Raw genomic sequence first — 55,381 nt, forward strand, 5'->3', positions numbered from 1 at the left:
TTCTACAGAATATCAAACCCAGAAGACAAAAAAATCTGGAAATTCCTGGCTACAAAACCAGAATATGAAAACAAAATGAAATTGTATCTGCTGAATTAAAACAATTTTTTTTTTCGAATCTAAAATCTACTCAACAATCCCCAGTGAATTTTGGTGTCACCAAAACGAAATTCATTTCTAAATTGGTTTCCATTAGCTATTTGAAAACTCATTAATCCTATTGGTAGAAAAAAATTAAAACCAATTCCAACGCTATATAATTCTGGATTTACGCCCAAATTTTTATTGTTCAATTTTCCGTATTGGAGAAAAGTATCGAAAAATGCTTGCTCACCAACCAAATATCGATATTCGGCAGATCCATAATAGTAAAAATCTGCATAAAGAGATTCCTCATTAAAGCCCCGTAATGAATTCCAACCACCAAAACGGATCAATTCATTATTAGAAAATTCATTTTTAGAACTCATCAAAGCAGATTCTCCTTTTAAATTTAGATAATGATTCCCAGAAATATGCACATTTCTTTCCGCAGACAGAAAATAGCGCATTTGCTGTCCTTTGCTTTCTTCATCCGCATAATTTATAGTTAAAAAATCTGCTTCTGCACGTATATTGGTTTTATTTTGAAACAACTCTACATCGGATGCTTCTCGAAATTGGTACCACGTTCCAGCGCCGGTTTTCGTGTAATCTCTACCTTGCGTATACAAGGAATCTAGAATCACGGAAGTTTCAAATGTGCCTCGCAAACCAACTTTTTGGCGACTGCTTAAATTATAATAAACGGATGGCAAAAGTTTTACATTGGCAAAAGTAGAGTCTTGCCGAAAAATATTTACATTTACATTCAAACCAATATTCGATTTTAAAAAATATTGAATATCTGTTTGGAGGTTAAATGTCTGCCCTTGATCGGGATTTTTTTGCCAATATAAATTAATCGTTTCAAATCCATTAAAAACATTTCTGAAGTTTACATTGATGGTTCCGTTGAAGGTGAATTTTTCAGTTTTATCATTTCCAAATCCTATGATACCATCAAAGCTATTGGTTTTTTTCTTTTGGGTAAAAAGATATATTTGTGTAGAATCTTTTGTGAATAAGGATTGAGGAGGGCGATCTAATGCCAAAAATGGATGATTTTGCAATTGATTATTTATTGATAATAAATTTTTATCATCATAAATTTTTCCTTGGAATTCTTTATTTAAATTTTTCACAAAACGAGAAGGTAAATTTTCATAACCTTTGAAAACAAAACCATTTATTGTTCGTTTATCATTTTTATTGAAGGTTAATTCAACAATGGGAATTCCATTTTTTGTACCCAAATATTTACTTTGTACTCTACTGAAGGCAAATCCTTTAGCTATAAATTTTTTGTTAATTGTTTTTTTTAATGAATCTAAATTTTTTGTATAAATTTCAGAATCTAGATTAAGTTCTTGCCTGTCGTTATCAGTAATTTGTACATAAGTTTGATTGTAGTTTTTACCTTTATCAAATTGAATTTTGGTAAGATTGCCTTCTTTTTTCACATGGATTACTTGTGCAAAGAAATAGTTACTTTGCGCCAAAGAATCCAAGAATTTTACTGCAGAAGTTGAATCTTTTACAATTTTTATTTTCTGAGTTTGAGTGTCAATCAACCAAAATTCTTTTTTTTGCGCCTGTGCGAAAGTGCAAAATAGTATCAAGAAAAAAAGGTAGAATTTTAATTTCAAATTTTACGAATGTTTATTTATTCTAAACGAATAAAATCTAAGTTTATTGAGAAATTTGTTGTGATTGTATGATTAATAATTAATCTACCTCTAAAATTATACCTGTCATTTTATGAATAGAATTTTAAAATTCGATTTACATTTCAGATATTAATTCATTTTATTGTATTTTTTCATTAGATTTTCATACCAATTTTGGGGTAAAATCCATTTTAAAGGAACTCCAATTTTTTGTCCGAACTTCCCGAAATAATAGTGTGCTTTCCAATTTCTTTTTTTCAGAAGTTTCTGAATATACTCTGCAACCTCTCGCGTTTCTGCACCGTCTTTTACATGAGAATTCATCAAATAATATACTTTGTCAAATACCTTTTTATAAGGTTCAGATACTTCGCTTTTCACTCTACTTTCCGCAATATCTGTTTTAATGTCTCCCAAATGCAAACTACAAACCTGTATATTCCAAGGGTAAACTTCGTAGCGAATGGCTTCCGTTATCTTGTCTAAGGCAGATTTTGATGCGGAATAAAATCCACGAAAAGGCAAACCCATTTCGCTGCCAATACTGGAAATATTGATGATTTTACCATATTTTTGTCGTCGCATATTTGGAAGAACAGCAGACATCATTTGTACAGAACCAACTACATTTAGATTAAATAATTTTAAAATTTCTTCTTGTTTTGCATCTTCTACAGAACCTACCATTCCCATTCCAGCATTGTTGATGAGTACATCTATTTCGGGAACATCATTGTTGATTTTAGAAATTGCATGGTCTATAGAAGCTTTATCTGTAATATCTGTAGAAATAGAAATAAAATGTTTGCTATCAACCACTTTCCTGCTCAATCCAAAAACTTGATGTCCGTTTTTGCCCAAATATTCTGCTAAAGCAAAACCAATTCCTGTAGAAGTTCCTGTGATTATTATGGTCATTTTATTTCAAAATTTATGATTTAAAAAAGAATTTTCGAATTCTAAAAGGAATAATTATTATCCAAATTAATATAGTATTTATAAAACTATATTCAAAAAAAATTTACGTAAAATAAATCTAAATGGTTGCTCGAAAAAATCTGCTAAACTGGTTAGAACTGAAGTATCGTTTTCTAAATGTGAAGTTAGTTCATTATTATAGAAAAAATAAGAATATGAAAAATTGCAAATAAGCAAAAAAGTAGTCGAAAAATAATTCTCAAATTTAATACTCAAAATCAATGAGCATATATAGATAGTTGAAAATATGTTATAACGACGAAATTCAAAATTATTAATTTCATAATTCCAATTATTTCAAAAATATTCATCATAATACAACAAACCAAAACACTTATAATAAAGTTTTTTGAAATTTTGTTTAAACTAGAAAATAAGTTTTTTGAAATATTCATATTTTACGAAACCCAAAACTCAAATTAATACCCAACAACATTTTTCAAAATAACAGAATCTTTTTGTGCTGGTGTCAATTTATAATTAAAACCAGGCATTGCAGATTCCCAATCTCCGTAGCCAGAATTTGGCAGCATAATAAATTTTTTGCCAAATAAATCTGCATTGTTTTCCACGTTTTGATTGCGTTCTGCTTGTGTTTTTTTATAAAACATATTCGCAAAATCCCCTAAATTATCTCCTAAATACAACACGACATTATAGTTTTTCAAAACTGCGTTGCGGCGTTCTTCCTTATCAGAAGTTGTGCTTCTTACGACCACATATTGCTCGTCTGCATTTGGAAAACCGAGGTCTTTCAAATTTTTCAAAGTTCCAGCTTTGTCGTTTTCATTTCTGTTTGTGATATAGAAAATTTTCACATTTTTGGAAGCAGCATATTTGAAAAAATCTAGCGAACCAGGATATGCTTTTGCATTTGCTTTCGCCGTCCAGTTTGCCCATGTTGCATCATTAAAGTCTTTTCCTTTTTCACTTTCTGTAACCGCATAAGGTGAATTATCTAGAAAAGTTTCGTCTACATCTGTGATGATTGCCAAAGGTTTCCCTTTTTTCATTTTTAGAGCTTCGTCTAGTCTGTATGTTGCAATATTGTATGCTTGGTAAGATAAAGCCATAAATTCGCCAGAATTTTGTTGCCAAACTGCGGAGTAGATTTTTCCGTTTAAAGCAATATTTTTTGGGGTAGTTGTAGCAGTTGTTATGGTTGCATTTTCCAGTGCATTAACGGAAATTTTGCAAGATGAAAGCATTAATAATGCGATAGGAAAGAGGTATAATTTTGAGATTTTCATTTATTTATAATTAGAATTGCTAATTTAGGTTTTCTGTAATGGCTTGCAAATCTTTCCAAAAATCTGGATAAGATTTTTCTACAACTATCGAATTTTCAATGGGTAATTCATTTACTAAACAATACGGTGCAAAGCTCATCGCCATTCTATGATCATTGTATGTAGCGATTGAAATATTGTTTTCTGGTTGGCAAAATGCTACAGAACGGATGCTGTTTTCCGTAATTTCTACGATACAACCAATTTTTTTTAGCTCAATTTTCAGTGCTAAAAGGCGGTCGGTTTCTTTTATTTTTAAAGTTTCTAAACCGGTAAAATAAAAAGGTATTTTCAAAATAGCAGCTGTCACGCAAAGCGTTTGTGCTATATCAGGACAATCATTCAAATCTAATTTTATGATTTCTGGATAAGAAAATAAAGAATTCGAAAAGGAAAGCGAAATTTCATTTGAGCCAGAATCTGAAATTGTATTAATGCCAAAATTGTTTAAAAATATTTCTTTCAATCTGGAATCTCCTTGAATACTGTAATTTTTAAAATTTTCTAAAGAAATTGTTTGTCTTCCAACTGCACACAAGGAATAGAAATAGGATGCTGAACTCCAGTCGCTTTCCACTTTGTAAAATATTAATCTTTCTTGTGAATTTTCAGTTTTCTTATCAATAGAGATGATGTTTTCTATCCAATGATAATCAATGCCTACATCTTTCAAAATTTTTGTAGTCATTTCTAAGTAAGGTAAAGAAGTAATTTTACCTTCCAATTCTAGTTTTAAGCCGTTTTCTAATTTTGCGCCAATCAAAAGTAACGAAGTGATGAATTGACTACTAATATTTGCAGAAATTTTTACTTCCGATTTGGTAATTTTTTTTCCGACGATTTTTAATGGTGGAAAACCTTCTTTTTCTAGATATTCTATATCAGCTCCCAAATCTCGTAATGCATTGACCAAATCTTTTATCGGTCGCTTTTTCATACGATCAGAACCCGTGAGAATGGTGGTTTTTCCCTCCATTATTGCAAAATAAGAGCTTAAGAATCGCATTGCCGTTCCTGCATGATGCACATCTACAATCTCCTCGTTTTTCTCTAAAGCTTTTTGTAAAAGAACAGTATCTTCTGCATTAGAAAGATTAGAAATCCGGATGTTTTCATAGAGTTTTTCCAAAATTAATAGTCTATTCGAGATACTTTTCGAACCTGTGATGGTGATGGTTTGATTTGGGATTAGTTTGGATTTTTTTAATATCATTAATTAATTCTTCTGTTGGAAACCTGCTTGATTATTTTATTTTTTTTCTTTCGTAGATTTAAGGAATTTTGGGGCTGCTTTTGTGCAATTCATCCGCATTATATACTCACAAAATCTGCAAAATATTAATTATTTCAATTTTTCATTATTTTGATGCCTGTCTTTATCTCTTTCTGTTTTTACTTTCATTTTTTTGTCAAAAGCTTCTTGCAAATTAACGGCCGTTTGGTTCGCTAAACATAAAGTTACAAAGAGAACATCTGCCAATTCTTCGCCAAGATCTTTCGATTTATCAGATTCTTTTTCGCTTTGTTCGCCATATCTTCTCGCAATTATTCTCGCCACTTCTCCTGTTTCTTCTGTGAGCATTGCCATGTTGGTAAGCTCATTAAAATAGCGAACACCGACGGTTTTTATCCAATCGTCTACTTGTTTTTGAAGTGCTGTGATTTCCATAGAAAAAGATTTTTAGAGAATAGACGGATAGATAATGGAATAAATAAAAATGAAAATTAATCTTCTTTAGTGAATTCGAAATTATAGGTAAATAATTCAATACTATTATTCGTTTTGACGAGTTCTGTCAATTCATTGTTGGTTTTGTGTAAGCAAATTATACCTTTAATTTTTTTATTCAAATGAATAGATAATGCTTCAATATATTTTTCGATCTGCTCAACAACTTCAATACCGCACTCGTTTCTTTTTAATTCTATAATGTACAATTGGTCATTTTCCTTATCAATCAAAAGAAGATCTAAACGACCATTGATTTCAGGTATTACATATTGTCTTCCGAAAATGTTTTCATCTTGATAAATTTCCAAAGATTTATTGAAAACTTTAAAGCCGAATTTTATTTGCTCTACTATCATGTCTTCTAAATTTTTCTCTTTTGAAATTAATTTAGTTGATTGGAACGAAACAATATTAAACGGTTTTTTTGGCTTAAATATTTGATTGAAAACATATTCTGATTCTGATTTAGTAGAAATCTGCAATTGTAAATTTTTTCTCTTTTTTCTATAATAGAATTCTAATGGATATTTGCTTATTATAAAATCGAGAACATTCAAACACTTTTGTAAATCTCTAGTTTTCTCTAATGAAAAGAGATAATTATTTGCAAACAATGTAAACTCATCCACTTTGTCATCTATGAGATGAATATGATTTATTTCGTAATTTGATTCTAAATCGAATATATCCAACGACCGTTTATAACAATTCAATGCGTTTTCTAAATCATTAATTCTATTATAAGCATAGCCTATATCATTATGAATGTTCCACTGTAACGTTAAAATACCAGGGTAATTTAAAAGATTAATACCATTTCCAGGAATAGTAAAAGAACCTAAATATTTTAATAACTGTTCATTTTGTTTTATCGAATTATGATAATTCTCTTCTTCCAAATAGCATATTGCAGTAAAATAACAAGCCACCAAATGATCAATTGAATTGAAATATCCAAGGGCTATTCTAAAATTTCCTTTTTCCAATTGCAACAAACCATTAAGATAGGAAGTTGCGTTTGAGTCGTGAGCAAATTCTAGGGCAGTTTTAAAAAAAACATCATTTGTATATTCATTGAAAAAGTATAGCATTGGTTCCCAAACCATAAAATACATTTCGGGAAATTCATTCAAATCTTGAACGAACTCAAATGCTAATGCGTTATAGAATTCTTCTTGCTGCCCATTTATCGCCTCTCTTATTTTAACCTTCTCTTCTAAAAGATCATTGACGGTTATTTCCTCATTAATACATGTTAAAGTTTTTTCAAGTAAATCCTTGTTATAATTCACTTTAAGTTCTTCAAGTAAATAAATAATTTTATCTATCATTTTAAAATTTCAGGTTTCAAATTCTCTCATCTCTTCATCTCTCATCTTCTCATCTTTTTATTGATACGCTCCTAAAGTTGGAGGAGGATTACTAGAAGCTCTGCTCAATTTCAAAATATCCAAAGGAATGCTCGCTGCAAAAGAAGGATTTCCTTTATTTTTTGCTGGAGAATCAAAAGCTGGTTTCAGATTCATTGCCGGTATATTAAATTCTGTGAAGTAAGGATCTGTATTAATAATAGAAGATACGATTTGCGGATTTCCTGTAAAATTGAAACCTGCAGCAGATGTTTCATATTTCAGCAAAGCATTTTGGACGATGTAGGTGAAAACTTGTCCTACTGTTGGTTTTAGCACTACGGCATTAGATTTATTGTTCCACAGGATAGAATTTTTAATATTTAAATTTAATGCTCCGTTTTCTGTTTGTCCATTCTCATTAATAAATGAATTGCTTGCGAATAATACATTTCCAGTACCAAGATTGTCCCAATAATTAGCTAATGTACAATGTGTGAAATCATAATTTCCTCCTTTTTGAATGGTAACGTCTGCATTTCCGCAATTATTCATCACCAGATTTTTTGCAACAATGGTAGAATTTATGGCAAAAATTCCAGATTCTTGAAAAGTATGAATGATGGTATTATTGATGGTAGCATTGGTTTGGTTCATTTGCAGACCATTTGTACCACCGAAAAGTCTAGCATAGTTCATATTTAAAGTAGAGCCTATTGCAAAATCAATAGAATTCCAATTTTTTGGCAATGTATCGTATTTAGGATCGTTTCTATCTCCTCTCAAAATAACTTCGCTCCCCAAATCACCATTTATATTTAAAGATGCACCGGTGGAAATTTTCATTCCAGAATTTTTAAAGAAATAAACTTTTGTACCAGCTCCAATATTCAGTGTGCTTCCACTGGAAATCGTTAAATCTCCATAAATGATTTTTGCTTTGGTATTATTCCAATTCACATTTCCATTCAAAACATTTGGATTTCCGGGGGTTTCTACAAAAAATTCTGCATCTTGAACCACAGAAAATAAGGTAACTTTCTGCTCTCCAGTAGGAAGTTTAAATAAAACTTGATCTTCTGCTATAGCTTCTGGTACACTTGCGGTTGGTGCAATTTCTACAAAAATGTACAAGCTGTCTTTTTTTCTTAAGGCAACATTATCAAAAGAAAATCCTGATTTTCCATCCACATTAATTTTATATAAAGATCCTGCTCCATCTCTTAAAGAAATATTTGGGATTAAAATATCTTTATCTTCATCGTTAAAAACCTTCACAGCATAAGTTTCTGATCGAACTTGATTGTAAACAGTATCGCAAAAAACAGTGTCTGTAGAAAATCTCAAAGCCTGCGAAGGACTTTCAAAACTGATGTCGTCTCGGTTGCAAGAAACTGCAAATAGGAGAGTCCAGAATGAAAAAGCGAGGATTATTTTATATTTCATTGGGTGCATTAATAATTGAAAACGTAAAGTTAATGAAAATAGTACAGCAAATTTAATTCAAAAATTAAAAAAGTTTATTGTGGTGTCAAAAAATATTCTTATTTTTGCACTCTAAAATTTACCAGAAGAATTAGCCATTACTATTTCTAAAGCAAAATTTATTAAAACAAAAATTATGAGATCGCTGTAAATGATTTAAAATCAAATACAATCATAAGATAAGCGATAACATTTGACAAATAAAAATTTAAAAATTTACAAATGAAACAAGGAATTCACCCAGAAAATTATAGAGAAGTAGTATTCAAAGATATGAGTAACGAAGAAATGTTTGTATGTAAATCTACAGCAGACACGAAAGATACCATAGAATTTGAAGGTAAAGAATATCCATTGATCAAAATGGAGATTTCTTCTAGCTCTCACCCATTCTACACAGGGAAAACAAAATTAGTAGATACAGCAGGTAGAGTAGATAAATTTATGAATAAATACAAAAAATTCACTAAATAATCTTTTACTTCTTGTAAAAAATACAAACCTTTCAAATTTTTTGAGAGGTTTTTTTTGTTTAAATTTGCTGTAAGTTGATATTTTCAAAGTCTATTATCTAAAAATCTTTTATCAAAATGTCTATCAAAATTATATTTTCCGACGCTCAATATTGGGAAGAATTTCTTCCGCTTACTTTCACAAAACCTGTTGCAGAAATGCGATTTGGAATTTTAACTTTCGCAGAACGTTGGAAAAAATTGTTGAATGCAACGGATTGTTTCTATTTAACCCAAGATTATTTGCAAGAAAAATTTCCAGGCACAAAATCTGGCGAAGTTTTATTTTTAGTTCCAAATTTCTTGCCAACGGAAAAAGTCGTTCAAGATATTATTGATTTAAAGTGCGGAGAAGCATTGGTTTATAAAGATGAATTGATTGCTACAAAAATTGATATCGAAAAATTTAGTTTAAACAATATTTCAAAAATGACGGATATTGAAGAAGATTTAATCTTTGTATCCAAACCAGCAGATCTATTCACCTACAATGAAAACGCCATCAATTTCGATTTTGAATTATTAACAAAAAACAAAACATCACAAGAACTTTCCGAGACGAATGGTTTTCTTGGGAACGCAGAAGATTTATTCATAGAAGAAGGTGCGAGTGTAGAATTTTCTACTTTAAATTGTAAAACCGGAAAAATCTACATCGGGAAAGATGCAGAAGTGATGGAAGGTTGCAACCTTCGTGGTCCAATTTCTTTGGGAGATCATTCTAAATTTAATTTGGGCGCAAAAATTTATGGTGCAACAAGCATCGGTCCGCATTGCAAAATTGGCGGAGAAGTAAATAATATTGTAGTTTTTGGCTATTCTAATAAAGGACATGATGGTTTCCTTGGAAATTCTGTGATCGGCGAATGGTGCAATTTGGGAGCAGACACAAATTCTTCCAATCTTAAAAACAACTATGCCGAAGTAAAACTTTGGAATTACAAAGCAAAATCTTACCGAAAAACAGGTTTACAATTTGCAGGTGTAATTATGGGAGATCATTCTAAAACTGCCATCAATACACAATTAAACACTGGAACTGTAGTAGGAATGGCTGCAAATATTTTTAAATCTGGATTTCCACCAAATTTAATAGAGAATTTTACCTGGGGTGGAATGAAAGGCGACGAAAAATTCAGGTTAGACAAAGCCTACGAGGTTGCAGAAATGGCAATGTCTCGTAGAAAAATTGCTTTTACAGATGAAGATAAAAGAATCATGGAGTTTGTTTATGAGAATTATTAATCATAAAAAAGTTAAAAGATTAGCGATTGTGTGAGAATTTCAAATATGAAAAATTAGCGATAATAAAAAGATTCTGCTTATTTCGGTTTTTGCCAAACTGAATTTACGCAGAAAACTTTTGTTTCTTTTGTGGCTAAAAAAGATGTTGAGCTTTGAATTATTCTAAAATAATTTCCAATTCTAATTAAAAAACCTTAATTTCGCAAAGAAAGTGCCTTATGCCAATTCAAGACAAAATTGTAGAACAAGCAATCACATTTGATGATGTTCTATTAATCCCTTCCTATTCAGAGATTTTACCTAATCAGGTTTCTTTAAAATCTCGACTAACAGATAAAATTACCTTAAATATTCCCATCGTTTCTGCAGCAATGGATACCGTAACAGAAGCAGATCTTTCGATTGCGATTGCAAGAGTTGGAGGTATTGGCTTTATCCATAAAAATATGACGATTGCAGAACAGGCTGCACAAGTAAACAAAGTAAAACGTTCGGAAAATGGGATGATTGCAGATCCTATCACACTTTCCAAGGATCATACTTTGGGCGAAGCAAAAGCATTGATGGCGAATTACAAAATTTCTGGATTGCCAGTTGTAGATTCGGATAATTATTTAATAGGAATCATCACCAATCGTGACGTAAAATACCAAGAAAATTTAGATATAAAGGTAGAAGCATTGATGTCTACCAAAGATTTGGTAACTTCTGATAAGCATACAACTTTAGAAACGGCAAAGCAAATTCTGCTAGAAAATAGAATTGAAAAATTACCAATAGTAGACGAAAATTTTAAATTAGTTGGCTTAATTACCATAAAAGATATAGATAATCAACTAGAATATCCGAATGCTAACAAAGACGAAGACGGTAGATTAATAGTTGGTGCAGGAGTTGGAGTTGGCGAAGATACCTTGGATAGAATTGCCGCTTTAGTAGATGCGGGAGTAGATATTATTGCGATAGATTCTGCACACGGACATTCTATAGGTGTTTTAGATAAAATAAGAGAAATAAGAAAAGCCTATCCAGATTTGGACTTGATAGGTGGAAACATCGTAACAGCAGAAGCTGCAAAAGATTTAATAGAAGCTGGCGCAAACGTTTTGAAAGTTGGTGTTGGTCCTGGTTCTATTTGTACAACAAGAGTTGTAGCCGGAGTTGGAGTTCCGCAATTGTCTGCAATTTATAATGTGTATGAATATGCCAAAACAAAAAATGTAACCGTAATTGCAGATGGAGGAATTAAATTATCTGGTGATATCGTAAAAGCAATCGCAAGTGGAGCAGGAGCAGTGATGCTCGGTTCGCTTTTGGCAGGAACAGATGAATCTCCGGGTGAAGAAATATTGTATCAAGGTAGAAAATTTAAAGCTTACCAAGGAATGGGAAGTCTTTCTGCTATGAAACGTGGTGGAAAAGAAAGATATTTTCAATCTGAAGCCAAGAAATTTGTACCAGAAGGTATAGAAGGAAGAGTGCCACACAAAGGAAAATTAGAGGAAGTTATTTTTCAATTAATTGGCGGACTTCGCGCTGGAATGGGATATTGCGGCACAAAAGATATTTCTACCCTTCAAAATGACGGAAAAATGGTGCAGATTACTGGAAGTGGTTTGAAGGAATCTCATCCTCATGATGTAATCATCACACAAGAAGCACCGAATTATTCCATATAAATTTGAGGAAATATTTTATATTTTTAATGATGCTAGTTCTTTCAATTTTAAATAGTTGCGAGTCGGTTTCTTATCCATACAGAGCAGATCCAATTTCACAAGAGGAGAGCTTTGAAGAATTGATGATAATAGATGCGGTAGATAGAAAAGCTAGAGCAATTGCCGCCGCAAATCAGTTTTTAAATGATGGTCCAGAAGATACGGTTGCAGCTATTTTAATTGAAAATGAAAGCAATTGCGATGTAATTATTAAAATATTTGGGATTAAAAATTACACGTTACCAATACCAAAAAATGGCAAAAATTTCTTAGTTGTTCCAAAAGGAAATTATAGTTTAAAAGGTGAAGTCTGCAATACAATTTATAATTCTACAAAAAATATTACGCAAAGTATTAATTTGAAATTATCTGTAAATTAAAATATTTCTTTCAAATCTATTTTAAATTTTTCTTAAAATCCTCAATCCGAAAATCCGTTAAAGTATTCCCTTTCTCAATTTTTTCTTTTGCATAAAGTCGAAAATCATTTTCGGTTTTTTCTAAAAGATGATCATAAGGTCCAACTGCAGATATTAGCTTCACCAAAACGGGCGAAATTTCTAATGCTATAAATAATCCTAAAATAAACATAGAAGCAACTGCCATTATCGGCGTCTCTTTTCCAAGCTCATCCAAAGCTTGCAGTCTTGCTGCAAAACCATTGAATCCATCTTCAAATTTTTCGGTTTTATTTCGTTCAGATTCAATATTTGTGTAGACTTTAGAAATTTCTTTGTCTAAATAATCTTGGCGAGGTTGCATTGTTTTTCGGTAGTTTTCCAAATCTTGTAAGCGTTGATTTTTTAATTCCGCTTTTCGTTTTGCGTTGGTTCCAAAGCCAACTTTACCAGAAGTTAATCCGCTTTGCTTTCCCAGAATTTCTTTTTCTAATTCTACACTTGCGCTATCATAAGACATTTGATAGGCTGCAATTTTTTCAGAAATTTGCTTTTTTTCTGTTTCAAAAGGTGTAGATTGTTGTAGAATTCTGCCATTCATTTCCTTCTGAAGTTGTGTTTTATTTCTTTGGATAATGGTATTTAATTGTTTGTTAACTTCTTTTTCAAAAATTTTCAACTCCAAAGGTTTAGAAATCACAATTCCCAGAAAACCGGCTAATATCAACCTCGGAATTGCCATCAATAGCTGATTCCACCAAGTTCCAGTTTTCTTTATGGATGAAACAATGTATCTATCCAAATTAAAAATCATCAATCCCCACAAAATTGCAAATACAACAGATGCCAAGACGCTATCAAAAATTGTAAACATTGCATAGCCTGCAGAAAGCGTGGCAAATACCGCGGTAAACAGAATTATACCACCAATTCCCGCGAACTTATTCCATTCACTTGGTGTTTTTCTTAGAATGTGCAGATTACCACCACTAAAAATTAATAGTGATTTTTGAAACCAATATATTTTATGATTTATTTTAATTTTCGAGTTTTCCATCTTGTACATATTATCAATTGGTGTTCCATTTTACAACAATGTTACAAATAGTATTAGGTTTTGCCAAGTAATAGTAAATTATTTTAGCAAAAAAAAATATATCTGGAAAATATTGAGCGTTTATTTTATTTTATCGGGGTTTTGCTTCACAAAACTTTCCCAACCAGTATAAGATTTTTCCGTAGAAACGGTGCCAGAATTAAAGTGATGACAAACTGCAACAGCCAATCCATCAGAAGCGTCCAAATTTTTTGTGGCAAATTCTTTTAGTTGAAAAAGATTCAACAACATACCTGCAACTTGTTCTTTGCTCGCATTTCCGTTTCCGGTGATGGCCATTTTTATTTTTTTTGGAGAATATTCTGTAATCGGGATGTCTCTATGCAGAGATGCTGCCATTGCAACTCCTTGCGCTCTGCCCAATTTTAGCATAGATTGCACGTTTTTGCCAAAGAATGGTGCTTCAAGCGCCACTTCATCTGGATGAAATTCGTCTATCAATGCCAAGGTTTTATCAAAAATAACTTTAAGTTTCGTCTCGTGGTTTGGATATTTTTTCAAAATCAATTCATGCATAGAAATTAATTTCATTTCTTTTTTAATGATTGAAATTAAACCAAATCCCATGATGGAAGTTCCTGGATCTATTCCCAAAATTATTTTTTCTATTTGCATTCGGTAAAAATAAGGATTTATAACAGCATTTAAATTCAACAAAGGAAAATTAATGATATTTAACTTTTTTCTTATCTTTAATAAATACTTAAAACCTACAGATGAAAAATCCAATTGCTCTGCTTTTGCTAATCCTGAGTTTCCAATTTTCTTTTGCGCAAATACCTATTATAGAAACTCCTCTCAAAGGTGGAGACTATCAAGTAAGTAATAATGTAGTACTGCAAAAATTATCTTATGACGTGAAAATAACGGGCAATATTTCTACTACAATAGCAACCATGGTTTTTCGGAATAATACCAGCAGAATAATGGAAGGAAGATTAACTTTTCCTCTGCCAGAAGGCGTTTCTGTGAGCGGATATGCTTTGGATATCAATGGAAAATTACGAAATGCAGTTCCTGTAGAGAAGGCGAAAGCGAAAGAGGTTTTTGAAAGTATTGAAAAAAGAAATGTAGATCCAGGAATTCTGGAAAAAGTAGAAGGCAATAATTTCCGTACCAGAATTTACCCCATCAATCCGAATAGCGAGCGTACTGTTCAGATTACTTATAATCAAATATTAAAAAAAGTTGAAAATAATCTGCAATATTATTTGCCTCTGGATTATACATCTGCAATTCCCAATTTCAATTTAAAAACATCTGTGTTTGAAAAAATAAATACTCCAAAATTGGAAGAGAAACCAGATGGCAGTTTTGATTTCGTTAAAAATGGAAACGTTTGGGTGGCAGAAATTTCTAAATCAAATTATAAAACAACAGGCAATTTAAAAATAAATCTTCCGCAAAATGAAAACGAAAGTTCTGTTTTAATGCAAAAAGCGAGCGGAAATAATTTTTATTTTTTGGCAAATGTTCCTGTGAATTCTATTTCAAAAGCGAAGAAAATGCCAGAAACGCTGGGAATTATTTGGGACAATTCTTTAAGTGGTTTGCAAAGAGATCATGCAAAAGAATTCGAACTTTTGGATGAATATTTTAAAGCTGCAAAGAATATCACTGTGCAATTGGCCTTTATTAATAATGAATTTGAAGAGCGTAAAACATTCAAAATAAATAATGGAAATTGGCAAGAATTAAAAACCTATTTAAACAATGTAAATTATGATGGTGGAACAGATTTCAGTCAATTAAAAAATTTAAATGTTGATGAATATCTGCTTTTTTCCGATGGACTTTCATCTTTTGGAGACTTCAATTTTAACTTTAATAAGCCAGTTTATACGATTGTTTCTTCCCCAAAAGCCAATTTTAGCCAACTGAAATTTATAAGTTTAAAATCAGGTGGTGAATTATTAAATATCCATCAAAACCATCCAAATCAGGAAGTTAGAAAATTGCTTTTTCAAAATTTAAAGTTTTTAGGTATTAAAGACAATCATAATTTAGCAGAAGTATATCCAAAATTGCCACAAAATGCAGAAGATAATCTAGTGATTACTGGAATTTCTGATACTGATGAAACATCGGTAAATTTGCTTTTCGGCTATGGAAATACGCCAGTTGTGGAAAAAATGATATTTCTTAATAGTAAAGAATCTACGACCAAAGATTGGGATATTTCCAAATTTTGGGCACAAAAAAAGATTTCTGAATTAGAATTATTTGAAGATGTAAATAAAGAAGAAATCAATAATCTCGGAAAACAATTTGGAATTGCAACCAACAATACGAGTTTGATCGTTATGGAAAATGTGCAAGATTATGCGCGTTATGAAATTTTGCCTCCAGCAGAATTGCGAAAAGAATATGATGTGATGATGAAATCTGGTGCCGATTTGCGAGATAAGCGAATGACAGATTTGATGAAACAAGCCGAAAACATGACGGAAAATTTAAAAAAATGGTGGAATACAGAATTTAAAAATGAAAAAAAATATCCGCAACCTAAGTCAAAAATAATTTTGAATGATAGTGTTAGAACGCAAAATATTGAAGAAATGGTTGTATATTCTAGTGATGCAGATTATAGCTCTAGTCCACCACCACCACCTTCTGTAGATAGAGTGACAGAAAATGAAAGTCGTGCCGAATTGCAAGAAGTTGTGGTACAGGGTTATACTAGATCTGAAAGCAGGCGCCAAACAGCTTCTGCTTCTAGAACAGTTTCTAGTGAAATAACTATGAGCAGACCAAATGCGAATGTACTAAATGTAATGGAGGGAAAAATTGGAGGTGTGAATGTTTCTATTGCCAAAGGAAAAATCACAACCATTGATGTAAAATCTGATCAAGAATACATGAAATCTTTTGAGAAATTAAATACTGCTGAAAGTATTTACGCAGAATATTTAATTCAAAGAAAAAATTACCTTCAAACGCCAAGTTATTATTTAGATATTTCTAAAATTTTGTTTCAAGCAAAGGACAAAAAATTAGGATTAAAAGTGTTGAGTTCCGTGGCAGATTTGGATATAGAAAATGAAGAATTGTATAAACTTCTCTATTACAAATTAAAGGAGCAAAATATCAACGATAAACAAGTTTGGATTTCTAAAAAAATTCTAGATTGGAGACCAATGGATCCGCAAAGTTACAGAGATTACGCTTTGGCTTTGGAAGACGATGGAAAACCGCAGGAAGCCTTGGATTATCTTTACCAAATTCTCACAAAATCTTACACTCAAGAATTGGCAAATCGTGATGATGGAATAGAAGAAACCATCATTATGGAACTCAATTCTTTAATTTCCAGAAACAAAGGCAAATTAAATTTAAGCAAAATAAACCCAAAATTGATTGCAGATTTGCCTGTAAACATCCGTGTAGTATTGAATTGGAACAAAGATAATACGGATATTGATCTCTGGGTTACAGATCCGAACGGAGAAAAATGCATGTACTCTCATAAACAAACTGCAATTGGTGGAAGATTGAGTGACGATTTTACTGGTGGTTTCGGTCCAGAACAGTTTTTACTGAAAAAAGCCATTAAGGGAAAATATAAGATAGAAACCAATTTCTTTGGCGAAAATCAAGTCAGTATTTCTGGTCCAACAGCAATATTGGCGGAGATTTACATCAATTATGCAACTGGAAAACAAGAAAGAAAACTGGTAGTTTTTCAAAAGCAAAAAAAATCTAAAGAAGGAAATGGTGATGGAGTTTTGATCGGGGAGTTTGAGTTTTAATGAAAAATATACGCTAATTTTAAGAGCTTGTTTAAAATTGTATCAAAACCACAAAAGGAACAAAAGATAATTATTGAAAATAAGAAAAATCAAAGCTAACATAATATAAAGTGCTTATGTCGTGTAACTTATGGTAATTTTTAAGTATTGTAGAGCAGTACCTATTGTTTCTTTTGTGTTAAAAAAAACAGACAATTGCCACGTATAAATTAATAAAAATGGAACAGGAAATAAGAGAAATTTTAGTTAATCCAATATTCGGGAAATTTGTGGCGGTATTTATTGGAGTCGCATTGATTTGGGCGATTCTCAATTTTATTCAGAAAAAAATCATTTCAAAAATTCAAAATAATGACAGTCTTTACCGCACGAAAAAAGCGGCCACTTTTTTGGGTTACTTTTTAACGATTATACTTCTCACTGTAATTTTCAGCGATAAATTGGGCGGATTAACCGTAACTCTTGGTGTTGCAGGTGCAGGAATTGCTTTTGCGTTGCAAGAAGTAATTGCATCTTTTGCAGGTTGGCTCGGCATTATGTTTGGTGGTTTTTACAAAACTGGAGATCGTGTACAATTAGGCGGTATAAAAGGCGATGTGATGGATATTGGCGTTTTGCGAACCACCATTATGGAAACCGGACAATGGGTAGATGGAGATTTGTACAACGGGAGAATTGTGATGATTGCCAATAGTTATGTTTTCAAAGAACCCGTTTTCAATTATTCTGGAGATTTTCCGTTTTTATGGGACGAGATAAAAATCCCCATTCAATACGGTAGTAATTATGATAAAACCACACAAATTTTAGAAAATATTGGGGTTGAAATAGCGGGAGATCTTACCGAACAAAGTAAAATAAAATGGAAAAGCTTGCAAAAAACATTCAAATTAGAAGACTCGCAAACAGAACCAATGGTTTCCTTAATTGCGAATGATAATTGGGTAGAATTTACCTTGAGATACGTGGTGAGTTACAAAAAAAGGCGGGCAACAAAAACGCTGCTTTTTACGAAAATTTTAAAGGAAATAGAAGCTACAAATGGCGAAATTGGTTTTGCATCTACGACAATTCAGTTGGTTAATCCTCCAAAATTTAAAGTGGAAGTTGAGGGAAAATGATAGAAGTATTTTGATGAAACTATGGTAATTATTCTGTAGAATTCTTTTTTAGCAAATCTTTTTTAAGTTCGATTATTGAAATTTGAATTGCATCTGTAATTTGTTTAATCTCTTTATGTGGTTTAAAAATGAAAAATTTGCCTTTGCTTTTATCGGCGATATTAGATAATATAATGACGGATGTTTGAGTTTCTGGATAATAGATATTTAGAGAAGGCGAGCCTTTCACATAACCTGTATGAAAGTACGCTTCTGGCTTTCCTAAATTCATCATAATTCCGAAACCGTAACCCATTTTCCCTAGAATCTGATGCTTTCTATCTGAAGATTTTTCCATGAATTTTTTTAAAGATGCTGGTTTTAAAATTTTGCCAGAATATAAAGCCGAATTCCACAGATGCAAATCTGAAACGGTCGATAAAATTCCTCCTGCAGGAACAGAAATTTCTTTTTTTGCCAATCTTTTCGGCATATTTTCCACTTCTTGAAAGTTTTTAGAATTTCCTGTAAACGCACTTGCAAAATTTTTTCCGTTAAAATTATTTGCGGTGAAAGAATTCTTCATACGTACTTTTTCAAAAAGTTCTTGTACATTTTCATCATAAGATTTACCCGAAACCTTTTCGATGATTTCTCCTAATAAACGAAATCCTTTGTTGGAATACTTGAATTTTTCTCCAGGTTTAGAATGTAGACCGTTTCCAAAATCACTCAATCCAGAAGTATGGTTGAGTAGTTGCTGAATGGTAATATTTTGAAATTCTTTGGTTTGAAAATCACTCAAATATGTAGAAACTTGATCTTCTGTTGACAATTTCCCTTGATCTTCTTGCAACAAAACTAAAGCAGCGGTAAACTGTTTGCTTAAAGAAGCGATTGCAAAAACAGAATTTTCATCGAGTTTCTTTTTAGAATTAAAATCCTCGAAACCATTTTCTTTTTGATAGAGAATTTCATCATTTTTAATAACGGAAACTGAACCATTAAATTGATATTTTGAAAACACAGAATCGATTTGGGTCTGCAATAATTTTTTTTGAAAACTGTTGACGGTAGAATCAATTATTGCGGATCGAGATATGGTTTTTTGGGCAATTTTTTCTGTTTCAGATTTGCAGGAAAAAAAAGCGCAAATTAAAAATAGAAAATACAACGGATGGATTTTTTGAAACACTGATTGGATTTTTGATTAAAATAGATAATTTAATTGAAATAAAAAACCATCAAGCTTTATAATCTTGATGGTTTAGGTTTATTGTATGTTTGTGTGTAATTTATTTACCACAATTGCAATTCTCGCAAGTACAATTGGTACAAGTGCAGTTTCTGCATTCTCCAGTTTTGCAACCTTCACAGTTGCATGTGCATTTATTTGTATTTTCCATAATGGTAATATTTTGGTTAATGAATTAATGAATAGTAAAGGTACGGAAAGTATTATTTATTTAGAAAGTAAATAAATATTAAACAACATTAAATATTTCATATAAAGATTTGTATAATTTTAATTTAGTTAATTTTTAAACTACAAATTTTTTTTATACCTAACAAAATTATGCATACATTTGTTATGCATAAGAAAATTAGGCATGAAAAAAAAGAACGAATTATACAAAGGAACGCTTCAAAATATTATTTTGAAATTGCTCGCTTCAGAAGTGAAAATGTACGGTTATCAACTCACGCAACGTGCAAAAGAACTAACTGCAGGCGAACTAGAAATGACGGAAGGTGCGCTTTATCCGCTTTTGCACAAACTCGAAAGTGACGACATCATCTATTCTCAGATGCAAAATGTAAACGGACGAGATCGCAAATATTATCTGCTCACAGAAAAAGGAAAACGCCAGCAAATTTCGCAAGAGCAAGAAATGAAAAGTTATCTATTTAATTTACAAACTATTTTTAATATTTAAAACGATGATTACAGAAGCACAAATAAGAGACATTAGAAATTTCCTAGCCTCAAAAAAACTACAGTCGGATTTATTTTTAGAAGTAAGTGATCATTTCGTGGTGCAAATATCACAATTGATGCTTTCTAAAAATATAGATTTTGAAGAAGCATTTCTACAAACCAAAATACTTTGGATGGGAGAATTGAGAATGGTAAAAGCGGATATTCTATCTTTCAAAAAAATAACTGTAATTGAAAAGAGAATTGTAAATAAGAGGCTTAATAAAGTTTTATTAAATTCGATATTATTTCTACCCATCATATTAGGAATAAATTTTATCTTTCCAGATTTGGGAGTTTTCTTCGTGATATTTTTAAGTGCGATTCTACTTTTTCTTTTCGGTTTATCTTTGATTAAGAAAAAATTGAAATTTAGAGATTATTTATTCATTGGTTTTCATCCTTTAATTTTGAAAATAATATTGATAGGTTATATTCTTCCATTTCTAATATTTTCTATGTTACCTGCAAATTTTACTGTACCAGAATTAATTTTAGGTTTGAGTAAAAACATTTCACTTGCGGCTTTCGCTGTAGTTACACAAATTCAATTGCTATATTCCAATTTCAACAATAAAAAAGTATTATTATCATGAACGATCCCCAAAAATCCGAAATCACCCAATATCTTTTAGCCAAGAAATTGCCGATTGATATTCTTATTGAAGTGCAAGATCATTTTATATCGCAGATTTTGGATTTGCAGAAAGAGCAGAGTTATAGTTTTGAGAAAAGTTTTGAGAGCGTGAAAGAATCTTGGAGAAAAGAACTCACGCTATCTTGGAAAGGCGAAACGAGTTTGATGGATTCTACAGATTTTATGCGGAAAATGAGTAAACAAATTGTGAGGTCTAATATACTAGAAAGTATGAAGATTCTTGTTCCTTATGTTTTGGTAATAATTTTTCTGGCAAATTTTGCCAATAAAACAATTTTTCAAATTGTATTTATAGTACTAATTTCTCTACCGATTTTATATTGCATTATCAATTATATCAAAAATTACCAAGATTTTCGCTTGCCAAAGAACAATCCAGCTCATATTTTAACCTTGCATCAAGACGGAATTATGTGGTTCGTCATTACACTTTCGCCATTCATCAATATTTTCAGATATATCTTTGATGATTCTGTTTCTTTACAAAACATGCTTGTTTATAATTTTAATGGGATGGAAACTTTGAATATTGTTCTAGGATTTTTATTCTTAGTATTTCTTTTCAGTGGACTTGCATATTCTGTAATTTGCCAAAAAAATTATCTAAAACAAGTAGGTAAAGTGAAAATATTTTTGGAAGATCATAAGTTCGTTAAATAATATATTTTTAATTGAATGATTTACCCTCTTAAACTACAAAGAAAAATAGCAACTGATTAAAGTTGCTATTTTCTTTCTGCTTTTAGAGAAACTTACTTCTCACACTTGCAATTCTCGCAAGTACAATTGGTACAAGTGCAGTTTTTGCAGTTTCCAGTTTTGCAACCTTCACAGTTGCATGTGCATTTATTGGTGTTTTCCATTTAAATTAAATTTGTGGTTAATACATTATTGAATAGTAAAGATACGGAAAATATAATATTTATTTAGAATGATAATAAATATCAATAAATTAGATTTATTTATTAGAAAAAGTTGCATAATTTTAATTTAGTCACTTATTAACCAGCAAATATTTTTATTATGAAAAAATTATTATTAATCGCAGTTTTAGGAATTGCTGGTACGATGAGTGCAAGTAATGCAGATCTTGTTTTACCTACACAGAACGATAATTCTGATGCTATTTGGTGCACATGGTGTGTAGTAGCAGGAGGAAATCAATACTGTGCAGAAGCTGCAAATTGTGGCGAAGCTAAAGATACTGCAAGAGCAATGGCAATTGATGAGTTGAAAAAAGCGGAAGATGCTCAAAAGAAGGAAGCAACAATATCAGCATTGTAATTGCTAATATTTATTTTAAGCCGTTTTAATATTTAAAACGGTTTTTTTAAATTTAAATTCTATGGACTTGAGAAGTGTTAAATGTGTACTACTTGTTGTTTTAAATTTTGTTGGAGTATTACATGCCCAACAAATATTAAATGTAAAATATCAAACAAAATACTTTGATGACACTTTTCCGAGTGAATTAAAGTATAAAGTTGATACAAAAAAATCTTTATTTATAAATTATACAAAAGAAATTGATCCAAAAACTGCAAAGATTAGCGAAAAGAATCAAATAGGAGGTGTGTTTACAGATTATAAAGAGGAATTTGTAAAAGATTTTAACGAAAATGTAGTTTATTCCAATTCAAACATTAGTTATGTTAAAAAAACTGTGGTTAAAGAAAATTTAGAATTTGATTGGAAAATTGATTACACAGTTTTTAAAACAATTTTAAATTATAAATGTTATATGGCAAAAACATTTTTCAAAGGAAGGGATTATACTGTATATTTTACTACTGAAATTAATATACCTGATGGGCCACGTAAATTCGCTAATTTGCCAGGCTTAATATTAGAAGTTTCTGAAGACAGTGGGATACTAAAAATTATTGCTAAAGATTTACAGTATATTGATGATCAACCTTATTTTAATTTAGATATAAAAAATGCAATTTCTTGGAATGATGCCATCATTAAAGCAAAAGTGATTTTTAACGAAAGTAGAAATGAAATTGAAAATAAATATAATAGTAGAGTAAAGACAGATTTTAGCAATCACCTAGAAAAATTTGATTTAAATAATTAGCAATGAGAACTTATCTAATATTTGTAATATTTTTTAGTGCTTTAGTGAATGCGCAAAATTTTAAAGTATTTTTTGAACTTAAATACCAGCCACAAGAAAAAAATGATAGTATAAAAAAGTCTGAAATAATGGTTCTTAATGTTGACATAGTAAAGAAAACTACAACGTTTTTTAATTACAATGCTATTAAATCAGATTCAATATATGTTTTAATAAATAATTCTTCACAGATTCAAAGAGAGCAACTACTAAATATTGCTCCTGAACAATCATTTTTTTTTAATATAAAAAAAAATATTGGTGGAAGTGATATAGAGCATACTGAAAGATTTAATACAGAAAACTATGTTTATGATCAAAGATTAGTGCATAATTGGAAATTATTGGATATTTCTAAAAATATACTCGGACACTATTGCAAAGCAGCAACAGTAAATTTTGCTGGTAGATTGTGGACTGCGTGGTATACATTGGATATTCCAATTCCGGAAGGACCGTATAAATTTCACGGTTTACCTGGTTTTATTTTAAATGTGGAAAGTGCTGACAATGAATATAAATTTGAGGCGATATCTATAAGTAAAGAACTATACCCTTTAACCGATTCCAAGAATGTGATTAAAGTAAAAAATGAAAATTTCCTGCGTAATTTAAAAAAAAAATATATTAAAGATCCAAGTGGAAAATCAAGATTAGAAGATTTGTCGTACGGATTTTCTGGAAGTTCTATAGTTAACGGTGTAAAATATAGTTCTGAAGATTCATATAAATTATTAAATAAAGAATTAAGGGATTGGATGAAAACGCATAATAACCCGATTGAAAAGAATGATATATGGGTTAGATAAATTATCTCCATTATTACTGAACACTAAATAATTAAAGATTCCAAATTTATAATTGGAATCTTTTTTTAATATCGGCTACATATTCCTCCTATACATCCCACCAACTTCAAAAAGCGCATTGGTAATTTGCCCAAGAGAACAATATTTCACAGCTTCCATCATTACCTCAAAAAGATTTTCTTGGTTGATGGCTGCATGTTGCAAAATTCTTAAAGATTCATCTATTTTCGACTCGTTTGCTTCTTGATACACTTTTAGATTTTTTATTTGAGATTGCTTTTCTTCTTCCGTAGAACGAATTACTTCTCCTGGCAAAACTGTTGGCGAACCATCTTTTCCAAGGAAAGTATTTACTCCAACAATTGGAAATTCACCTGTGTGTTTCAGCCATTCGTAATGCATGCTTTCTTCCTGAATTTTAGAACGTTGATACATGGTTTCCATCGCTCCTAAAACTCCGCCACGTTCCGTGATTTTGTCAAATTCTGCATAAACTGCTTCTTCTACCAAGTCTGTTAATTCTTCTATTATAAATGAACCTTGCAATGGATTTTCATTTTTCGTTAAGCCTAATTCTTTGTTAATAATCAATTGAATTGCCATTGCTCGTCGCACAGAATTTTCTGTAGGTGTGGTGATTGCTTCATCGTAAGCGTTCGTATGCAGCGAGTTACAGTTGTCATAGATTGCATATAATGCTTGTAACGTAGTTCTGATATCATTAAAATCAATTTCCTGCGCATGCAAAGATCTTCCCGAAGTTTGAATGTGGTATTTCAACATCTGACTTCTTTCGTTGGCGTTGTATTTCAATTTCATAGCTTTTGCCCAAATTCTACGCGCAACTCTACCAATTACAGCGTATTCTGGATCAATTCCATTAGAAAAGAAGAAGGATAAATTTGGTGCAAAATCGTTGATGTCCATTCCTCTCGCCAAATAATATTCCACATAAGTGAAACCGTTGGAAAGGGTAAATGCCAATTGAGAAATCGGATTTGCACCCGCTTCTGCAATGTGATACCCAGAAATAGAAACCGAATAGAAATTCCGAACTTTCTCTTTAATAAAGTATTCCTGAACATCGCCCATCAATCTCAAAGCAAATTCTGTAGAAAAAATACAGGTGTTTTGTGCCTGATCTTCTTTCAAAATATCTGCTTGAACCGTTCCACGAACAGTTGCAATTGTTTTTGCTTTGATGTCTGCATAAATTTCTTTATCTAAAATTTCATCGCCCGTTAAACCTAAAAGTTGCAAACCAAGACCATTATTTCCTTTTGGCAAATCTCCGCTGTAGGTTGGTCTGGCTAAATTTTTATCGTCGAATTTTTCTTTTAATGCTTTTTCTACTAAATTTTCTAGACCATTATCAGCGATGTATTTTTCACAATTTTGATCGATGGCTGCATTCATAAAAAACGCCAGCAACATTGGTGCAGGTCCATTGATCGTCATAGAAACCGAACACATTGCATTCACTAAATCAAAACCAGAATACAATTTTTTGGCATCATCCAAAGTAGCGATAGAAACTCCCGCATTTCCAATTTTACCAAAAATATCTGGTGGAAAAGCTGGATCTTGTCCGTATAAAGTTACAGAATCAAAGGCTGTAGAAAGTCTTTTGGCATCCATATCTGCAGAAACGTAATGGAATCTACGGTTCGTACGTTCTGGTCCACCTTCTCCGGCAAACATTCTCGTAGGATCTTCGCCTGTTCTTTTGAAAGGGAAAAGTCCTGCAGTAAACGGGAATTGTCCTGGTACATTTTCTTGCCCTTTCCATTGAATGAGATCTCCCCAATCTTGAAATTTTGGTAAAGAAATTTTTGGAATGTCTAATCCAGACAAACTTTTGGATGAGGTTTCTACTTTTATTTCCTTTCCACGAACAAAATAAGAGTAAGAATCTCCTTTCATTTCTTCTTTAAATTTTCTCCAACCGTTTAGGAAAAAAGTGTTCTCTTCAGAAAGTTCTTTTTTAGTTTTAATGAAAGCTTTTTCTAATTTTTCAGTAGTATGTTCATCGTCCGTAATCAAAACTTTTGCACCATCCAAAAGGTACATATTTTTTGCGATCAAGGCTTGTTTGCGAACATCTGCATCGTAGTTTCTATTATTTTCTACAATTTCTGATAGATAACGAACCCTTCTTGGTGGAATAATGGTCGTATCTTCCAATACGTTTTGTTCCACATATTCGCTTAAATTTAATGCTGGAAAACGTTCATTTGTTAATTGTATTAACGAATTGTAAAGTGAAGTAGTTCCGGCATCATTGAACTGGCTTGCTTTTGTAGAAAAAATTGGCATTTCGTCCAAAGTTTTTTCAAAAGCAACATGATTTCTTTGATATTGCTTTTGCACGGCTCTCATTGCATCTAATGCTCCGTTTTTGTCAGATTTATTTAAGGCAACCAAATCTGCAAAATCCAGCATGTCAATTTTTTCCAATTGCGTTGCAGCGCCAAATTCTGGTGTCATCACATACATAGAAACATCCGCAATTTCTGTAATTTCTGACCCAGATTGACCAATTCCAGAAGTTTCTAGAATAATGATGTCTGGTTTTGCTAATTTTAAAATATTTAAAGCGGAATGAATGTACGGCGAAACGGAAACATTGTTTTCTCTGGTCGCCATAGAACGCATATACACTCTTTTATCATCAATAGAATTCATGCGAATACGATCTCCGAGAAGTGCGCCTCCAGTTTTCTTTTTTGATGGATCTATAGAAATAATAGCCACTTTGCTATTTGAATTTGAGCGTAGAAATCTTCGCACCAATTCATCCGTCAACGAAGATTTTCCTGCTCCTCCAGTTCCCGTAATTCCGATGATTGGAATGGTAGAATCTTTTGCTTTTTCGTCTATAGTTTTTACTAAATCTTGCTTTTCATCAGAAAAATTTTCTACGGCAGATATAATTTCCGCGATGGATTTAGAATTCTCAAAATTGATTTTATCAAGATCAGAAACTTCAACCTCTTTTCCAGTTGCGAAATCAGATTTTTGCACCAAATCGTCTATCATACCTTGCAATCCCATTGCTCTACCATCATCTGGACTGTAGATTCTGGTAATTCCATAGTCCATTAAATCCTTTATTTCTTCAGGTAAAATAACACCACCACCACCACCAAAAATCTTGATGTGTGAGGAATTTCTTTCTTTTAAAAGGTCAAAAATATATTTAAAATATTCGTTGTGTCCACCTTGATAAGAGGTCAAAGCAATTGCATTCGCATCTTCTTGTATGGCGCAATTCACTACTTCTTCGGCAGATTTATCATGCCCAAGATGTATCACTTCGCAACCAGTAGCTTGTATCACTCTTCTCATCACGTTGATTGCTGCATCATGACCGTCAAACAATGCTGCTGCGGTTACAATTCTTACTTTATTTTTCGGGGTATATTTTTGGGTTTCCATAGAATTTTTTACAATTGTTTCAAAGGTAAGAAATTTTGAGATTTTGAGGAAAGGAAATACAGATAATGCTTTTTATTTAAAATAAAGTTTAGAAAAAAATTTTATCTAAAAGTTTTGTTCAGTATTTTAGTAAAATTCAATTTCTTATCTTTGTTGGATGTTACAAATTCAAACTTTTACCCCAGAAAATAAACCTTCCGAAAAGGAAAAAGACAATATTGCAGAATTTTTATTCAAAAGCTTAGAGGAATACGGAGATCCCAAAAGCGATATTCTTAAATGTATGGAATACGCGATGAAAGAAACTGAATCTTTTGGTGGTTCCATCAATGTGGCAACTTTGGATTCTGAAATTGTAGGTGCAGTAATCATTAATAAAACTGGAATGAAGGATTATATTCCAGAAAATATTTTGGTTTATATTGCAACAGATGCTACTAAAAGAGGACAAGGAATCGGCAGAAAATTAATGGAAAAAGCTATTGAAACTTCTGATGGAAACATTGCTCTTCATGTAGAGGCAGACAATCCTGCAAAAATATTATACGAAAAACTAGGATTTACAAATAAATATCTAGAAATGCGACTTGTAAAATAAGATATGGCATTTATAACTTTACATAGAGAACGCTTAAAATATAATTTTGAGAGGCTAGAATATTATTTTAAATCTAAGGATATTCATTGGTCTGTAGTTACAAAAATCTTGTGCGGAAATGAACTTTTTCTGCAAGAAATTCTCAATTTGAAACCTTTTCAAGTTTGCGATTCTAGAATTAGTAATTTGGAAACAATAAAAATGTTGGATCCAAATGTAGAAACAATTTACATAAAACCTACCCCAAAAAGATTGGTAGAAAGTGTAGTGAAATTCGCAGATATCAGCATGAATACTGAATTGGAAACTATAAAAACACTTTCTCATGAAGCAGTGCGACAAGGAAAATTGCACAAAATAATCATCATGATAGAGCTTGGAGAGTTGCGAGAAGGCGTAATGCGAGAAGATTTTGTAGAATTTTATAATTCAGTTTTTGAATTGCCAAATATAAAAGTGGTTGGCATTGGCGCCAATCTTTCTTGTCTTTATGGAGTTTTACCAAATACAGACAAATTGATTCAATTGTGTTTATATGAACAATTAATTGAAGCAAAATTCAACCAAGAAATTCCATTTGTTTCCGGTGGAAGTTCGGTTACAATTCCTTTAATTTTTAGAAATATGCTGCCTTCGGGAATTAATCATTTTCGAGTGGGAGAAACATTGTATCAAGGAACGGATGTTTATAAAGATGAACCAAGCAGTCTTTTGCAACAAGATATTTTTACATTAAGTGCAGAAATTATTGAGCTATCTGAAAAACCAATGGTTCCGGAAGGAGATTTTGGGACGAATTTGGAAGGCGAAACGTTCACTTTTGATCAAACGAATGTAGGGAAAACATCATTTCGTGCCATTTTAGATATTGGAATTTTGGATGTAGATCGTGTGAATATTTTCCCGAAAGATGGCGAAATTGGCTATTTTGGAGCGAGTTCGGACATGATTATTCTAGACTTAAAAGACAACCCGAAAAATTATAAGGTGGGAGATTATTTAGAATTTTCTCTCAATTATATGGGGACTTTGCGCGCTATGAATTCTAATTATATTGAGAAGAGAGTAGGATAGACTTATAGATGATAGACGGATAGACAATAGATGTTGATATATTAAATTTTAAAATGAAAAGAGCGTTAATGTATTTTGTATTTGGAACTTTGGTGAGTTTTCTATTGCAATATTTTCTGATTGGTAGCCAAGGTTGGGCTTTAGATTTATACTATGCAGCAGCTTTTGGAGCAGCATGGGGAATTGCATTTTATTTAGATACGCCAAGAATTTCTTTACCAAAAAAACTGGGATTTTCTTTTTTGGCAATGGCAATTCTCGCTGGTATTGGCACTTTAATTTTCAATTTAGAAATGGCGATACCTTCCATTATGAAATTTTCTATCGTTTTTGTGGCATATTATCTCCTAGCAAGTTTTAAAGGGAGTAAGAGTTTGCGAAGGTAATTACTAGATTATCCTATGTATTATATTAATGTTATAAATGAATAGGAATTCAAAACAAATTGATTTTCTAATCATTTTAAATTTAAAAATACCGAAAGTAAAAAACTTTACCTAAAACTTCCCTAATCAAATATATTTATGTACCTTTGCACACCCGTAAAGGGAAAGATATGTTTAATCTTTAACAATAAATTGTGAATACATTAAGTTACAAAACTGTATCAGCAAGTAAAGAAACCGCAAATAAAGAATGGGTTGTGGTGGATGCTGAAGGACAGCCATTAGGAAGATTTGCTTCCGAGGTTGCCAAAATTTTGAGAGGTAAGCACAAAACAAATTTCACGCCTCACGCAGATTGCGGAGACAACGTAATTGTTTTGAATGCTGGAAAATGCACTCTATCTGGAAATAAATGGGCGGATAAAACCTACATTTGGCATACTGGTTATCCAGGTGGCCAGAAATTTATGACTGCAGAAGAGCTGAAAAAGAAAGATGCTCCAAAAGTTTTAGAAAGATCCATAAAAGGGATGCTTCCGAAAAACAAATTGGGATCTGCTTTGTTCAAAAATCTTTATTTATATGAAGGTACAGAGCACAAGCACGAAGCACAGCAGCCGAAAGAAATTAATTTTAATAAATCTAAATAATTAATATGGCTACAATTCATAAAATAGGACGTAGAAAAACTTCTGTAGCAAGAATTTACATGAAACCAGGTTCTGGGAACATCACTGTAAATAAAAAAGATGCTAAAGAATATTTCTCTACAGATGTGATGGTTTACAAAGTGAATCAACCTTTCTTACTTACAGAAACTGCAGGACAGTATGACGTTACCGTAAATGTTTTCGGTGGTGGAAATACAGGACAAGCAGATGCTATAAGAATGGCGATTTCTAGAGCACTTTGCGAAGTGAATGCAGAATACAGATTGGCTCTTAAGCCAGAAGGTCTTCTTACAAGAGATGCTAGAATGGTGGAAAGAAAAAAACCAGGACAGAAAAAAGCAAGAAAGAAATTCCAATTCTCGAAACGTTAAGAATTGCAATTGGCTTAAAGCTATATGCTGTAAGCTTTTTACAAAAACACTTTTATTTAATCCGCTTAAAAGCCCAAAGCTTATTGCTTAAAGCCTAAAGCAAAAATTTGCCCGTTACGTTTAGCATCCAAACTTTACTCCCAATCATAGTAAAGTTGACTGCCAAAATGCGGAAAGTAAACTAACTAAAAAAAAAGACATGGCAAAAGCAAATGTAAAAGACCTTTTAGAGGCAGGTGTACACTTTGGTCACATGACCAGAAAGTGGAACCCAAATATGGCTCCGTACATTTTTATGGAGAAAAATGGTATTCACATTGTAGATTTACATAAAACCGCAGTAAAATTGGACGAAGCTTGTAGCGCTTTGGAAAAACTAACTTCTGCTGGTAAAAAAATACTTTTCGTAGCAACTAAGAAACAAGCGAAAGAAGTTGTAGCAAAACATGCTGCAGATCTTAATATGCCTTACATCACTGAAAGATGGCCAGGTGGAATGCTTACGAATTTTGTAACTATTCGTAAAGCTGTAAAGAAAATGAACCACATCGATAAGATGAAAAAAGATGGTACATTTGAAACTTTATCAAAAAAAGAAAGACTACAAGTAGATAGACAAAGAGCTAATCTTGAAAAGAATTTAGGTTCTATTTCAGATATGGTGCGTCTTCCTTCTGCACTTTTTGTAGTAGATATAATGAGAGAGCACATCGCTGTAACAGAAGCAAAGAAATTGGGTATTCCAGTTTTTGCAATCGTAGATACAAATTCTGATCCAAGAAAAGTAGAATACGTAATTCCTGGAAATGATGATGCTTCTAAATCTGTAGATATGATCTTAACTTTGGTTTCAGATTCTATCAAAGAAGGTTTGTCTCAAAGAAAAGCGGATAAAGAAAAATCTAAAGAAACAGACGAGAAAGTAACTGCTGATGCAGATGCTGACTTTGACGAAAAATAAGATTTTTTCTATCTAAATATAAAAAACCGAATGATTTTAAAATTATTCGGTTTTTTCTTTGATTTAATTTTTAAAGCAACGGAGTAATTCTTTATCAAAAGATTTTCCGTATATACTACTATAAAATAATAACCAAAATTACTTAATAATGAAAAAGATATTTTTATTAATTTTTATATCAATTTTTAGTTTTGATTTTGCCCAAGTAGGAAATGTAGGAATTAACACCAGTTCACCACATTCTTCTTCTGTTTTAGACGTCAATTCTTCATCGAAAGGTTTGCTCTTGCCTAGACTTACAAGTGCTGCAATTTCTACTTTGTCTGCAACTGCTGCGGAAGGTTTGGTTGTGTACGATAAAGATAAAAAGCTCTTTCTTGGTTGGGATGGAACAAGATGGCAAATACTTGGAAATGCTTTGGCATTAAGTACAGTAAGCATTGGTGCTTGGGAAGTTGGCGGATATACAAGTTATGGAAATTCTCCCGTTGCAGCATCGTCATCAAATCCAATCGTTACATCTGCAATATTAGAAAGAGGATCCGGTCTTGCAACTTCAGGAACTGGTGCTGCTGCAACATGGGGCGGTACAAATTGGACCCAAGTAGATTTGCCAACTGCAGCAGCAGCCAATGAATTTGCACTTATAACCCTAAATTTTGCGCCAGGAAATACAATTTCTTTTACTAAAATAAATGCAAATAATCTTCGAAGAACAGGCACAGGTCCTACAAAATCTCAGTATCAATTTTCTGTAAATAATGGTATTTCGTATGTGAATATTGGTGCCGCAATAGATTTGTCTAGTTCTGCACCATCAGGAAATAACATCGCAGACATAGATTTAAGCTTATATTATGATTTGCAAAACATTAATACTACTACAGTTTCTAATGTTAAATTTAGAATCGTATCCTATTCAGCATCTGGTTCCACAGGAAATTGGTATATCAATAATATTACGGGCAACGATCTAGAATTTACAGGGATTGTAAACTAAATCATCTTTGAGATTTATAAGCACTATTTTTGATTCCTGCCTTGTCCACAATGGTAGGGTTACCTAGTGTGACCATCATATTTTTGTTTATCTTTTTAGTGGAAACATACTTTACATCGCATACATTGCTGGAAAGTTTGTAATCACCTTTTGGCAATACCAAAGTATTTTCACCTTTGCTTGGTATTGCTAAATTATAAAAAGAATTACCTTCAATGCGCAAAATCATATTGCAATCAGATTTATTTTGAATCATCAAGATGGTTTCTTTGCTAGTAATATCTTGATCAAACATTGCATTTAATAGCTTCACTGTTTTTTTTTGATGTTCAGAAGAGGTGTTTTCTGTCATCAGTTTTTTAAATTCCTCAGATTCTGATGAGGTGGGATTTTTCGAAAAGTTTTTAGGAATATCCGTAAAAGTTGGCTTCGCAATGAATTGTCTAGCTTTTATGGTTTTCTGTTCCAATTCTGCATTCCTTAAAGCAATAACTCGAGATTTTAAAATCGCCCATTTTGGATCATTCTTTTTAGAATTTTGCAAATAATTTTCTATTAAAGAAATGTCTTTAGTTTCTAGAATATGAGCATATTTAGAATTCGATTCAGTTTTGCAAGATTGTAGTGAATATGAAATCGTGAAAAATAAAACTAAAAAAGAGATTTTTTTCATTGGCTATTTAATTTAATCTAAATTTAATGTAAGTGATTGTTTTCCCTTTGGATGAAAATAACTCTTCGTAGTAAGTCTGTACTTCCCTCAGAAGTGGTGTATCTGCAATGTATTCTGGTGCTCCATAGATATCATGATGCGCAGTAATTATTTCGCAACCACTACCTTGCAACATTCCCAAAGTATAGCCATGCAAAAATTCAGAATCTGTTTTTAAATGCATGATGCCATCTTTTTTTAATATTTTTCTATATCTATTAAGAAAATCCGGATTCGTCATCCTATGTTTTGTACGTCGGTATTTTATTTGTGGATCAGGAAATGTGATCCAAATTTCATCTACCTCATTCCCTGCGAAAAGATTGTCTATAAGTTCTATTTGAGTACGAAGAAAACCTGCGTTTGTAAGATTTTTCTCGATCGCTTCTTTTGCACCGAACCAAAATCTTGCACCTTTAATATCAATTCCTAAAAAATTTTTATTTGGAAATGCTGCAGCAAGATTTACAGTATATTCTCCTTTTCCACAACCTAATTCTAAAACTAATGGATTATCATTTTTAAAAAATTGAGAATGCCACTTACCTTTCAAAGCAAAATCACCTGTTGCCTCTTCTCTGGTAGGTTGTACTACGTTTGGCAATATTTTATTTTCGTTGAATCTTGCTAGTTTATTTTTACCCATATTATTTTTGACCTTCAAATATAAGAAAAATCTTTTCTTTTAAAATGTTTAATTTCATATTTGAATCTTAACAATAAAAAAACTCAATCTAATCAAGATTGAGTTTAAATATAAATTTCTAAAAAATTTTATTTTGGGTTGGAAAGAGATACCATTATCGCCTTTTGTACAGTCTTTTGAGATGCATATTGCGCACCACATACTACACTTGTGAAGAGATAATCTCCTTTTTGCACTACAATGGAATTTTCGTTATGTGCTGGGACTGCAAGTCTATATTTGGTATTACCAACGCCTTCAATGCGCACAATCATATCACAATCAGATTTGTTTTCTATCATCACAATGCAATCTTTGCTGGAAGGGTCGTTATCAAATAATTTATTTAATAATTGTACGGTTTTATTTTTATGTTCGACTGGAGAATCATTCATTAATAAAGCGAATTCAGCTTCTTCCCCTTTTCCCATCATAGCACTTGAAGCAGAATAATTTGGTGTCGCAACTGCAGATGCTTTACCAGAAGATGGAGAATATGATTTTGCTTTTGTTAATGCATCTGAGTAAGATGAAGTGTTTACATTACTTGTTCCCGCTGTACTGGGAGCCTTATTTGCAACATATCTAGAAGTGTTGTTTATTTCTTTCAATCTATTTTCATAAACGATTCTTTGCTTTTTCTTAATAGTCTCCGTCATTTCTTCAAACGAAATTTTTGTTGAAGGATTTTTTTTCAAAAGCGCCAATTTTTCTTGAAGTTTTGGAACTCTTTGATCGTCTGGATAAGCATCTTTTATGTATTTCCCAATTAAATCCATTAATCTTGGTTTCAAGATTTTTCTTCTAGGATCATTGTCGTGTGCATCTCGTAAAAACGCATCTATTTCGTAGATGTTTTTACTCGCCATTATTTTGTCATAATTTTTATCTCTACTTTGCGCTGGAGCCAGCATAAATAGGATCATGGTACAAAAGAATAATAGTTTTTTCATATTTAAATTATATATTTATAAAGTACAATTGGCTATAAAGTTTTACAAAATTACGTACTTTATTTGTATTTAAATATTCACCTTGCAAAAGTCATTCCGAAAATTCTAGAGCTTATTCTGCAATATTCTGTATATTAGACACTTCTATTCTTTTAAGATAAATTGGTAGATATTTTTCTACAAAAACTTTTACAATTTCCAGATTTCCAGATTCTATGTATGGCGATAAATTTTCTGATGTATAAATAAATTGTAAAAAATTCTGAATAAGATTTTTAGGAATTTTTATTTTTGTGAAATATTCATCCCCGAAATAATTTTTAATAATAAGTGTCTCTTTGCTCATTTTTTCATAAGCATACAATCTTTGCTTTCTTTTTCTATCACCAGAAATGATATCATAAATACTATTAACACTTATGGACAATCCGCCATCTGCGAAAGAAGCTACTGGAGCAATTGGCGATTGCCCATTTCCTTTTGGTACGGGAAGTCCAATCATTTTTTGCAATCGCATTTCTTTTTCACCTATTTTTATTTTGGCAACGTCTGCTCTCAAATTTTTTGTAGGTTTAAATCTTGCGATTACAACTTCTTCAATATCGTAGTAAGAAATTTTCAACTCGAAAAGATTTTTCTGTCCTGCAAGCATTTCGCTGGTTACTTTAATGTCTTTTCTTTCGGTGATGATGGATGTAAACCTTATTGTTTCCCCAACTTTTGCCTCAATTGTAAATTCACCATTATAGTTGCTGAGCACCGTTTTTTGCGCATTCAAATTTGTTACGAATAATTGATTTAAATAAATATTAGAATCATCTCTAAGAAATACTGCTCCAGAGAAGAGTTGTGCATTCACTTTGATGCAAATCGCGACTAATAAAAATAGGAAAATTGTCTTTTTCATTGTAGTTGCAAAAATATTGAGAATAATATACTTTTGCTCTATATTGGATAAGGAAATCAGGTTAAAGTTTGGTTAAATAAAATAGCAATTGCTGTAAAGTTTGTTATAAATAGTTAAAAAACAACAATTAATCTTTAAAAAATTGATCATTTCTATTTTTCACCAAAAGCCAGCTAGTGTATTTCACTCTAGTATTGCTACCAAATTCTGTCCATTCTAGAATATACCAATATGTAGCAGTATTTACTGCTCTACCGTTGGAAAATTTCCCATCCCAAGTATATCTGTTTGAAGGCGAACCGCGGAAAATCTCTGCACCATATCTATCAAATATTCTAAAAACGATATCTTGTTTGGAACTTAAATCGGAGTAATTAATTTCATCATTAATTCCGTCAAAATTTGGGGTGATAGCATTGATTAAATTAATGATGGCAAAGGGTTTTTTTACGGGTTCGCAAGCCAATTTATCTCGCACATACGCAATAAATTGCCCTCTCTGTAAATCATTAAAAATATTAGAACTTTGCCAAACGATGCCGTCTAAAGAATATTCATACGGTGGAGTTCCTCCTGTTGCCGTGATGGTTACAACACCATTATTGATATCTATTGCGGTAATTTCTGGTAAAGAATTTGCAGAAACTACCACGTTCTGTCTGTAAACACAACCATTGAAAGTAAGATCTACAAAATAAGATCCTACGGCAATATTGCTAATAGAAGAAGATGTTGCACCTGTGCTCCATAGATAACTTTCAAAGTTGGGACCAGCATCCAATGTAATTCTTGCGCTTCCACAAATAATTACATCTTTTAAAATATCTGATTTTTTTGGAGTTTTGATATTTATCGTAATACTTGCAACAATTGGGCAAATTCCAGCTTTTTGAAACCTTATGAAATAAGTTTGTGTACCCGTTGCATTTATAGAATTTTGAATTGGGCTCACATTATTTTGAGCATTAGCTAAAGTTCCAAAAAATGTAGCAGCAACGAAGGTATCTGTAGTATATTGTAAAATATAGTCGGAAAGATTAATTAATTTCTGACCATCCAAATTGTCATCACAAATATTTTGAGTAGATGTATTGATTAATAATGGAATTTTTGCGCCAAAATTTAGTATCAACGATTTTATAACTGGTGCACAACCATCTGGAGATTCCACTCGGATGAAAATAGTGGTAGTTGCCGTGAATGTAAAATTATTTGGTAATGTAATTGTGTTTCCTGCAACAGCATCTGCATTATTTGCATAATATTTTACGATAAAATAAGTGGAATTTGGCAATATTGTAGGTGTAATTGTAGAAAGAACTACCGAAATACTTCCGTCTAAATTATCATCACAAAAAGCTTGTGGAATATCTGCGACTATAGCTAGTGGAAAAAAGTTCAGCGTGATTTGCGCAATTTTTGTACACCCGATTGGAGAAGTTATTAGTGCAAATACGATAGTTCCAGCTGGAGCATTAAATGCAGTAGCATTCGTTATTTCTGCAGCAGCATTTTGCGTTTGAGCATCTAAAAGTGTAGGATAGTATTTTACTACAACAGGATTTTGCGTAGTCACATTTGCGGTAGTTAAATTGTAAGTACCTGTTCCGTTTACATTGCAAGCAAAAATTGTAGGGTTCGTAATTGGTATTTCTTGAATGAGGATAGTAACCGTTACCGTTTCACATTCTGGGAAGTCTACATTGGAACCACAAAAATTGTAAGTAAAAGTATCAGTAGCAGCTACACCTGGATTGTTTGCTGTGTATGTTATCAAACCAGTAGTTGGATTAATATTTACACTTCCCATAGTAGGAGGTGTGACAATATTAATAGAGGCAACAACAATTGGCTGAACAATGGAAGGTGCAGAAAAAGCTGGTGTAATATTTTGAGAAGTACAAATTGTATAGGTAGCCGTAGAGTTTACGAGGCATTTCAAAACTTTAAAAGGGACGGAAACCAATGGAGCGCAGCTTCCTAATGTTACACTTGCAACATAATTTCCTGGAGTTGTAGGGTTGAAGGAACTGGATGTAGCACCAGGTATTGGATTTCCGTTTAAAAACCATTGGTAAGAATCGTAGATGATAGGATCTACAGTTAAAGTAATACCAGGAGCACAGCTTCCACCAGAAGTTAAAATTTCTGGTGTAGTAGGAAATCCTGCGAAAAATCCACCGTATCCTACAGCATCACTACCTGCATTAATTCCAGCGGTGATAGCTTTGGAAGAATTTACGGTAATATTTCCTGTTACGTTTGGAATTCCATAAGTTACCCAATTTGCGCTACCCGTCATCGCGAAAGGTCCAGTTCCAGCTGGTGGAGGAGTTCCGTTTACCAATACTACAGCACCAGTTTCTGTGATAAGATTTAGTTTTGTAGGGATATTCAGAATTCCTGCAGGATTTCCGTTAGAGATTACTTCGTTCTCGTCTATCAAACCCAGCTCGTCTATTTGCTTTGGCAAATAGCAATTTAATGATGGTATAAAATTAAAACCTCCAGTAGCTACAGAACTTGCATTGTTGATACCTGCAAGAAGTTGATAAACATAGGCGTTTTGGCTGGTACGTATAAATAAATTATAATGCTCATTACCTTGCAAAATATATTTTGAATCTGGTACTGTGTAATATTGTCCCTCGTTTAGTGTTGCAGCGGGTAGAGTTTCATTATTCAAAAATACTTGCGTATTGTTGGTGGTAGCAACTATTATTGCACCTTCCATATTAATGCCGATGGCGCCGTTTCCCTTTACGAGAGCAAATTCATTTCCCAGTCTATTTACAGGAACAGATTGATCCATCAAAATGTCTGAAGCGGTAGCAATATTTCCGGCATATTGTCCATTAAAGTTTCCGTTTGTTACATTCACTGGTTTTGTGGCAACAATTTTTGCACCGATAAAAGTATCTGAGTTGGTCGCAATATTTCCACTACCATCTATGATGTAAGATTGTCCTTTGTTTAATGTGAAAGTAATCGTTGGATTTGTAGCGCCAGTCGTTCCATTAGAAAATACAACTGTTGGACTATAACCAGAAACGGTGACGGAAGTATTGTCTTGGGTAGCCAAAATACTCGTCATGAAATTAAGAATAGGATTTGTAACCGTGATTGGTGCCATTGCCGTGTAGAAAGTAGTTCCAGTAGATGGTAAACCTTTGGATGTCACAATTTCAGCATGGTTTAATACAGAAAATCTCAAATTGGCATAAAAAGGAAATTCAGCTTTCACGTATAAACCTTTCGTGATGGGTGTAAAAAGATCTGCTTGTTGTGTGGTGATGATTAAATTTCTTGCCACATCAAATTTTTGTGGATTTCCTTTGCTGATGGTTACGGTACCAATAGCAATATTATTATTAAAAATAGTAACCTGAAAAGGAGTTGTTCTATTAGTAGAAAGATATATTTTTTGAAAAGGATTTGGATTTCCAGTTCTATCGATCATCGGGGCAAAATAGTGCTCTCTATCTAGCTGAGCAAAGCTGGTAGAGTAGAAGGTAATAAATAGAAGGAAAAAGATAAATTTTTTCAGCATATTATATTTAATATCGAATTTTTAATTAATAAAAGTACGTATTAATATTTAAATAGAACTAAAAAATAAATGATTGCGTTTGTAAATATGATGCGCTCTAGGTTTTTGTAAAATTTTAAATCTCACATCTTTCTCTTTCATTTTTAGATTCGTTATTTTCAGAAATATTGCTACTCGGGCTTTATTTAATTATAAAGATAAGAGGATGGAAAATAGTACTATTTAAAAAATTTATTAATATCGTGAGTTTCTAATCAACTATTATTGCTAGTCTTACTTGGTAAGCAGCATTAAATTTTAATCGAAGTTTTCAAAAACAAATTGGTTTAAGATTATTAATGATTGGAAAAAATGCGCTTTTACATTTAAATATAAACAAAAAAAAAGCACGACCGTAAAGTCGTGCTTAATAAAGTATTTTAAATTTAGTAATTCGTGTTTTTCACCATTATCCAACCAGAATAGGCAACTGGTGTACCGTTTACATCTAGTTCGTTCCAAGTGATGCTGTACCAATAATTTCCGGTAGATACTTTTCTATCATTTACTTTTCCGTCCCATTTGTAACCGTTGTCTTTATTGGCTTGGAAAATTTTATTTCCATAACGATCATAAATATCTACAATTAAATTTTTCTTGTAGGCCAACTCGCTATAATCTACAAAATCATTGATGTTGTCTCCATTTGGCGTTATCGCATTGATGAGGTTTGGAATTGTAAGTTCTAAGATAACTGGTAGACAATTGAAAGAATCTTTAATATAAAATATATTTGATCCTCTTGGTAGATTTGTAAAAACATTAGAGTTTTGAAACGTGGAATTATCTAAAGAATACTGATAAGGAGGATTGCCACCAATTGCAGTAATCGTTGCGGAGTTGTTAGAAATTTCTACATTATTAACCAATAAATCTGGCACTTTAAATACCTTAACTTTTTGTCTGGTAATACAATTGTTTATTCCTAAATCTACCCAATATTCACCAACAGAAACATTACTAATTGTAGCTGTAGTTTCGCCTGTACTCCATAGATAAGAATCAAAACCTCCGCCTGCATCTAGTGTAGTAGTATTTTCTATACAAATGTATTGATCTGGTAGCGTAGTGCTAAATCTTTGTGGAGTAACTACCAAAGTTATTTTGGCAATTTTGAAACATCCACCATTATTGGTTACTTTCACATAAACCAAAGAACTAGGAACGGTGTAGTTTGTAGGATTTAATATTTCATTAGTTCCATTTTGCGCATCTGCTAAACCAGGATAATATTGAAAAGTAGCTCCTGCCGTTGTTGTAACTACTGCCGAAGTTAAATCAAAAGTTGCTGTAGTTGGATTGGCTGCAATAAAACATTCCGTTAGCGTTACGTTGATTACATCTGGATAAGTTGGTACATCAAAATTGACCGTTACTTGTTCACAATCTATAAATTCTGCAGCATCTCCACAGAAAGAAAACACCATAGAATCATTACCTATAAAACCAGGATTTGGTGTATATGTGATTACTCCTGTACCAGAATCTATAGAAGCTATACCATTTGCTGGTGGTGTAACGATAGTAACGGTAGAAGGTACTGGTATTTGAGTTGAATTTGTGAATGCAGGAAAGATTGCTAATGGTGCACAAGCTACTAAATTCTGGGTAGAAGTTGCAAGACATGTGAACACTTTAAATACAGGTGTAATAGCTGGTGCACAAGATCCTACGGTAACTGTACAAGTAAAATTACCACCAACTAATGGCGTGTAAGAATTATTTGTAGCTCCTGGAATTGCCACACCATTTAAATTCCATTGATAGGTATCATAACTATCATCTACTTCCAAAACAAGACCAGGAATACAGTCTCCTGTTTGTTTAGAAATTAATGGAATACTAGAAAATCCTGCAAAATATCCTCCGTATCCTACTACACCACTTCCACCTGCAATACCTGCAGTTACGGCTTTTGTAGAATTTACAGTAATGTTCCCCGTTACACTTGGTAGTGAGTAAGATACCCAGTTTGTACTACCCGTCACAGGAAATGGACCTTGTGCTGCGGTTGGTACAACACCATTCACAGTAACAGCGGCACCAACTTCGGTAAGAATATTTAATTTTATCGTTGGGTTTAATGTAGTGTAATAAGGTAGCTGATTAATAAGACCAATTTCATCAATTTTTCTAGGTAAGAAACAGTTCAAAGGAGGTATGTAATTAAATCCAATTGTAGCATTACTAGTAGCAACACCAGCTAAAAGTTGATAAACATATACATTTTTTGAAGTTCGGATGTGCATATTGTAATGCCCACTTCCTTGGTTGATGTATGGAGCAGAAGTTACTCTGTAGTATTGTCCTTCATTAATAGTAGCAACCGGTAGTGCAGCACCATTTAAAAAAATTTGTGTTCCACTTTCAGTACCTACTATCACGGCACCTTCCATTCCCTCATCAATATTTCCAAAACCTTTTACCATCACAAATTCATCGCCCAATCTATCTGTTGGTACAGATTGATCCATTACAATATCTTCTCCATCAAAAGAACTTGTAATTGCGAATTGTCCGTCAAAATTTCCATTGGTTACAGAGATGTTTTTATCTGCCTCTATTTTTGCACCTATAAAGCCATCTCTATTTGCGAGAATGTTGGTTCTACCTTCCATTATGTAAGATTGTCCCTTCATCAACGTAAAAGTCGTCACAGGATTTGTAGCTCCAGTAGTACCATTGCTAAATTGCACATTTGCATTGTAGCCAGAAACAGTAACTGTGGTATTATCTTCGGTGGCCAACATTCCAAGAGTGAAATTTTGCCCAGATCCACTAGTAGTTAATGGTGCATGTACAGAGTAAAACTTTTTACCTATACCAGCTTTCCCTTTGGAGGTGAGAATTTCACCATGAGAAGTTATAGAAAATCTTAATGTTGCGTAATAAGGTTTGTCTGCTTTTGTGTATAGTCCTAAATTTTTTACAGTAAAAAGGTCTGATTGAGAACTTGTAATAATATTATTTAAAGGAACATCAAAAAACTGTGGACTTCCTTTACTGATAGTAACGGTGCCAATAACAACATTATTACTAAAAATAGATACCGGAAAAGGTGTTACAGAATCTGTAGAGAAAAATAGTGCTTGCCTATTATTTGCAGGACCTCTAGACATCATCGGTGCAAACCAATGATCTGTATCTCTTTGCGCAGAAAATTCGCTGGTAGTAACAAAGAATAAAACTAAAATTAGTAGAAGTTTTTTCATAGATAAATGTTATTAATGATGAGTAATATTTTTTTTTCGAGCATAAAGATAGTATTTTATTTCCACTTTTATTATCAACTCAATTTTCTGCTCTGTTAAAGATATTTTTTGTAATAATTTTTAAAATTAGAAGTTTATTTCAGCTTTTTCAAATAAAGAAAAGCACGGTAAAATACCGTGCTTCATCATTTTAATATTAAAATTCTTTTATTCTATATTTTTAATAAGAATCCAACCTGAATAGGTGATGGCTGTATTTTCTGCAGTTGATTCATTCCAATTTATATGATACCAATATGTACCCGTGTAAATTTTTCTATCATTTAATTTTCCATCCCATCTGTAGCCATTATTTTTATCAGCTGTAAATAATTTGTTGCCATATCTATCATACACAATGAAATTTAGGTTTCTTTTGTATGAAAGCTCGCTATAATCTATATAATCGTTTTTGTTATCGCCATTTGGGGTGATTACGTTTGTAAGATTCGGTACCGTAACTTCTAAAACAACAGGCAAACAATTAAATGAATCTTTCACATAGAATGTATTTTGTCCTCTTGGTAAGTTTGTAAATACATTTGAATTTTGCCAAGTTACATTATCAATTGAATATTGATAAGGTGCATTTCCAGAAGTAACTGTAAGAGTTGCAGTATTGTTTGTAATTTCTATATTGGTAATAACTGGCTCTATGGATTTTAAAACTTTCACAGTTTGTAATGTGCTGCAGCCGTTTGAGGTAAGTAAAACCGTATAAACTCCAATCCCAACACCTGTGATAGAAGATGTAGTAGCTCCTGTACTCCAAAGATAAGCATCAAACCCAGGACCTGCGTCTAAAGTTGTTCTGCTTTCTACACAAATATATTTATCTACTAATATTTGAGAGAATTTCTGTGGTGTCACAATTAAAGTAATCTTTGCAATTCGGAAACATCCATCTGTGGAGATTACTCTTACGTAAAGTTCTCTATTTGGTGAAATGTAAACATTAGGATTTGCAATGAAATTCGTTCCGTTTTGAGCATCTAGCAATGTAGGGTAAAATATTTTTGTAATGCCAAGAGTAGAAGTTACATTAGCATCGTTTAAATCGAAGGCTCCAGTTGTAGGTGCAGTTGGTATAAAACATACTGTTATGCTTGCATCTTGCACAATTGGCGCAGCAAAAAACGTTAAGGTAATAAGCGCATTTTTTGTACATCCTTCTGGTGTAGTAATAAATGCATGTACCGTTCCTTCCCCAGATTGATATGTGGTTGGGTTGTTGATTTGGTTTGTATTATTATTTAAATCATTTAAGGTTGGATAATATTTTATTGTAGAACCTACAAACGTAGTAAGTACAGCATCCGTAAGATTAAATATTCCAACATTATTATAACTACAAGCAAATACAGTGTCATCCGTAGTCGTTAAAAGGACAACATTTAGATTTACCGTTACTGTTTCACTATCAAAAAATATTGGAGTTGTACCCTGAAAATAATAACTAAATGTATCTGGTCCTAAATATCCTGGATTTGGTGTATATGTAATAGCTCCCGTTGCAGGATTAATAACTGCCGTTCCATTTGCTGGTGGAGTTGTAATCACTACACTTGGTATAGAAACTGTTTGTGTAGAAGATGTAAAAGTAGGTGTAAATACTTTTATTCCACATGCGTCTAAGGTATTTATTGTGGTTGCTGGACAAGCAAAAACTACAAATATAGGAGTAGTAACTGGTGCACAACTTCCTGCCGTAATGGTACAAGTGTAGTTTCCAGCTACAAGCGGAGTATAGGTATTGCTCGTTGCTCCAGGAATTGCAACGCCGTTCAAATTCCATTGGTAAGATGCATATCCTGTATCTACTTCTAAAACGATACCAGGGATACAATCTCCTGTTACTTTGGTGATTAATGGTGTACTTGCAAATCCTGCGAAATACCCACCATATCCTGCAGTCCCAAAACCACCGTTTATACCCGCAGTTACGGCTTTATCAGACACAATGGTTAAATTTCCTGTTACTCCCTCAATTCCATAAGTTACCCAAGCAGTATTACCTGTAACAGGGAAAGGACCAGATGTTGCAGCAGGCGTTACACCATTTACTGTAACAGCAGCTCCAGCTTCTGTTAAAATATTTAATTTCACAAGTGTTCCGGAAGATGTTTGGCTGGCACCACTTAATGTAGGCATTTCAGATACCCTACCTATTTCGTCTATTTTTCTTGGTAAATAGCAATTCAATGGTGGGATATAATTAAAACCTCCTGTTGCACTACTATTATTTACAGAAACAAGTTGATATAAATAAACATTCTTTGTCGTGCTCACAAACATATTGAAATGGTTGGATCCTTGATTTACATAATCATTACCAGAAATACGGTACCATTGCCCATTATTGATTGTCGCTGCTGCTACAGTAGATCCATTTAAAAATATTTGAGTGTTATCTTCAGTTGCTATTACAATACCTCCTTCTAAATCTGCTGATGTAGATCTAGTTCTAACCATAGCAAAAGTACTTCCTAGTTGGTTAACCGGAACAGATTGATCCATAATGATATCGGAACCAGAATTTGATACCAATCCAAAATTCCCATTATTATTTCCGTTCGTTAATGTAATAGGTTTATTAGAAACTATTTTCGCTCCAATGAAAGTTTCTATGTTAGAAGCATTTGCACCATTACCAGCGAAAATAAAAGATTGCCCCTTATTTAAAGTAAACGTTTGGGTGTTTCCAGTTGGATTTCCATTAATGAATATAGGGTTTGTCGTGGTTGGCCAAGTAGCAGTAACGGTTGTATTATCTTCGGTTGCTAAAACACCTGCCGTAAAATTAAATAGAGTAGAGCCTGAGTAAATTGATGGTGTATTTGCAACAAAAAATTCATTTCCAAGTCCTGCTCTTCCTTTGCTTGTTAAAATTTCTGCATGTGTGGTACTGCTAGCTAATCTTAATGTACAGTAAAATGGTTGACTTCCTAATAAATGCAAACCAAAGTTTTTGACTGTAAAAGCATCAGAAGAAGTTGAGGTTGCAATATATTGTTGTGCAACTGGAAAAACTTGTGGACTTCCTTTACTTATTGTTGTCGTTCCGATCACAACGTTATTACTACTTATGGTAACAACAAACGGAGTTACGGAATCCGTAGACAAATATAGAGACCTGCCATTATTGCTACTGGTTTCGAAAAATGGTGCAATCCAGTGTTCTGTATCTCTCTGTGCAAATAAATTTGTTGCACTAAATAGGGTGCAAAATAGAATAAGTAGAAGTTTCTTCATAGTTAAAAGTTTTAATCCGAATTGAAATTTATTTTTTACAATGCTAAAGATAGTATTTTATTTTTACTTTTAATTACGATTCTTTAGCAAAACCCAACCACTGTAATTCACAGGATTTTTAGTATCTGGTTCTGTCCATTTGATAATATACCAATAGGTTCCTGTAGGAAGAGGATTTCCTAATTGTTTACCATCCCAAACATACTTGTTTTTTTCAGATTTATAAATCGTAGTTCCATATCTATCAAAAATTTCTATGGAAACATTTTCCTTAATGTTTAGATCAGAATAATCCAAAACATCATTCACTCCATCAGCATTTGGGGTAATCACATTGGTAAGGCCTAGAATCAAAAATTCTCCAACAACAGGCTCACATCTATCTGCAGAAAGCACATATACTTTGTAAACACCTCTTGCCAAAGCTGTAAAAGTATTAGATGCTTGGTAATTTACTCCATCCAAAGAATATTGGTAAGGACCTGTGCCACCCGAAACCGAAACAACTGCCGTTGTTCCATTCACGTCTATTTTTATTATTTGTGGCAATTCCGCCGCAAAAACCGTCACAGATTGACGGTAGGTACAACCATTAAAACCTAAATCTACGTAATAAGTGCCCACTCCAACATTTACCGATGGAGTAGTAGCGCCATTGCTCCAAAGATAACTTGTGAAACCTGGTCCTGCGTTTAAAATAGTTGTGTCCCTTTTACAAATTGTGGCATTCATCAAAATATCAGATTTCTTTCCTGCCTTCAAACTTACTGTTATCTGTGCTGTACTTGGGCATTCTGTTGCACTTTCAAATCTTATAAAATAAGTTTGAACACCCGTAATATTTTGTGATCCTGCAATTGCGTTTGTACTATTTTGTGCGTTGGCTAATGTGCTATAAAACGTTAAATTTACATTGGGATTTGCCGTAAATAATGCCTTGTAATCATTTAAATTAACGGTTTCTCCTCCGCTTAAATCGCTATCACAAACTTGTTCATTTGCAACAGCCGTAAGTAATGGAATGCGAGCTCCAGCAGAAAAAGTAATTTGACCAAAAGCGGATGGACAATTATTGTTAATACTATCAACTCTCACATAGACGATAGTTGTATTGGTATACGTCCAGTTGTTCGGTAGATTGTTATTATTCCCTGCATTTGCATCTGCTTGATTCAAATAATATCTTACATTAAAAATGGCAGAGTTGGTAACAATCTGTAGTGTAATATTGCTGAACGTAATTGGAATAATACCATCAAAATTAACATCACAATTAGATCCGTTAAAATTTGCTGTATTTATATTAGGTGATGGAATTACGGTAAGCGAAATTTGCGCCGTCTTTGTACAACCAAAAGATGATCTTACACTCACATAAACAATTCCTGCGGGTCCTACGTAAGCTGTAGGATTGCTAATTGCTGAGGTTAGTGCTGCATCGGAATAATAGGTAGCAGTAGTTCCTGTATCTGGCGAAGAAGAAACACTCGTTAAATTATAAGTTCCATTTCCTGCGGTATTTGCGCAAGAAGATAGCGTTCCATTGGTAGTTTGTAGAACATCAATATTCACATTTGCCCGGAAATACTCAAAATCTGCAGGATTTCCTGTTCCTTGAATATAGTAAACAAATGTATCTTGTGTATCTACCGTCAATCCTGGGTTTGGAGTATAGGTAATTGCGCCAGTTGCACTATTCACACTAGTAGTACCAGAAGTTGGCGGTGCAATAATGGCAGTATTTGCAAAATTTATTGCTTGTGTGGAATTTGTAAAAACCGGATTTATAATTAAATTTTTACAAGATCCAATATTATAAATAGTGGTCGTAATTGGCGGACAAAGTGTGTAAGTGTACGGATCTGTAAGTTTAGATTCACAATTTATTTTTGTAATTAAAACGGTATAAATTCCAGCACCGTAGACTTCCGGATTGATGCTGAAAGATGTGGCTCCTGGAATAGCAACTCCATTCAAAAACCATTGGTAAGCATCATAAGAATTATCTACTTGTAGCAAAATACCTGCATAGCAATCGCCGGTTTTCACAATCAAAGGTACAGAAGAAAATCCTGCAAAATAGCCACCATATCCAACTGCGCCATTACCTGCAGCTATACCTGCAGTTACAGATTTTGTAGAATTTACGGTAATATTTCCCGACACATTTGGTACAGAATACGTTACCCATCCAGAATTTCCCGTTATAGGAAAAGGTCCAGTAGAAGCAGCTAGTGCAGCTCCATTTAAAGTAACGGCTGCCCCAGTTTGTGTGATGATGTTTAATTTTGTTTCGTAAAAATCTACACCAATTCTGTTGATAAAGCCAATTTCATCTATTTTGTTGGGCAAAAAACAACTTAATGGTGGTATATAATTAAAGCCTCCAGCTGGATATACATTCCCGACAGAAGTTCCGGATAAAAGTTGATACACGTAAATGTTTTTATTTCCATTGATGCTTACATTATAGTGGCTTCCTCCTTGGTTCACGTATTCTGTGCCAGGAATTACGACATATTGCCCTTCATTCAATGGCGAACCGTAGGGATTTCCATTCACAAGTAATGTTGTATTATTTTCTGTAGCTACTACCAAAACAGCTTCCATTCCAGAAGTTACAGGACCATTTCCTTTTACTACGGCAAAATCTTTCCCAAGTCTATCAATTGGTACAGCTTGGTCCATCAAAATATCATTATTGGTTAAATTTTGAGTGGTGTATATTCCGTTGAAGTTTCCATTGGTTACGCTTATTGGTTTTGTTGCAACTATTTTTGCGCCTATCAAACCAGTAAGATTGTTGGGAGAGTCTTGGCTTGCAACATCTACTATATAAGATTGCCCTTTATTTAAAGTAAATGTTTTGGTGGCAGATGAGCTTCCATCAGAAAAAACGACAAGAGGATTATACCCAGAAATTGTTACTATTGTGTTGTCTTCTGTAGCCAACACACCGATATTAGAACTTACGTAGCTTGTAGCAGTAGTATTGGGTGCCATTGCAGCATAGAAGGTAGTTCCTATTCCTGCTAAACCTTTGGAGGTGATTATTTCTGCATGACTGGTAACGGAAAAACGATAATTTGCATAAAATTTCTTCGCTCCCTTCACGTATATTCCTTTATTAGAAACAGTAAAAAGGTCAAATTGATTTGGAGCCAACATGTAATCTCCAGGAATATCTACCGTTGTAGGATTTCCTTTACTTACCTGCGCGGTGGTATAAAGTCCGTTGTTATTAAAAATTTGTACCGTAAAAGGAGTAGTTTCGTTGGTAGAAAGATACAATACACTTTGCAAATTATTAATTCCAGCTCTTGCAGACATCGGTGCAAACCAATGGTCTGTATCCAATTGCGCATTTCCGAATAGATAGAAAATAGTGAATAATAATGTAAATATTTTTTTCATGTAAGAGAATTCTGGAAATAAGAAGGCAAATTTAATCATTAATTATCAAATTCATTATTAAAATATTTTTCACAAAAAAAAACTGCTTCAAAAAAATTGAAGCAGTTTAAATTTTAGTTTTAAAAAATAGGTCTTATCCTAAAGCTATTCTTGCAAAACCTTGTACTTTCAAATCTTTGTTCACAGATTCTACATAGCTTGCTACAGACATACTGCTATCTTTAATGAAAGCTTGGTGTACCAAAGTATTGTCTTTGTAGAATTTTTGCATTTTTCCTTTTAAGATATTATCAATAATAGCTTCTGGTTTCCCTTCTTTTATCAATATTTCTTTTTCAATTTCCAATTCTTTATCAATAGTATCTTGGGAAACTTGAGTTTCATCTAAAGCAATTGGGTTCATAGCTGCTACTTGCATAGAAACTGCTTTTGCAACCTCATCTCCACCATCTACTTTTGCAGAAAGTGCAGTGATAGCAGCAATCTTGTTTCCAGCGTGAATGTAAGCACCTAAATAAGTTCCCTGCATTCTTTCGAAAGCACCGATTTCTATTTTTTCTCCAATTACACCTGTTTGCTCAATTAATTTATCATGCACAGTTTGTCCATGGAAATCAGATGCTAAAAATTCTTCTTTTGTAGAATAAAACATTGCTTGTTCAGCTAATTCGTGAGCAAGTAGAACGAAACTTTCGTTTTTTGCAACAAAATCAGTCTCACAATTCAAAGCGATGATTGCACCCAAAGTATTATCTTCGTTTACTTTTGCAATTACTGCACCTTCTGCAGAATCTCTATCCGCTCTGTTTGCAGCAACTTTTTGTCCTTTCTTACGTAGAATGTCAATCGCTTGATCAAAATCTCCGTTTGCTTCTACCAAAGCTTTTTTGCAGTCCATCATACCTGCACCTGTCGTGTTTCTTAATTTCGCTACATCTGCAGCAACTGGTGAATACATATAATTCTTATTTTTTTATTAAATTTAGTCCTTTATTAGGCTCTATTTTTGAGCGATGCAAAGATATGAAATTTAATGGAAACTAAAAAGCAACTTTTTTCCGTTATAGTTTAAATTACGAAACATTAATATTTTAAAATAAATAAATTTACAGGTATGCGGAAATTATTATTATCCTTTTTTCTTTTCAGTTTTCTTTTCAGTTTTTCTCAAATTTACACCATAGAACAAGTCGAAAACACCACAGATCCAAAGGTGATTGCCTCTTGGTTGAAAGCAAATCCGGATAATGCTAGAAACAATGAATTTAAAATAAAACTGGTAAAATTAATTACAAAAGATAATGATCCTTTTGCAAAACCGACCGTAAAACCCTTAAAAAAAGGAAAATTAGTAAGAGATTTAAGCAGAGGGAAAACACCAGAAAATAGCAATAGCAAACAAACGGCAAATGTTCTTAATGAATTATTTAATAATGATCCCAATAAAAAAACGGTTGTAGTCCAAATTAAAAATAATTCGGATTGCAGTTTGATTGTAAAATTTACGGGCAAAGATTTTTATAATCTAAGCGTGCCAGCAAAAAACCACAACTTTGTGGTGGTGAACAAAGGAAAATACATTCTTACTACCATGGTTTGCGATGCAAAATACAGCTCTACAAAAAATCTTACCCAAGATATAGCGATAAGTTTGAATTCGAAATAATATTCTCATTTTAAATTGTGAAAGCAAAAAAAAGCTATTTCAAAATTTTGAAATAGCTTTTTATGTTTCTATAAAATAAGTTATTTATATATCTAAATAATTAAAATTACTTATCCCTTAAATTGTCCCATCGCTATAAATTTATCTTGCCTTTGAGTTTCCAATTCTTTGCCTGTAAATTTAGAGAAGGCTTTTATATTTTTTAAGATAGATTGTTTCACGTTTTCAAACGCAACAGCAGAATCGTTGTGCGCTCCGCCTAATGGTTCTGGAATGATGCCGTCTATAATTTTATTGTCTAGTGCATCTTTTGGTGTTAATTTCAATGCATTTGCAGCATCTTCTTTATGATCCCAATTTCTCCAAAGTATGGATGAGCAGCTTTCTGGTGCAATTACCGTGTACCAAGTATTTTCTAGCATATATACTTTGTTTCCTACACCAATTCCTAATGCGCCACCACTTGCTCCTTCACCAATAATGTAAGTAATGATGGGTGTTTTTAGTTGCACCATTTCAAAAATATTTCTTGCAATAGCTTCTCCTTGTCCACGTTCTTCAGCTTCCAAACCTGGGTAAGCTCCTGGAGTATCAATTAAAGTAATCACAGGAATGCTAAATTTTTCTGCCAATTTCATCAATCTTAATGCCTTTCTATATCCTTCTGGATTGGGCATTCCAAATCTGCGATACTGTCTATCTTTGGTAGAGCGTCCTTTTTGCGTACCGATGATCATCACTTTTTTTCCGTCGATTTTTGCCATTCCGCCAATCATGGCTTTATCATCTGCAAAATTTCTATCGCCGTGCAATTCTATAAAACTATCTTTATCTGTGATGCCCGCAATGTAATCCAAAGTATACGGACGTTGCGGATGACGAGAAAGTTGCACTCTTTCCCACGGAGAAAGGTTGCCATATATTTGTTTTTTTTTCTCCAGTATTTTATCCTCAATTTGTGCGCAAGCCAATTTCACGTCTACACCGCTTTCTTCGCCCACCAAACTGCAATTGTCATACTGCTCCATTAAGTCTTGTATCGGCTTTTCAAATTCTAGGTATTCCATATTATGATATTATATTTTCAAATTTATAAAAAATAAAAGAGTTTTAGTGAATATTATTTACTGCATTTAAAATTCTTTGCTCACTTTCAGCTTTTCCCAATACTTCAAAAATATCTGGAACATCGGTGCCTTTTAGTTCTCCAACCAAAGCTAGACGCAATGGCATCATCACTTTTCCCATTCCAATAGCATTGCTTTCGCAAAATTCTGAAATTTTATTTTTAATATTTTCCGCAGAATAATCTGCTTCGGAAACATCATTTAATAAAGATGAAAATTGCGAAAGAATAGTTGCAGAGTCTTCTTTCCAAGCTTTTTTCACAGATTTTTCGTCGTAGGAAGTTGGTCTTTCAAAGAAAAATTTTCCGCCTTCGTTGTCATTTACTGCATCTTTTACAAAACTCCATCTTTCCTTCATCAAAGAAATTATTTTTTGCAAAGTTTTTTTATCTAAATTAGCTTTCTGCACCAATTCTTTATTTTGCAAACGTTCTAGAAGTTCTTCGTCCGATTTGGATTGAAGATATTGATGATTGAACCATTCTGCTTTTTCTTTGCTAAATCTAGCTCCCGCTTTATGCACTTTATTTAAATCAAATTCAGCAATCATATCTTCCAAGCTGATTATTTCTACATCATCTGCAGGAGACCAACCCAAAAGTGCAAGAAAATTTATAAATGCTTCTGGAAAATAACCTTCTTCTCTGTAACCTTTGTAAATAGAATCTGATGCTTTATCATGAAATTCCAATGGGAAAACAGGAAATCCAAATTGATCGCCATCTCTTTTGCTCAGTTTTCCTTTGCCTTCTGGTTTTAAAATCAGAGATAAATGTGCGAATTCTGGTTTTTCCCAGCCAAAAGCTTCATACAAAAGGTAGTGCAAAGCCAAAGATGGCAACCATTCTTCGCCACGTATGACGTGAGAGATTTCCATTTTGTAATCATCGATTACGTTTGCGAAATGATAGGTTGGCATTCCATCGTTTTTCACCAAAACTTTATCATCTAAAGTATCTGTGTTTACAGAAAATTTTCCACGGATGATGTCTTCCAAATTCACATCTCTATTGAAAGGCATTTTGAAACGAACCACAGAAGGTACTTTTTCTTCTATTAGTTTTGCAATTTCTTCTGCAGAAAGTGCAATGCTATTTTTAAGATTGTTTCTGGTTTTGTTGTTGTAAGAAAACACTTCTCCCTTTTCTTCGTATTCTTTTCGCAAGGCATCCAATTCTTCTGGAGTATCAAAAGCGAGGTAGGCAAAATCTGTTTTTAGTATTTCTGCTGTGTAGTTGTCATAAATATCTCTACGTTCAGATTGGCGATAAGGTCCGTAGTTTCCGCCATGTGTTGGGCTTTCGTCCGGTATTATTCCACACCATTCTAGTGCTTCTTGTATATAATCTTCTGCGCCTTCTACATATCTTGCAGTATCTGTATCTTCTATTCTCAAAATGAAATCTCCGCCATTCTTTTTGGCAAAAAGATAATCATACAATGCGGTTCTAATTCCTCCTAAATGCAATGCCCCGGTTGGACTTGGCGCAAAACGTACTCTAACTTTTTTCATAACTATTATTAATGCAGGCAAATTTAATGAAAAAACTATGCTTTTTTCTATATTTGCGTAATTTCTATTTAATGGCAAGAATTTTTAAACAAAATAAATTTCTTTTTTATGTAAAAGGTTATTCTCAAAGATTTTTGAGCGGTAAAAATGTGGAAGTTGAAATTAAAAATTTATCTAAAAATTTAAGTCAAAAACAGAAACAAGAAGTTGATTTTCGGGTAGATTATTACAACAAAATTTCTGAAAAAATAGAGTTTAGCGATGCAAAACATACTGTTTCAGATTTATTACATCCTAAAACGCCAAAAGCCTATTATTTTGATACGTATGAGTTTGCCAAATATTTCCCGAAAAATTGGGTAATTGATTATGAATTTGGTGACGTAAATTCAATTCTAAAAAGACCTGCAATCTGCAAAAGCCGACCGATATTTGGAAATAATGAAAATAATATTTTGCTGAATTTGGATAAAGCGCGGCATTTCGTTACTGTAAAAGATGAGCTTAAATTTTCGGACAAGAAAGATATATTAATTGGAAGAGCTGCTATACACCAGCAGCATCGGATGGTTTTTTATCAAAAATATTTCGGTTCAAAATTTTGTGATTTGGGGCAAGTAAATATCATTGGCGGAAATCCAGATTGGATAAAGCCAAAAATTTCTATTTGCGAACATTTAAAAAATAAATTTATTTTGAGTTTGGAAGGAAATGATGTTGCGACGAACTTAAAATGGATCATGTCTTCCAATTCCATCGCGGTTTCTCCGCCTTTGAAAATGGAAACTTGGTATATGGAAGGAACTTTGAAGCCAGATGAACATTACATCGGTTTGAGTGAAAACTATGACAATCTAGAAGAGCAGATTCAATATTATCTAGACCATCCGAAAGAATGCTTAGAAATAATTGAAAACGCAAATAGATATCGTGGAAAATTTAATAATGAAAATATAGAAAAACTGATTTCTTTGTTGGTTTTGAAGAAATATTTTAATTATATTCACTAAAAATTATAGAGCATGTTAGAAATTGGTGAAAGACCTTGGGGAAAATACTTTGTGTTGGCAGATGAACCACACTATAAATTGAAGAGAATCGAAGTGAATCCTGGTCAGAGATTGTCATATCAATACCATCATCATCGGCAAGAAAATTGGACTATAATAGAAGGTAGTGCAACGGTAATATTAAATGATGAAGAAATAAAACTATCTTACGGGGAAAGTATATTTATAGCACAAGGTGCAAAACATCGCATTATGAATCTTACAGATTTTCCGCTCATTTTTATAGAAGTGCAAACAGGAAAATATTTTGGAGAAGATGATATTGTGAGGTTGCAAGATGATTTTGAAAGATAAATATAATAAAAGTTTAAATTTTTCTTAAAGACTAGTGTTTTTTTTGATGGTAATTTTTTTGAAGTTAATATCAAAAAATGCATATGCAAAAAAATATCTGCTAAAAATTTTTAGCAGATATTTTTTTTTTAATAAATTCTGTGATTTATTTATTTGTATTTTCTATAAATTTGGAATTTCCACCTTAAACAAATCATACAATTCTATACCATCTGTAGAAACAATGCCTCTTATATAGTGCGTTCTATAAGCCAAAATTTCAGTTTTTGCTTCTTCTAAAACTAGTGTAAAATTTGGATTATTGATATAAGCACCCACTCGATTTGCTTGCCAAAGTGGATTTATAAAAGGAGATTTATATATCACAGCATTCTATAATACCCTTGAAAAACTGGACCACTATTTAAGTTGAAATTATTAACTTTAAATAGTCGGAAAAAACATGAGAAAAACGAGAAGAAAATT

The 55,381-nt window shown here is 32.7% G+C and carries 45 protein-coding genes; 22 read left to right on the forward strand and 23 right to left on the reverse strand.

Annotation, left to right across the window (positions count from 1 at the left end):
• Positions 1-119 precede the first annotated feature (119 nt).
• The 7 genes from HNQ03_RS13110 to HNQ03_RS13140 form a co-directional block, all read right to left on the reverse strand.
• A complete protein-coding gene (locus HNQ03_RS13110) occupies positions 120-1,652 on the reverse strand; it encodes a BamA/TamA family outer membrane protein (protein WP_226927517.1) in 1,533 nt (510 codons plus the stop codon).
• A 225-nt stretch (positions 1,653-1,877) separates the two neighbouring features.
• Complete coding sequence (locus tag HNQ03_RS13115; RefSeq protein WP_173780147.1) at positions 1,878-2,666, reverse strand: SDR family oxidoreductase; 789 nt, start codon at positions 2,664-2,666, stop codon at positions 1,878-1,880.
• Between the two features lie 479 nt (positions 2,667-3,145).
• Positions 3,146-3,976 (reverse strand): 5'-nucleotidase, lipoprotein e(P4) family, encoded by an 831-nt coding sequence (locus tag HNQ03_RS13120; RefSeq protein WP_173780148.1) that lies wholly within the window; start codon positions 3,974-3,976, stop codon positions 3,146-3,148.
• 19 nt (positions 3,977-3,995) lie between these two features.
• Entirely contained in the window at positions 3,996-5,228 is a 1,233-nt protein-coding gene (locus HNQ03_RS13125; protein ID WP_173780149.1) for a 3-phosphoshikimate 1-carboxyvinyltransferase, read from the reverse strand.
• Between the two features lie 129 nt (positions 5,229-5,357).
• Positions 5,358-5,684, reverse strand: a complete 327-nt coding sequence (locus HNQ03_RS13130) for a nucleotide pyrophosphohydrolase (RefSeq protein WP_173780150.1) — start codon at positions 5,682-5,684, stop codon at positions 5,358-5,360.
• 56 nt (positions 5,685-5,740) lie between these two features.
• The gene (locus tag HNQ03_RS13135) at positions 5,741-7,078 is read right to left on the reverse strand and encodes an endonuclease NucS domain-containing protein (RefSeq protein WP_173780151.1); all 1,338 of its coding nucleotides are present in this window, start codon (positions 7,076-7,078) and stop codon (positions 5,741-5,743) included.
• A gap of 57 nt (positions 7,079-7,135) precedes the next feature.
• Positions 7,136-8,542, reverse strand: a complete 1,407-nt coding sequence (locus tag HNQ03_RS13140) for a hypothetical protein (RefSeq protein ID WP_173780152.1) — start codon at positions 8,540-8,542, stop codon at positions 7,136-7,138.
• A 261-nt stretch (positions 8,543-8,803) separates the two neighbouring features.
• Here HNQ03_RS13140 and HNQ03_RS13145 point away from each other — a divergent pair, with 261 nt between their 5' ends.
• The 4 genes from HNQ03_RS13145 to HNQ03_RS13160 all read left to right on the forward strand — a co-directional run bounded on the left by HNQ03_RS13145 (position 8,804) and on the right by HNQ03_RS13160 (position 12,436).
• A complete protein-coding gene (locus HNQ03_RS13145) occupies positions 8,804-9,055 on the forward strand; it encodes a type B 50S ribosomal protein L31 (RefSeq protein ID WP_173780153.1) in 252 nt (83 codons plus the stop codon).
• Between the two features lie 116 nt (positions 9,056-9,171).
• On the forward strand, positions 9,172-10,338 hold the full coding sequence (locus HNQ03_RS13150; protein ID WP_173780154.1) for a putative sugar nucleotidyl transferase: 1,167 nt from the start codon (positions 9,172-9,174) through the stop codon (positions 10,336-10,338).
• Between the two features lie 218 nt (positions 10,339-10,556).
• Entirely contained in the window at positions 10,557-12,017 is a 1,461-nt protein-coding gene (gene guaB, locus HNQ03_RS13155; protein WP_173780155.1) for an IMP dehydrogenase, read from the forward strand.
• Positions 12,018-12,043: 26 nt separating this feature from the next.
• Entirely contained in the window at positions 12,044-12,436 is a 393-nt protein-coding gene (locus HNQ03_RS13160) for a DUF6759 domain-containing protein (RefSeq protein WP_173780156.1), read from the forward strand.
• 16 nt (positions 12,437-12,452) lie between these two features.
• Here the strand turns inward: HNQ03_RS13160 and HNQ03_RS13165 are convergent, their stop codons facing one another.
• Together HNQ03_RS13165 and ruvC are read right to left on the reverse strand one after the other, a co-directional pair.
• Complete coding sequence (locus HNQ03_RS13165; protein ID WP_173780157.1) at positions 12,453-13,511, reverse strand: DUF4407 domain-containing protein; 1,059 nt, start codon at positions 13,509-13,511, stop codon at positions 12,453-12,455.
• A 120-nt stretch (positions 13,512-13,631) separates the two neighbouring features.
• Entirely contained in the window at positions 13,632-14,186 is a 555-nt protein-coding gene (ruvC, locus tag HNQ03_RS13170; protein WP_173780158.1) for a crossover junction endodeoxyribonuclease RuvC, read from the reverse strand.
• A 101-nt stretch (positions 14,187-14,287) separates the two neighbouring features.
• Here ruvC and HNQ03_RS13175 point away from each other — a divergent pair, with 101 nt between their 5' ends.
• A complete protein-coding gene (locus HNQ03_RS13175; protein WP_173780159.1) occupies positions 14,288-17,320 on the forward strand; it encodes a VIT domain-containing protein in 3,033 nt (1,010 codons plus the stop codon).
• A 218-nt stretch (positions 17,321-17,538) separates the two neighbouring features.
• Positions 17,539-18,441 (forward strand): mechanosensitive ion channel family protein, encoded by a 903-nt coding sequence (locus HNQ03_RS13180; protein WP_173780160.1) that lies wholly within the window; start codon positions 17,539-17,541, stop codon positions 18,439-18,441.
• Positions 18,442-18,469: 28 nt separating this feature from the next.
• On the opposite strand, the gene HNQ03_RS13185 is transcribed toward HNQ03_RS13180, so the two are convergent.
• Complete coding sequence (locus HNQ03_RS13185; RefSeq protein ID WP_226927518.1) at positions 18,470-19,468, reverse strand: serine hydrolase domain-containing protein; 999 nt, start codon at positions 19,466-19,468, stop codon at positions 18,470-18,472.
• Between the two features lie 562 nt (positions 19,469-20,030).
• On the opposite strand from HNQ03_RS13185, the gene HNQ03_RS13190 reads away from it, so the two are divergent.
• The 6 genes from HNQ03_RS13190 to HNQ03_RS13215 all read left to right on the forward strand — a co-directional run bounded on the left by HNQ03_RS13190 (position 20,031) and on the right by HNQ03_RS13215 (position 23,984).
• Entirely contained in the window at positions 20,031-20,357 is a 327-nt protein-coding gene (locus HNQ03_RS13190) for a PadR family transcriptional regulator (protein ID WP_173780161.1), read from the forward strand.
• 4 nt (positions 20,358-20,361) lie between these two features.
• Positions 20,362-20,994 (forward strand): hypothetical protein, encoded by a 633-nt coding sequence (locus HNQ03_RS13195; RefSeq protein ID WP_173780162.1) that lies wholly within the window; start codon positions 20,362-20,364, stop codon positions 20,992-20,994.
• Positions 20,991-21,716 carry a hypothetical protein gene (locus tag HNQ03_RS13200; protein WP_173780163.1) on the forward strand — a complete coding sequence of 242 codons (726 nt, stop codon included), beginning with the start codon at positions 20,991-20,993 and terminating at the stop codon, positions 21,714-21,716. Before HNQ03_RS13195 ends, HNQ03_RS13200 begins: the two co-directional genes overlap by 4 nt.
• Positions 21,717-22,079: 363 nt before the next feature.
• Positions 22,080-22,340, forward strand: coding sequence for a hypothetical protein (locus HNQ03_RS13205; RefSeq protein WP_173780164.1), 261 nt, complete (start codon positions 22,080-22,082; stop codon positions 22,338-22,340).
• 61 nt (positions 22,341-22,401) lie between these two features.
• Positions 22,402-23,136 carry a GLPGLI family protein gene (locus tag HNQ03_RS13210; protein WP_173780165.1) on the forward strand — a complete coding sequence of 245 codons (735 nt, stop codon included), beginning with the start codon at positions 22,402-22,404 and terminating at the stop codon, positions 23,134-23,136.
• Positions 23,137-23,138: 2 nt separating this feature from the next.
• Entirely contained in the window at positions 23,139-23,984 is an 846-nt protein-coding gene (locus HNQ03_RS13215) for a GLPGLI family protein (protein ID WP_173780166.1), read from the forward strand.
• A gap of 75 nt (positions 23,985-24,059) precedes the next feature.
• On the opposite strand, the gene HNQ03_RS13220 is transcribed toward HNQ03_RS13215, so the two are convergent.
• Positions 24,060-27,422 carry a methylmalonyl-CoA mutase family protein gene (locus tag HNQ03_RS13220; protein ID WP_173780167.1) on the reverse strand — a complete coding sequence of 1,121 codons (3,363 nt, stop codon included), beginning with the start codon at positions 27,420-27,422 and terminating at the stop codon, positions 24,060-24,062.
• 157 nt (positions 27,423-27,579) lie between these two features.
• Between HNQ03_RS13220 and HNQ03_RS13225 the strand changes: the two genes are divergently transcribed.
• From HNQ03_RS13225 to HNQ03_RS13255, 7 genes are all read left to right on the forward strand, one after another.
• On the forward strand, positions 27,580-28,020 hold the full coding sequence (locus HNQ03_RS13225; RefSeq protein WP_173780168.1) for a GNAT family N-acetyltransferase: 441 nt from the start codon (positions 27,580-27,582) through the stop codon (positions 28,018-28,020).
• A 3-nt stretch (positions 28,021-28,023) separates the two neighbouring features.
• Positions 28,024-29,094 (forward strand): alanine racemase, encoded by a 1,071-nt coding sequence (locus HNQ03_RS13230; protein ID WP_173780169.1) that lies wholly within the window; start codon positions 28,024-28,026, stop codon positions 29,092-29,094.
• A gap of 53 nt (positions 29,095-29,147) precedes the next feature.
• Positions 29,148-29,480: a hypothetical protein gene (locus HNQ03_RS13235; RefSeq protein WP_173780170.1), complete on the forward strand. Its 333-nt coding sequence runs from the start codon at positions 29,148-29,150 to the stop codon at positions 29,478-29,480.
• Positions 29,481-29,674: 194 nt separating this feature from the next.
• Positions 29,675-30,130: a 50S ribosomal protein L13 gene (gene rplM, locus HNQ03_RS13240; protein WP_173780171.1), complete on the forward strand. Its 456-nt coding sequence runs from the start codon at positions 29,675-29,677 to the stop codon at positions 30,128-30,130.
• A gap of 5 nt (positions 30,131-30,135) precedes the next feature.
• Positions 30,136-30,522: a 30S ribosomal protein S9 gene (rpsI, locus tag HNQ03_RS13245; protein ID WP_173780172.1), complete on the forward strand. Its 387-nt coding sequence runs from the start codon at positions 30,136-30,138 to the stop codon at positions 30,520-30,522.
• 199 nt (positions 30,523-30,721) lie between these two features.
• Positions 30,722-31,483 carry a 30S ribosomal protein S2 gene (gene rpsB / locus HNQ03_RS13250; protein WP_173780173.1) on the forward strand — a complete coding sequence of 254 codons (762 nt, stop codon included), beginning with the start codon at positions 30,722-30,724 and terminating at the stop codon, positions 31,481-31,483.
• A gap of 148 nt (positions 31,484-31,631) precedes the next feature.
• Positions 31,632-32,483, forward strand: coding sequence for a hypothetical protein (locus tag HNQ03_RS13255; RefSeq protein WP_173780174.1), 852 nt, complete (start codon positions 31,632-31,634; stop codon positions 32,481-32,483).
• Position 32,484: 1 nt separating this feature from the next.
• Here HNQ03_RS13255 and HNQ03_RS13260 read toward each other — a convergent pair whose 3' ends face one another.
• From HNQ03_RS13260 to tsf, 9 genes are all read right to left on the reverse strand, one after another.
• Complete coding sequence (locus HNQ03_RS13260; protein WP_173780175.1) at positions 32,485-33,156, reverse strand: DUF6759 domain-containing protein; 672 nt, start codon at positions 33,154-33,156, stop codon at positions 32,485-32,487.
• A 7-nt stretch (positions 33,157-33,163) separates the two neighbouring features.
• A complete protein-coding gene (trmB, locus tag HNQ03_RS13265) occupies positions 33,164-33,841 on the reverse strand; it encodes a tRNA (guanosine(46)-N7)-methyltransferase TrmB (RefSeq protein ID WP_173780176.1) in 678 nt (225 codons plus the stop codon).
• Positions 33,842-33,969: 128 nt separating this feature from the next.
• On the reverse strand, positions 33,970-34,833 hold the full coding sequence (locus HNQ03_RS13270; RefSeq protein ID WP_173780177.1) for a DUF6759 domain-containing protein: 864 nt from the start codon (positions 34,831-34,833) through the stop codon (positions 33,970-33,972).
• A gap of 112 nt (positions 34,834-34,945) precedes the next feature.
• Positions 34,946-35,740 carry a hypothetical protein gene (locus HNQ03_RS13275; RefSeq protein ID WP_173780178.1) on the reverse strand — a complete coding sequence of 265 codons (795 nt, stop codon included), beginning with the start codon at positions 35,738-35,740 and terminating at the stop codon, positions 34,946-34,948.
• A 127-nt stretch (positions 35,741-35,867) separates the two neighbouring features.
• Positions 35,868-39,290 carry a T9SS type B sorting domain-containing protein gene (locus HNQ03_RS13280; RefSeq protein WP_226927519.1) on the reverse strand — a complete coding sequence of 1,141 codons (3,423 nt, stop codon included), beginning with the start codon at positions 39,288-39,290 and terminating at the stop codon, positions 35,868-35,870.
• A 425-nt stretch (positions 39,291-39,715) separates the two neighbouring features.
• Complete coding sequence (locus tag HNQ03_RS13285) at positions 39,716-42,541, reverse strand: T9SS type B sorting domain-containing protein (RefSeq protein WP_173780179.1); 2,826 nt, start codon at positions 42,539-42,541, stop codon at positions 39,716-39,718.
• A gap of 207 nt (positions 42,542-42,748) precedes the next feature.
• Positions 42,749-45,832, reverse strand: a complete 3,084-nt coding sequence (locus HNQ03_RS13290; RefSeq protein ID WP_173780180.1) for a T9SS type B sorting domain-containing protein — start codon at positions 45,830-45,832, stop codon at positions 42,749-42,751.
• A 69-nt stretch (positions 45,833-45,901) separates the two neighbouring features.
• A complete protein-coding gene (locus tag HNQ03_RS13295) occupies positions 45,902-49,246 on the reverse strand; it encodes a gliding motility-associated C-terminal domain-containing protein (RefSeq protein ID WP_173780181.1) in 3,345 nt (1,114 codons plus the stop codon).
• A gap of 133 nt (positions 49,247-49,379) precedes the next feature.
• On the reverse strand, positions 49,380-50,204 hold the full coding sequence (gene tsf, locus HNQ03_RS13300) for a translation elongation factor Ts (RefSeq protein WP_173780182.1): 825 nt from the start codon (positions 50,202-50,204) through the stop codon (positions 49,380-49,382).
• A gap of 156 nt (positions 50,205-50,360) precedes the next feature.
• On the opposite strand from tsf, the gene HNQ03_RS13305 reads away from it, so the two are divergent.
• Positions 50,361-50,912: a DUF6759 domain-containing protein gene (locus HNQ03_RS13305; protein WP_173780183.1), complete on the forward strand. Its 552-nt coding sequence runs from the start codon at positions 50,361-50,363 to the stop codon at positions 50,910-50,912.
• 110 nt (positions 50,913-51,022) lie between these two features.
• Here the strand turns inward: HNQ03_RS13305 and HNQ03_RS13310 are convergent, their stop codons facing one another.
• Both HNQ03_RS13310 and gltX read right to left on the reverse strand, forming a co-directional pair.
• Complete coding sequence (locus HNQ03_RS13310) at positions 51,023-51,979, reverse strand: acetyl-CoA carboxylase carboxyltransferase subunit alpha (RefSeq protein ID WP_173780184.1); 957 nt, start codon at positions 51,977-51,979, stop codon at positions 51,023-51,025.
• Between the two features lie 43 nt (positions 51,980-52,022).
• Positions 52,023-53,552, reverse strand: a complete 1,530-nt coding sequence (gene gltX / locus HNQ03_RS13315) for a glutamate--tRNA ligase (RefSeq protein WP_173780185.1) — start codon at positions 53,550-53,552, stop codon at positions 52,023-52,025.
• A gap of 71 nt (positions 53,553-53,623) precedes the next feature.
• On the opposite strand from gltX, the gene HNQ03_RS13320 reads away from it, so the two are divergent.
• Together HNQ03_RS13320 and HNQ03_RS13325 are read left to right on the forward strand one after the other, a co-directional pair.
• On the forward strand, positions 53,624-54,562 hold the full coding sequence (locus tag HNQ03_RS13320; protein WP_173780186.1) for a glycosyl transferase family 90: 939 nt from the start codon (positions 53,624-53,626) through the stop codon (positions 54,560-54,562).
• Between the two features lie 12 nt (positions 54,563-54,574).
• Positions 54,575-54,916, forward strand: a complete 342-nt coding sequence (locus HNQ03_RS13325) for a phosphomannose isomerase type II C-terminal cupin domain (RefSeq protein ID WP_173780187.1) — start codon at positions 54,575-54,577, stop codon at positions 54,914-54,916.
• A 162-nt stretch (positions 54,917-55,078) separates the two neighbouring features.
• Here the strand turns inward: HNQ03_RS13325 and HNQ03_RS13330 are convergent, their stop codons facing one another.
• A complete protein-coding gene (locus HNQ03_RS13330; protein WP_173780188.1) occupies positions 55,079-55,282 on the reverse strand; it encodes a hypothetical protein in 204 nt (67 codons plus the stop codon).
• Between the last annotated feature and the right edge of the window lie 99 nt (positions 55,283-55,381).

The organism is Frigoriflavimonas asaccharolytica (assembly GCF_013294015.1).
Lineage (GTDB): Bacteria > Bacteroidota > Bacteroidia > Flavobacteriales > Weeksellaceae > Frigoriflavimonas > Frigoriflavimonas asaccharolytica.

Bases quoted from the DNA above. Each gene is read 5' to 3' on its own strand.
- HNQ03_RS13160 (WP_173780156.1), top strand. From the start codon at position 12,044: ATGATGCTAGTTCTTTCAATTTTAAATAGTTGCGAGTCGGTTTCTTAT.
- rpsI (WP_173780172.1), top strand. From the start codon at position 30,136: ATGGCTACAATTCATAAAATAGGACGTAGAAAAACTTCTGTAGCAAGA.
- HNQ03_RS13125 (WP_173780149.1), bottom strand. From the start codon at position 5,228: ATGATATTAAAAAAATCCAAACTAATCCCAAATCAAACCATCACCATC.
- HNQ03_RS13280 (WP_226927519.1), bottom strand. From the start codon at position 39,290: ATGCTGAAAAAATTTATCTTTTTCCTTCTATTTATTACCTTCTACTCT.
- HNQ03_RS13320 (WP_173780186.1), top strand. From the start codon at position 53,624: ATGGCAAGAATTTTTAAACAAAATAAATTTCTTTTTTATGTAAAAGGT.
- HNQ03_RS13270 (WP_173780177.1), bottom strand. From the start codon at position 34,833: ATGAAAAAACTATTATTCTTTTGTACCATGATCCTATTTATGCTGGCT.
- HNQ03_RS13225 (WP_173780168.1), top strand. From the start codon at position 27,580: ATGTTACAAATTCAAACTTTTACCCCAGAAAATAAACCTTCCGAAAAG.
- HNQ03_RS13165 (WP_173780157.1), bottom strand. From the start codon at position 13,511: ATGGAAAACTCGAAAATTAAAATAAATCATAAAATATATTGGTTTCAA.
- tsf (WP_173780182.1), bottom strand. From the start codon at position 50,204: ATGTATTCACCAGTTGCTGCAGATGTAGCGAAATTAAGAAACACGACA.
- HNQ03_RS13145 (WP_173780153.1), top strand. From the start codon at position 8,804: ATGAAACAAGGAATTCACCCAGAAAATTATAGAGAAGTAGTATTCAAA.
- HNQ03_RS13235 (WP_173780170.1), top strand. From the start codon at position 29,148: ATGAAAAGAGCGTTAATGTATTTTGTATTTGGAACTTTGGTGAGTTTT.
- HNQ03_RS13140 (WP_173780152.1), bottom strand. From the start codon at position 8,542: ATGAAATATAAAATAATCCTCGCTTTTTCATTCTGGACTCTCCTATTT.
- ruvC (WP_173780158.1), bottom strand. From the start codon at position 14,186: ATGCAAATAGAAAAAATAATTTTGGGAATAGATCCAGGAACTTCCATC.
- HNQ03_RS13210 (WP_173780165.1), top strand. From the start codon at position 22,402: ATGGACTTGAGAAGTGTTAAATGTGTACTACTTGTTGTTTTAAATTTT.
- HNQ03_RS13310 (WP_173780184.1), bottom strand. From the start codon at position 51,979: ATGGAATACCTAGAATTTGAAAAGCCGATACAAGACTTAATGGAGCAG.
- HNQ03_RS13290 (WP_173780180.1), bottom strand. From the start codon at position 45,832: ATGAAGAAACTTCTACTTATTCTATTTTGCACCCTATTTAGTGCAACA.
- HNQ03_RS13190 (WP_173780161.1), top strand. From the start codon at position 20,031: ATGAAAAAAAAGAACGAATTATACAAAGGAACGCTTCAAAATATTATT.
- HNQ03_RS13260 (WP_173780175.1), bottom strand. From the start codon at position 33,156: ATGAAAAAAATCTCTTTTTTAGTTTTATTTTTCACGATTTCATATTCA.
- HNQ03_RS13325 (WP_173780187.1), top strand. From the start codon at position 54,575: ATGTTAGAAATTGGTGAAAGACCTTGGGGAAAATACTTTGTGTTGGCA.
- HNQ03_RS13180 (WP_173780160.1), top strand. From the start codon at position 17,539: ATGGAACAGGAAATAAGAGAAATTTTAGTTAATCCAATATTCGGGAAA.
- HNQ03_RS13275 (WP_173780178.1), bottom strand. From the start codon at position 35,740: ATGAAAAAGACAATTTTCCTATTTTTATTAGTCGCGATTTGCATCAAA.
- HNQ03_RS13230 (WP_173780169.1), top strand. From the start codon at position 28,024: ATGGCATTTATAACTTTACATAGAGAACGCTTAAAATATAATTTTGAG.
- HNQ03_RS13175 (WP_173780159.1), top strand. From the start codon at position 14,288: ATGAAAAATCCAATTGCTCTGCTTTTGCTAATCCTGAGTTTCCAATTT.
- HNQ03_RS13205 (WP_173780164.1), top strand. From the start codon at position 22,080: ATGAAAAAATTATTATTAATCGCAGTTTTAGGAATTGCTGGTACGATG.
- HNQ03_RS13215 (WP_173780166.1), top strand. From the start codon at position 23,139: ATGAGAACTTATCTAATATTTGTAATATTTTTTAGTGCTTTAGTGAAT.
- HNQ03_RS13255 (WP_173780174.1), top strand. From the start codon at position 31,632: ATGAAAAAGATATTTTTATTAATTTTTATATCAATTTTTAGTTTTGAT.
- trmB (WP_173780176.1), bottom strand. From the start codon at position 33,841: ATGGGTAAAAATAAACTAGCAAGATTCAACGAAAATAAAATATTGCCA.
- HNQ03_RS13195 (WP_173780162.1), top strand. From the start codon at position 20,362: ATGATTACAGAAGCACAAATAAGAGACATTAGAAATTTCCTAGCCTCA.
- HNQ03_RS13150 (WP_173780154.1), top strand. From the start codon at position 9,172: ATGTCTATCAAAATTATATTTTCCGACGCTCAATATTGGGAAGAATTT.
- rpsB (WP_173780173.1), top strand. From the start codon at position 30,722: ATGGCAAAAGCAAATGTAAAAGACCTTTTAGAGGCAGGTGTACACTTT.
- HNQ03_RS13220 (WP_173780167.1), bottom strand. From the start codon at position 27,422: ATGGAAACCCAAAAATATACCCCGAAAAATAAAGTAAGAATTGTAACC.
- HNQ03_RS13285 (WP_173780179.1), bottom strand. From the start codon at position 42,541: ATGAAAAAACTTCTACTAATTTTAGTTTTATTCTTTGTTACTACCAGC.
- HNQ03_RS13115 (WP_173780147.1), bottom strand. From the start codon at position 2,666: ATGACCATAATAATCACAGGAACTTCTACAGGAATTGGTTTTGCTTTA.
- HNQ03_RS13295 (WP_173780181.1), bottom strand. From the start codon at position 49,246: ATGAAAAAAATATTTACATTATTATTCACTATTTTCTATCTATTCGGA.
- HNQ03_RS13135 (WP_173780151.1), bottom strand. From the start codon at position 7,078: ATGATAGATAAAATTATTTATTTACTTGAAGAACTTAAAGTGAATTAT.
- HNQ03_RS13305 (WP_173780183.1), top strand. From the start codon at position 50,361: ATGCGGAAATTATTATTATCCTTTTTTCTTTTCAGTTTTCTTTTCAGT.
- gltX (WP_173780185.1), bottom strand. From the start codon at position 53,552: ATGAAAAAAGTTAGAGTACGTTTTGCGCCAAGTCCAACCGGGGCATTG.
- HNQ03_RS13200 (WP_173780163.1), top strand. From the start codon at position 20,991: ATGAACGATCCCCAAAAATCCGAAATCACCCAATATCTTTTAGCCAAG.
- HNQ03_RS13130 (WP_173780150.1), bottom strand. From the start codon at position 5,684: ATGGAAATCACAGCACTTCAAAAACAAGTAGACGATTGGATAAAAACC.
- HNQ03_RS13120 (WP_173780148.1), bottom strand. From the start codon at position 3,976: ATGAAAATCTCAAAATTATACCTCTTTCCTATCGCATTATTAATGCTT.
- guaB (WP_173780155.1), top strand. From the start codon at position 10,557: ATGCCAATTCAAGACAAAATTGTAGAACAAGCAATCACATTTGATGAT.